At 72.3% G+C, this 57671-nt stretch carries 45 protein-coding genes, 1 tRNA gene and 2 pseudogenes (1 of these 48 running past the window's edge); 27 read left to right on the forward strand and 21 right to left on the reverse strand.

Features of this window, described 5'->3' with window-relative positions; genetic code table 11:
• Window positions 1-223, reverse strand: a pseudogene (locus tag ACWD4B_RS00005) (hypothetical protein); the annotation flags it as partial.
• Between the two features lie 418 nt (window positions 224-641).
• On the opposite strand from ACWD4B_RS00005, the gene ACWD4B_RS00010 reads away from it, so the two are divergent.
• Entirely contained in the window at window positions 642-1670 is a 1029-nt protein-coding gene (locus ACWD4B_RS00010; RefSeq protein ID WP_451418565.1) for an aspartate-semialdehyde dehydrogenase, read from the forward strand.
• A gap of 156 nt (window positions 1671-1826) precedes the next feature.
• Entirely contained in the window at window positions 1827-4400 is a 2574-nt protein-coding gene (gene pepN / locus ACWD4B_RS00015; RefSeq protein WP_451418566.1) for an aminopeptidase N, read from the forward strand.
• An 86-nt stretch (window positions 4401-4486) separates the two neighbouring features.
• On the opposite strand, the gene ACWD4B_RS00020 is transcribed toward pepN, so the two are convergent.
• The 3 genes from ACWD4B_RS00020 to malQ all read right to left on the reverse strand — a co-directional run bounded on the left by ACWD4B_RS00020 (window position 4487) and on the right by malQ (window position 8023).
• Window positions 4487-5440: an acyl-ACP desaturase gene (locus ACWD4B_RS00020; protein WP_451418567.1), complete on the reverse strand. Its 954-nt coding sequence runs from the start codon at window positions 5438-5440 to the stop codon at window positions 4487-4489.
• Window positions 5441-5597: 157 nt separating this feature from the next.
• Window positions 5598-5870, reverse strand: a complete 273-nt coding sequence (locus tag ACWD4B_RS00025) for a hypothetical protein (protein WP_451418568.1) — start codon at window positions 5868-5870, stop codon at window positions 5598-5600.
• Window positions 5871-5917: 47 nt separating this feature from the next.
• Window positions 5918-8023, reverse strand: coding sequence for a 4-alpha-glucanotransferase (malQ, locus tag ACWD4B_RS00030; protein ID WP_451418569.1), 2106 nt, complete (start codon window positions 8021-8023; stop codon window positions 5918-5920).
• Between the two features lie 230 nt (window positions 8024-8253).
• Between malQ and ACWD4B_RS00035 the strand changes: the two genes are divergently transcribed.
• Window positions 8254-11208, forward strand: a complete 2955-nt coding sequence (locus ACWD4B_RS00035; RefSeq protein WP_451418570.1) for a beta-N-acetylglucosaminidase domain-containing protein — start codon at window positions 8254-8256, stop codon at window positions 11206-11208.
• Window positions 11209-11313: 105 nt separating this feature from the next.
• On the opposite strand, the gene ACWD4B_RS00040 is transcribed toward ACWD4B_RS00035, so the two are convergent.
• The gene (locus ACWD4B_RS00040; RefSeq protein WP_171080924.1) at window positions 11314-11850 is read right to left on the reverse strand and encodes an HNH endonuclease; all 537 of its coding nucleotides are present in this window, start codon (window positions 11848-11850) and stop codon (window positions 11314-11316) included.
• Window positions 11851-12120: 270 nt separating this feature from the next.
• Here ACWD4B_RS00040 and ACWD4B_RS00045 point away from each other — a divergent pair, with 270 nt between their 5' ends.
• The 15 genes and pseudogenes from ACWD4B_RS00045 (at window position 12121) to ACWD4B_RS00115 (ending at window position 30741) form a co-directional block, all read left to right on the forward strand.
• Window positions 12121-13182, forward strand: a complete 1062-nt coding sequence (locus tag ACWD4B_RS00045; protein WP_451418571.1) for a mechanosensitive ion channel family protein — start codon at window positions 12121-12123, stop codon at window positions 13180-13182.
• Window positions 13183-13471: 289 nt separating this feature from the next.
• Window positions 13472-14671 carry an ROK family transcriptional regulator gene (locus ACWD4B_RS00050; protein ID WP_451418572.1) on the forward strand — a complete coding sequence of 400 codons (1200 nt, stop codon included), beginning with the start codon at window positions 13472-13474 and terminating at the stop codon, window positions 14669-14671.
• Between the two features lie 50 nt (window positions 14672-14721).
• A complete protein-coding gene (locus tag ACWD4B_RS00055) occupies window positions 14722-16047 on the forward strand; it encodes an ABC transporter substrate-binding protein (RefSeq protein WP_451418573.1) in 1326 nt (441 codons plus the stop codon).
• 12 nt (window positions 16048-16059) lie between these two features.
• Window positions 16060-17016: a carbohydrate ABC transporter permease gene (locus ACWD4B_RS00060; protein WP_451418574.1), complete on the forward strand. Its 957-nt coding sequence runs from the start codon at window positions 16060-16062 to the stop codon at window positions 17014-17016.
• A gap of 12 nt (window positions 17017-17028) precedes the next feature.
• Window positions 17029-17853, forward strand: a pseudogene (locus tag ACWD4B_RS00065) (carbohydrate ABC transporter permease); the annotation flags it as partial.
• A 4-nt stretch (window positions 17854-17857) separates the two neighbouring features.
• A complete protein-coding gene (locus tag ACWD4B_RS00070; protein ID WP_451418575.1) occupies window positions 17858-19111 on the forward strand; it encodes a 6-phospho-beta-glucosidase in 1254 nt (417 codons plus the stop codon).
• Window positions 19102-20088, forward strand: a complete 987-nt coding sequence (locus ACWD4B_RS00075) for an N-acetylglucosamine kinase (protein WP_451418576.1) — start codon at window positions 19102-19104, stop codon at window positions 20086-20088. The genes ACWD4B_RS00070 and ACWD4B_RS00075 overlap by 10 nt, the downstream gene beginning before the upstream one ends.
• A gap of 124 nt (window positions 20089-20212) precedes the next feature.
• Window positions 20213-21703 carry a hypothetical protein gene (locus tag ACWD4B_RS00080; RefSeq protein WP_451418577.1) on the forward strand — a complete coding sequence of 497 codons (1491 nt, stop codon included), beginning with the start codon at window positions 20213-20215 and terminating at the stop codon, window positions 21701-21703.
• Between the two features lie 17 nt (window positions 21704-21720).
• Entirely contained in the window at window positions 21721-22692 is a 972-nt protein-coding gene (locus ACWD4B_RS00085) for a glutamate ABC transporter substrate-binding protein (protein ID WP_451418578.1), read from the forward strand.
• Window positions 22693-22741: 49 nt separating this feature from the next.
• Window positions 22742-24019: a hypothetical protein gene (locus tag ACWD4B_RS00090; RefSeq protein ID WP_451418579.1), complete on the forward strand. Its 1278-nt coding sequence runs from the start codon at window positions 22742-22744 to the stop codon at window positions 24017-24019.
• Entirely contained in the window at window positions 24016-26700 is a 2685-nt protein-coding gene (locus ACWD4B_RS00095) for a tetratricopeptide repeat protein (RefSeq protein WP_451418580.1), read from the forward strand. Before ACWD4B_RS00090 ends, ACWD4B_RS00095 begins: the two co-directional genes overlap by 4 nt.
• A gap of 3 nt (window positions 26701-26703) precedes the next feature.
• A complete protein-coding gene (locus ACWD4B_RS00100; protein WP_451418581.1) occupies window positions 26704-27858 on the forward strand; it encodes a PP2C family protein-serine/threonine phosphatase in 1155 nt (384 codons plus the stop codon).
• Between the two features lie 110 nt (window positions 27859-27968).
• Window positions 27969-29330, forward strand: a complete 1362-nt coding sequence (locus tag ACWD4B_RS00105; protein ID WP_451418582.1) for a vWA domain-containing protein — start codon at window positions 27969-27971, stop codon at window positions 29328-29330.
• Window positions 29331-29384: 54 nt separating this feature from the next.
• Complete coding sequence (locus ACWD4B_RS00110) at window positions 29385-30284, forward strand: FHA domain-containing protein (protein WP_451418583.1); 900 nt, start codon at window positions 29385-29387, stop codon at window positions 30282-30284.
• Window positions 30285-30336: 52 nt separating this feature from the next.
• A complete protein-coding gene (locus ACWD4B_RS00115) occupies window positions 30337-30741 on the forward strand; it encodes a globin (protein WP_336413388.1) in 405 nt (134 codons plus the stop codon).
• Between the two features lie 28 nt (window positions 30742-30769).
• Here ACWD4B_RS00115 and ACWD4B_RS00120 read toward each other — a convergent pair whose 3' ends face one another.
• From ACWD4B_RS00120 to ACWD4B_RS00145, 6 genes are all read right to left on the reverse strand, one after another.
• Entirely contained in the window at window positions 30770-31513 is a 744-nt protein-coding gene (locus ACWD4B_RS00120) for a hypothetical protein (RefSeq protein ID WP_451418584.1), read from the reverse strand.
• Window positions 31513-33177 carry an energy-dependent translational throttle protein EttA gene (gene ettA / locus ACWD4B_RS00125; protein ID WP_451418585.1) on the reverse strand — a complete coding sequence of 555 codons (1665 nt, stop codon included), beginning with the start codon at window positions 33175-33177 and terminating at the stop codon, window positions 31513-31515. Before ettA ends, ACWD4B_RS00120 begins: the two co-directional genes overlap by 1 nt.
• 186 nt (window positions 33178-33363) lie before the next feature.
• A complete protein-coding gene (locus tag ACWD4B_RS00130) occupies window positions 33364-34755 on the reverse strand; it encodes a Cys-Gln thioester bond-forming surface protein (protein ID WP_451418586.1) in 1392 nt (463 codons plus the stop codon).
• A 272-nt stretch (window positions 34756-35027) separates the two neighbouring features.
• Window positions 35028-35504 carry a single-stranded DNA-binding protein gene (locus ACWD4B_RS00135; RefSeq protein WP_451418587.1) on the reverse strand — a complete coding sequence of 159 codons (477 nt, stop codon included), beginning with the start codon at window positions 35502-35504 and terminating at the stop codon, window positions 35028-35030.
• 184 nt (window positions 35505-35688) lie between these two features.
• A complete protein-coding gene (locus ACWD4B_RS00140) occupies window positions 35689-37815 on the reverse strand; it encodes a GTPase (RefSeq protein WP_451418588.1) in 2127 nt (708 codons plus the stop codon).
• Window positions 37812-39464: a dynamin family protein gene (locus ACWD4B_RS00145; protein WP_336413444.1), complete on the reverse strand. Its 1653-nt coding sequence runs from the start codon at window positions 39462-39464 to the stop codon at window positions 37812-37814. The genes ACWD4B_RS00140 and ACWD4B_RS00145 overlap by 4 nt, the downstream gene beginning before the upstream one ends.
• Before the next feature lie 306 nt (window positions 39465-39770).
• On the opposite strand from ACWD4B_RS00145, the gene ACWD4B_RS00150 reads away from it, so the two are divergent.
• Window positions 39771-39843, forward strand: a tRNA-Arg gene (locus tag ACWD4B_RS00150).
• 172 nt (window positions 39844-40015) lie between these two features.
• Here ACWD4B_RS00150 and ACWD4B_RS00155 read toward each other — a convergent pair.
• The 10 genes from ACWD4B_RS00155 to ACWD4B_RS00200 all read right to left on the reverse strand — a co-directional run bounded on the left by ACWD4B_RS00155 (window position 40016) and on the right by ACWD4B_RS00200 (window position 51722).
• Window positions 40016-41050, reverse strand: coding sequence for an ABC transporter ATP-binding protein (locus ACWD4B_RS00155; RefSeq protein ID WP_451418589.1), 1035 nt, complete (start codon window positions 41048-41050; stop codon window positions 40016-40018).
• A complete protein-coding gene (locus ACWD4B_RS00160) occupies window positions 41047-42621 on the reverse strand; it encodes an ABC transporter permease (protein WP_451418590.1) in 1575 nt (524 codons plus the stop codon). Before ACWD4B_RS00160 ends, ACWD4B_RS00155 begins: the two co-directional genes overlap by 4 nt.
• The gene (locus ACWD4B_RS00165; protein ID WP_451418591.1) at window positions 42618-43688 is read right to left on the reverse strand and encodes an iron ABC transporter substrate-binding protein; all 1071 of its coding nucleotides are present in this window, start codon (window positions 43686-43688) and stop codon (window positions 42618-42620) included. The genes ACWD4B_RS00160 and ACWD4B_RS00165 overlap by 4 nt, the downstream gene beginning before the upstream one ends.
• A 292-nt stretch (window positions 43689-43980) precedes the next feature.
• Window positions 43981-44781 (reverse strand): class I SAM-dependent methyltransferase, encoded by an 801-nt coding sequence (locus tag ACWD4B_RS00170; protein ID WP_451418592.1) that lies wholly within the window; start codon window positions 44779-44781, stop codon window positions 43981-43983.
• A gap of 19 nt (window positions 44782-44800) precedes the next feature.
• The gene (locus ACWD4B_RS00175) at window positions 44801-46126 is read right to left on the reverse strand and encodes a tryptophan 7-halogenase (protein ID WP_451418593.1); all 1326 of its coding nucleotides are present in this window, start codon (window positions 46124-46126) and stop codon (window positions 44801-44803) included.
• An 86-nt stretch (window positions 46127-46212) separates the two neighbouring features.
• Window positions 46213-47424 carry a MalY/PatB family protein gene (locus tag ACWD4B_RS00180; protein ID WP_451418594.1) on the reverse strand — a complete coding sequence of 404 codons (1212 nt, stop codon included), beginning with the start codon at window positions 47422-47424 and terminating at the stop codon, window positions 46213-46215.
• Window positions 47421-48167, reverse strand: a complete 747-nt coding sequence (locus ACWD4B_RS00185) for a ferredoxin--NADP reductase (RefSeq protein WP_451418595.1) — start codon at window positions 48165-48167, stop codon at window positions 47421-47423. The genes ACWD4B_RS00180 and ACWD4B_RS00185 overlap by 4 nt, the downstream gene beginning before the upstream one ends.
• Window positions 48164-49480, reverse strand: coding sequence for a cation:proton antiporter (locus ACWD4B_RS00190; protein WP_451418596.1), 1317 nt, complete (start codon window positions 49478-49480; stop codon window positions 48164-48166). Before ACWD4B_RS00190 ends, ACWD4B_RS00185 begins: the two co-directional genes overlap by 4 nt.
• A gap of 71 nt (window positions 49481-49551) precedes the next feature.
• Window positions 49552-50493 (reverse strand): phytanoyl-CoA dioxygenase family protein, encoded by a 942-nt coding sequence (locus ACWD4B_RS00195; RefSeq protein ID WP_451418597.1) that lies wholly within the window; start codon window positions 50491-50493, stop codon window positions 49552-49554.
• A 218-nt stretch (window positions 50494-50711) separates the two neighbouring features.
• Complete coding sequence (locus tag ACWD4B_RS00200; RefSeq protein WP_451418598.1) at window positions 50712-51722, reverse strand: LuxR C-terminal-related transcriptional regulator; 1011 nt, start codon at window positions 51720-51722, stop codon at window positions 50712-50714.
• 258 nt (window positions 51723-51980) lie between these two features.
• Between ACWD4B_RS00200 and ACWD4B_RS00205 the strand changes: the two genes are divergently transcribed.
• From ACWD4B_RS00205 to ACWD4B_RS00240, 8 genes are all read left to right on the forward strand, one after another.
• Window positions 51981-52256: a hypothetical protein gene (locus ACWD4B_RS00205; RefSeq protein ID WP_451418599.1), complete on the forward strand. Its 276-nt coding sequence runs from the start codon at window positions 51981-51983 to the stop codon at window positions 52254-52256.
• Between the two features lie 115 nt (window positions 52257-52371).
• Window positions 52372-52557, forward strand: a complete 186-nt coding sequence (locus ACWD4B_RS00210; protein WP_451418600.1) for a hypothetical protein — start codon at window positions 52372-52374, stop codon at window positions 52555-52557.
• Window positions 52558-52598: 41 nt separating this feature from the next.
• On the forward strand, window positions 52599-53576 hold the full coding sequence (locus ACWD4B_RS00215; protein WP_451418601.1) for a 2OG-Fe dioxygenase family protein: 978 nt from the start codon (window positions 52599-52601) through the stop codon (window positions 53574-53576).
• Window positions 53573-54511 (forward strand): fatty acid desaturase family protein, encoded by a 939-nt coding sequence (locus ACWD4B_RS00220; RefSeq protein ID WP_451418602.1) that lies wholly within the window; start codon window positions 53573-53575, stop codon window positions 54509-54511. Before ACWD4B_RS00215 ends, ACWD4B_RS00220 begins: the two co-directional genes overlap by 4 nt.
• On the forward strand, window positions 54508-54942 hold the full coding sequence (locus ACWD4B_RS00225; RefSeq protein WP_451418603.1) for a GFA family protein: 435 nt from the start codon (window positions 54508-54510) through the stop codon (window positions 54940-54942). Before ACWD4B_RS00220 ends, ACWD4B_RS00225 begins: the two co-directional genes overlap by 4 nt.
• A 59-nt stretch (window positions 54943-55001) precedes the next feature.
• Window positions 55002-56045, forward strand: coding sequence for a radical SAM protein (locus tag ACWD4B_RS00230; RefSeq protein ID WP_451418604.1), 1044 nt, complete (start codon window positions 55002-55004; stop codon window positions 56043-56045).
• Window positions 56042-57352: a hypothetical protein gene (locus ACWD4B_RS00235; RefSeq protein WP_451418605.1), complete on the forward strand. Its 1311-nt coding sequence runs from the start codon at window positions 56042-56044 to the stop codon at window positions 57350-57352. The genes ACWD4B_RS00230 and ACWD4B_RS00235 overlap by 4 nt, the downstream gene beginning before the upstream one ends.
• A gap of 4 nt (window positions 57353-57356) precedes the next feature.
• Window positions 57357-57671: the 5' end (the start) of a preATP grasp domain-containing protein gene (locus tag ACWD4B_RS00240; protein WP_451418606.1), read on the forward strand. The gene runs 999 nt beyond the window's last position; only the first 315 of its 1314 coding nucleotides appear in the window; it begins with the start codon at window positions 57357-57359; its stop codon lies off the right edge, out of view.

Below are 57671 nucleotides of genomic sequence, written 5' to 3' on the forward strand. Positions count from 1 at the left end.
CGGGCTCGCTCCCGTCGGGGCCGCCGGCCCGGGCGGTGGCGGACGCGGAGGCCGTGGCGGAGGCGCCGGGGGTGGGGTCCGTGGAGGGGGCCGCCGCGGCCTGCCGGTGGTCGGCGCCGAGGGCCAGGCCGAAGCCCGTGGCGGTGGTGACGGCGCCCGCGGCGGCCAGGAACGTGCGGCGGTCGACATGCGTGGCTGCGGTCCTGCGTGATCTTGCGGGCATGGCGTCTCCCCGGGTGCGAACGCGAAGGCTTGCGGTCACGTACGGTCGGTCGGGCGGGCTGCAGGTCCGGTCAGTCGGGAGCGTTGACAGCGCGGATGACCTGGGCGTGAACAAGACCGCAACGCCCGCCGCCGATCCCCGCACATGGATCTTGGCTAGTGCGAACTGACATACAGCACTCGTCCCCTGGCGGACTGACGCTCATTCAGCGTTCACCCGCGGGGGAAGCTCCGGTCCCGTCCCGAGGGTGGCGGATTAGTCCGCTTGTCCCACAAGCTGTGGTACGTGCGAATACGGACCCCGCCCGCACCGCCCCTGCGGGCGTCCCGCCCCTCGGACAACGGATTGGACTTTTGGCCAGGGGTGTCCCGCATGATGGGTACCGTCCACGGAGCGACGTGAGGTAGAGGAGCCCCTCGTGAGGATCGGAATCGTCGGAGCCACCGGTCAGGTCGGCACGGTCATGCGCAAGATCCTTGCCGAGCGGAAATTCCCGGTCAGCGAGCTGCGGCTGTTCGCCTCGGCCCGGTCCGCGGGCTCCACGCTGTCCTGGCAGGGCACGGAGATCACGGTCGAGGACGCGACTGCGGCCGACTACTCGGACCTCGACATCGTGCTCTTCTCGGCCGGCGGCGCCACCTCCCGCGCCCTGGCCGAAAAGGTCGCCTCCCAGGGCGCCGTAGTGATCGACAACTCCTCCGCCTGGCGCCGCGACCCGGACGTGCCGCTGGTCGTCTCCGAGGTCAACCCGCACGCGATCGCGGACCGGCCCAAGGGGATCATCGCCAACCCGAACTGCACCACCATGGCCGCCATGCCGGTGCTCAAGCCGCTGCACGAGGAGGCGGGGCTCACCGCCCTCGTCGCCACCACCTACCAGGCGGTCTCCGGCTCCGGCCTGGCCGGCGTCGCCGAGCTGGACGGGCAGATCCGCAAGGTCGCCGACGGGGCGGCCGGGCTGACGCACGACGGCGGGGCCGTCGAGTTCCCCGAGCCGGCCGTCTACAAGCGGCCCATCGCCTTCAACGTGCTGCCCATGGCTGGCGCGATCGTCGACGACGGCAGCTTCGAGACCGACGAGGAGCAGAAGCTCCGCAACGAGTCCCGCAAGATCCTGGAGATCCCGGACCTCAAGGTCTCCGGCACCTGCGTCCGCGTCCCGGTCTTCTCCGGGCACTCGCTCCAGGTCAACGCCCGCTTCGCGCGTCCGATCGGCGTCGAGCGCGCCTACGAGCTGCTGAAGGACGCCCAGGGCGTCGAGCTGTCCGAGATCCCGACCCCGCTCCAGGCGGCCGGCAAGGACGCCTCGTACGTCGGCCGCATCCGCGTGGACGAGACCGTCGAACACGGCCTGGCGCTCTTCCTGTCCAACGACAACCTGCGCAAGGGCGCGGCGCTCAACGCCGTCCAGATCGCCGAGCTCGTCGCCGCGGAGCTGCGCGGCTGACTGCGCGGCTGACCAGGGCGGCAACCGACCGACGGCGGAGGGCCGGGCACCCGTGAGGGGCCCGGCCCTCCGCTGTCGGCGTACGCCCCACCACGGACAGCGACGGCGTGGAAGGATGGCCGAAAGACGCGATACGGACGTTAAGGAGATGCACTGGTGCCCGGAACGAATCTCACCCGTGAAGAGGCGCAGCAGCGGGCCCGGCTGCTCACCGTGGACGCGTACGAGATCGACCTCGACCTCTCCGGCGCGCAGGAGGGCGGCACGTACCGGTCCGTGACGACCGTGCGCTTCGACGCCGCGGAGGCCGGCGCGTCGTTCATCGACCTGGTCGCCCCGGCCGTGCACGAGGTCGTGCTCAACGGGACCGCGCTGGACGCCTCCGAGGTGTTCCAGGACAGCCGGATCGCGCTGCCGGGCCTGATCGCCGGGCGGAACGAGCTGAAGGTCGTCGCCGACTGCGCGTACACCAACACCGGCGAGGGCCTGCACCGGTTCGTCGACCCCGTCGACAACCAGGCCTATCTCTACACCCAGTTCGAGGTGCCGGACGCGCGCCGCGTGTTCGCCTCCTTCGAGCAGCCCGATCTGAAGGCCACGTTCCGGTTCACCGTGAAGGCCCCCGAGGGCTGGACGGTCATCTCCAACTCGCCCACCCCGGAGCGTCCTTCCGACAACGTCTGGCGCTTCGAGCCGACGCCGCGGATCTCCACCTACATCACCGCGCTCATCGCCGGCCCGTACCACGCGGTGCACAGCACGTACGAGAACGCGGCGACCGGGCAGAGCGTCCCGCTGGGCATCTACTGCCGCCCGTCGCTCGCCGAGTTCCTCGACGCGGACGAGATCTTCGACATCACCCGGCAGGGCTTCGACTGGTTCCAGGAGAAGTTCGACTACGCGTACCCCTTCGCCAAGTACGACCAGCTCTTCGTGCCGGAGTTCAACGCGGGCGCGATGGAGAACGCGGGCGCGGTCACCATTCGCGACCAGTACGTCTTCCGCTCGAAGGTGACGGACGCGGCGTACGAGGTGCGCGCGGAGACGATCCTGCACGAGCTGGCGCACATGTGGTTCGGCGACCTGGTCACCATGGAGTGGTGGAACGACCTGTGGCTGAACGAGTCGTTCGCCACCTACACCTCCATCGCCTGCCAGGCCTACGCGCCGGGCAGCAAGTGGCCGCACTCCTGGACCACGTTCGCCAACTCCATGAAGACCTGGGCGTACCGGCAGGACCAACTGCCCTCCACGCACCCGATCATGGCGGAGATCCGCGACCTGGACGACGTGCTGGTCAACTTCGACGGCATCACCTACGCCAAGGGCGCCTCCGTCCTGAAGCAGCTGGTCGCCTACGTCGGTATGGACGAGTTCTTCCGCGGCGTGCAGGCATATTTCAAGGAGCACGCCTACGGCAACACCCGCCTCTCCGACCTGCTGGGCGCCCTGGAGAAGACCTCCGGCCGCGACCTGAAGACCTGGTCGAAGAACTGGCTGGAGACGGCCGGCATCAACATCCTGCGGCCGGAGATCGCCACCGACGGCAATGGCGTCATCACCTCCTTCGCCGTCAAGCAGGAGGCCCCCGCGCTGCCCGCCGGTGCCAAGGGCGAGCCGACGCTGCGGCCGCACCGCATCGCGATCGGCCTGTACGAGCACGAGGACGGCAAGCTCGTCCGCAAGGAGCGCATCGAGCTCGACGTCGACGGCGAGCTGACCGAGGTGCCGCAGCTGGCGGGCAAGCCGCGCCCCGCCGTCGTCCTGCTCAACGACGACGACCTGTCCTACGCCAAGGTCCGCCTCGACGCCGAGTCGCTGGCCACAGTCACCGCGCACCTCGGCGACTTCACCGAGTCCCTCCCCCGCGCCCTGTGCTGGGCCTCCGCCTGGGACATGACCCGCGACGGCGAGCTCGCCACCCGCGACTACCTGGCCCTCGTCCTCTCCGGCATCGCCAAGGAGTCGGACATCGGCGTCGTGCAGTCGCTGCAGCGCCAGGTGAAGCTCGCCCTCGACCTGTACGCCGCCCCCGACTGGCGGGAGACGGGCCTGGCGCAGTGGAGCGAGGCCGCCCTGGAGCACCTGCGCGCCGCCGCCCCCGGCAGCGACCACCAGCTCGCCTGGGCGCGGGCGTTCTCCGCGACCGCCCGCACGGACGAGCAGCTCGCCCTGCTGGCCGGCCTGCTCGACGGCGGCGAGACGATCGAGGGCCTGGCCGTCGACACCGAGCTGCGCTGGGACCTGCTGGGCCGCCTCGTCGCCACGGGCCGCGCCGACGAGAAGGCGATCGAGGCGGAGCTGGAGCGGGACAGGACCAGCGCGGGCGAGCAGCACGCGGCGTGGGCGCGTGCCGCACGGCCCACCGCCGAGGCGAAGGCCGAGGCGTGGGCCTCGGTCGTGGAGTCCGGCAAGCTGCCGAACGCGGTGCAGGAGTCGGTGATCGGCGGCTTCCAGCAGGCGGAGCACCGTGAGCTGATCGCGCCGTACGCGGAGCGGTACTTCACTGCCGTGAAGCAGCTGTGGGACGAGCGCAGCCACGAGATCGCGCAGCAGATCGCGGTCGGGCTGTATCCGGCGCTGCAGGTGTCGCAGGCGACGCTGGATGCGACGGACGCGTGGCTGGCTTCGGCGGAGCCGAATGCCGCCTTGCGGCGGCTGGTGACCGAATCCCGTGCCGGGATCGAGCGTGCGCTCAAGGCACAGGCGGCGGACGCGGCTGCCGCGTAATCGCTTACCGCGGGTGGGTGGTTCCCCGCGCCCCGTCAGGGGCGCGGGGAACTGCGCGAGCAACCACTGGCGGCCCGCAGCCGAACTCAGCCCCGGTTGGCCGCCCGCCGCGCCAGCAGGGCGGCCCGCTTCTCGTCGAAGCGGCGGGCCTGGTCGTCCAAACCGTTCATGAACGCCCCGAGTTCCTCCTGGGCGCGCAGGCCCTCCGGGCCGAGGCCGCCGATGTCCAGGACCTTCAGGAAGCGCAGCACCGGCTGCAGGACGTCGTCGTGGTGGATGCGCAGGTTGTAGATGCCGCCGATCGCCATCTGGGCGGCGGCCCGTTCGAAGCCGGGGATGCCGTGTCCGGGCATCCGGAAGCCGGTCACCACGTCCCGCACCGCGCACATCGTCTGGTCGGGCGCCAGCTCGAAGGACCTGCCCAGCAGGTTGCGGTAGAAGACCATGTGCAGGTTCTCGTCCGTCGCGATGCGGGCGAGCATGCGGTCGCACGCCTCGTCGCCGGAGTGGTGGCCGGTGTTGCGGTGCGAGATGCGGGTGGCCAGCTCCTGGAAGGCCACGTAGGCCACCGAGTGCAGCATGCTGTGCCGGTTGTCGGACTCGAAGCCCTCGCTCATGTGCGCCATGCGGAACCGCTCCAGCGCGACCGGGTCGACGGCGCGCGAGGTGAGCAGGTAGTCGCGCATGACGATGCCGTGCCGGCCCTCCTCGGCCGTCCAGCGGTGCACCCAGGTGCCCCAGGCGCCGTCCCGGCCGAAGAGCGTGGCGATCTCGTGGTGGTAGCTGGGAAGGTTGTCCTCGGTGAGCAGGTTGACCACGAGCGCGGTCCGCGCGATGTCGGAGACCTTGGACTGTTCGGGGGCCCAGGCCTCGCCGCCCATGACGCCGTCGAAGTCGCGTCCCTCGCTCCAGGGCACGTACTCGTGCGGCATCCATTCCTTGGCGACCTTCAGGTGCCGGTTCAGCTCGGTCTCGACGGCTTCCTCGAGCGCGTACAGCAGCCGGCTGTCGGTCCACACGCGGGAAGGGGTGATGGTCACTGACGGCTCCTGGGGGGGGACGTGCTCACTTACGGCCCCGTAGGTTACGACACCGTAGGTTAAGCGCGGCATAAAGGCCGTGGTCGTCCCGCACATGCACGACGGCCCCGGTTCCGCGTCGTTCGCGGAACCGGGGCCGTCGCAGGGGCCGTACGCGCTAGCGCGAGGCCTTCGCGTAGTGCGTGTCGTGGGTGTGGACGTTGTCGCTCTTGCGGGACAGGACCATGACCAGGCCGGCGATCACGAGGAAGAGGACGATCGGCGCGGCGACGAAGAGGCCGAGCGTGTTGATCATGCTCAGGCCGGGACCCGGGTCGTCGCCGTCGTCGCGGGTGAGCGCGAACGCGGGGGACGACATCAGCAGCATCAGCATCGTGCCGGCAGTGATGGCTCCGGCACGCATGGCGTTCTTGTTGACCTTATTGCTCACGCGCTCAAAGTATCGGACACCGGCGAGCCTCGCGCGTCCGGGGTGGCCTATGGGCTCCGCACCCGCTCCCACCTGCGGATCTCGGCCATCAGCGCGTGCAGCCGGGGCGAGGCCGCCAGCCCCTCCAGCGACACCGGGCGCCCGGCCTCGTCGGCGACGGGCAGCCGCCAGTTGGGGTACTGGTCCCAGGTGCCCGGCAGGTTCTGCGGACGGCGGTCGCCGACCGCGTCCGGCAGCCAGACGCCCACCAGCCGCGCGGGGGTACGCAGCAGGAAGCGGTGGACGGCCTTGACGGCCGCCTCCTCGTCGCCCTGGCCCTCGGGCAGCAGACCCAGCCGGGCGAACAGGGCCAGCCACTCCGCCGTCTCCGCCGCGGCCTCCCGCTGCTCGGCCGCCAGCGGCCGGGTGAGCAGGCCGAGCCGGTGCCGCAGGGCCACATGGCCGCCGGTGAGCCGGGCGGCGGTGCTCGGCAGGTCGTGCGTGGTGGCGGTGGCCAGGCAGCCGGAGCGCCAGCGCCCGGGCTCCAGCGGCTCGGCGTGCGGGGAGCCGTCGCCGTTCTCCTTGGCCCAGTCCCGCTCGAACCACAGCACCGAGGTGCCCAGCACGCCCCGCTCCGCCAGCGCCTCGCGCACCCCGGGCTCGACCGTGCCCAGGTCCTCGCCGATGACGACCGCGCCCGCGCGGTGCGCCTCCAGCGCCAGGACGCCGAGCATCGCCTCGGGGTCGTAGCGCACGTACGTCCCCTGCGCGGGCTCGCAGCCCTGCGGCACCCACCACAGCCGGAACAGCCCCATCACGTGGTCGATGCGCAGCGCCCCTGCGTGCCGCAACAGGGCCCGCAGCAGCTCGCGGTAGGGGGCGTGGCCGGTGGCGCGCAGGGCGTCGGGGCGCCAGGGCGGCAGGCCCCAGTCCTGGCCGCGGGGACTGAAGGCGTCGGGGGGCGCGCCGACGGACATGCCGGAGGCGAAGGCGTCCTGCTGCGCCCAGGCGTCGGCGCCCGAGGGGTGCACGCCGACGGCCAGGTCGTGGACGAGGCCGATGCGCATGCCCGACTCGCGCGCGGAGCGCTGGGCGGCGGCGAGCTGGCGGTCGGTGAGCCAGGCGAGCCGGCAGTGGAAGTCGATGCGGTCGAGGAGTGCGCCGCGGGCGCGGGCGGTGCCGGCCGAGCGCGGGTCCTGCAGGGCCGCGGGCCAGGAGCGCCAGTCGGGGCCGTGCACCTCGGCGAGCGCGCACCAGGTGGCGTGGTCCTCCAGGGCGCGGCCGCGGTCGGCGAGGAAGTCGCAGTAGGCGGCCCGGCGTCCGGGGCCCAGGGGCACGGTGTGCAGCAGCTCCAGCGCGCGGCGCTTGACGTCCCAGACGGCGTCGCGGTCGATGAGCCCGCCCTGGTGCAGAACGGCGTCGCGCAACGCGGCCGCCTCCGCGCCCAGTTGGCCGGCGCGGTCGCGGTCGGGGCCGGTGAGGCAGGCGAATTCGGGGATCTCCTCGATGCGCAGGTGCACCGGGTCGGGGAAGCGGCGCGAGGAGGGGCGGTAGGGCGAGGGGTCCGTGGGGGCGCCCGCCCGGCCGGGGACGCCCGCGTGCAGCGGGTTGACCTGGACGAAGTCCGCGCCGAACGTGCGCCCCGACCAGGCGGCGAGCTCGGCCAGGTCGCCGAGGTCGCCCATGCCCCAGGAGCGGGCGGAGAGCAGGGAGTAGAGCTGGACCAGGAAGCCGTGCCCGCGCTCGGGGGGTGCGGGCAGCCGGTGCGGGGCGACGATCAGGTGGGCGCTCGCGGAGCGGCCGTCGGCGGTGCGGGCATGCAGCAGGTGGGTGCCGAGGGGCGGGCCGAGGTCGGGCTCGCCGCCCGGGGAGCCGTCGCACTCCAGCGTCCGGCCGTCCTCGGTCTCGACGCGCAGCGCACCGCCCGCGGGGAGCCGGGCAGGGGACAGCCGGGCGCCCTCGCGCAGCACGACCGTGGGCGGCAGCAGCCGCCGCTGCGCGTCCTGTTCGTGCTCCGCCAGGGCCGCGCGGACGGCGCGCGGGGTGGAGGCGTCGACGCCCAGCGCGGCGAGGACCGCGACGACGGTGTCCTCGGGCACGTCGACGGTGCGGCCGGGCGAGAGACTGTAGGAGGTGGCGACACCGTGCAGCTGGGCGAGGCGCGCTCGGCTCATGCAGACCTCCGGGGGTCCGGTACCGCTGGTGCCGCTCCAGGGGGCGCCCGACGGGGTCACATTACGGTCTCCGCTGTCGATTTGACGGCTCTTTGGTGGACATCCCCGCCTTCTTCACCTCTGACGCACCGGTCATTACCGGCAGTTCGGTCACCCGCGTTGACATCGCGATTCGCCTGGTGATGGGCTCGGCGACCACGGAGGCGACACCAGAACGAGGAGCAATGCCCGTGCCGTTCCCCAGCAACGACTCCTCGTACGAGGCCCGTCCGGCAGGGCCGCCGGGTCCCGTCCTCGGCACCGGCCGGCTCGGCCGGCCGCGGCGGGCCGGGCTCACCGTGCTGGCCGCGGCGCTGCTGAGCGGGCTGCTCGGCAGCACGCCCGACGCCCTCGCCGACCCCCGCCCCGGCGACACCGCGGCCCCGACGACCCCCGACACCGACCCGCAGAGCACGGGCGCCCTGCCGCCGGTCTGGCCGCGCCCGCAGACGGCGCGCGCGCAGGGCGCGGGCGCCCGCATCAGCGACCAGGTCACGCTCATGGCCGAGCAGAACACCGACCCGTACACGCTCGAAGCGCTGCGCACCCTGCTGCGCGGCCTCGGCGCGCGGACCGTCGTCGACGCCCAGCCGGGCGGCACCCCGCCGCCGGACGGGCTGATCGTCTACGCGGGCGGCAGGGCGGCCGAGGACGCCCTGCGCACGCTCGGCGCCCCGCCCGTGGCCGACCTGCCCTCCGGGGGCTACCGGCTGGCGACGGGACAGATCGACGGCCGCCCGGTGGCGGCGCTTTCGGGCATGGGCCCGGACGGTCTGTTCCACGCGGCGCAGACGCTGCGGCAGTTGGCGGTGCAGCGCGACGGCGGCCGCGTCCTCGCCGGGGCGGTCGTGCGCGACTGGCCGGTCACAGCTGTGCGCGGCCTGACCGAGGGCTTCTACGGCGACCCCTGGACGCACGAACAGCGGCTGGCGCAGCTGGACTTCCTGGGGCGCACGAAGCAGAACCGCTATCTCTACGCCCCCGGCGACGACCCGTACCGCCAGGCCCGCTGGCGCGCCCCCTACCCGGCCGCGCAGCGCGCCGAGTTCCGCGACCTGGCCGACCGGGCCCGCCGCAACCACGTGACGCTGGGCTGGGCCGTGGCGCCGGGGCAGGCCATGTGCTTCTCCTCGGGCGACGACCTGAAGGCGCTCAAGCGCAAGGTCGACGCGATGTGGGCGCTGGGCGTGCGCGCCTTCCAACTGCAGTTCCAGGACGTCAGCTACACCGAGTGGCACTGTGGCGCGGACCGGGACGCCTTCGGCTCCGGCCCCAAGGCCGCCGCGAAGGCGCAGGCGAAGGTCGCGAACGCGCTCGCGGCGCACCTGGCGGCCAAGGGGTCCGAGGCGGCGCCGCTGTCGCTGCTGCCCACCGAGTACTACCAGGACGGGCGCACGGACTTCCGGCGCGCCCTGGCCGATGCGCTCGACCCGCGCGTGGAGGTGGCCTGGACGGGCGTGGGCGTGGTGCCGAGGACCATCACCGGCGCCGAACTGGCCGACGCCCGCTCGGCGTTGGGGCACCCGCTGGTGACCATGGACAACTACCCGGTCAACGACTTCGCGCAGGACCGTATCTTCCTCGGGCCGTACACCGGCAGGGAGCCCGCCGTGGCCACCGGCTCGGCCGCGCTGCTCGCCAACGCCCCGGCGCAGCCCGCCGCTTCCCGCATCCCGCTGTTCACCGCGGCCGACTTCGCCTGGAACCCACGCGGCTACCGGCCCGACGAGTCCTGGAAGGCCGCCGTCGACGACCTCGCGGGCGGCGACGGGCCGACCCGCGACGCGCTGCGCGCGCTCGCCGGCAACGAGGCCTCGTCCATGCTGGGCGGCGAGGAGTCGGCGTACCTGAGGCCGCTGCTGGACGACTTCTGGACCGCCCTCGGCGGCGCGGACACCGGGAAGCTGGGCGAGGCCGCCGACCGGCTGCGGGCCGCCTTCCGCACCATGGCCGACGCCCCGCAGCGGCTGTCGCCGGCCCTGGGCGGCGAGCTCCGGCCGTGGCTGGACCAGCTGGGGCGGCACGGCCGGGCCGGGCAGCGGGCGGTGGACATGCTCACCGCGCAGGCCCGCGGCGACGGCGCCGCGGCCTGGCAGGCCCAGCTGGACGTGCAGCAGTTGAGGGCGCAGATCGGTGCGGAGAACGCGACCGTCGGGGCCGGGGTGCTCACCCCGTTCCTCGACAAGGCCCTCGCCAAGGCCAACGGCTGGACCGGCGTCGACCGCCCGCTGCGCACGGGCGGCAAGGCCACCGACGGCGACCCGGCCACCGCCGTCACCCCGCCCCGCGGCGCCCCGCTGGCGGTGGCGGTGCGCGGGCCGCACCCGCTGGCCGCGGTCACCGTGCTCACCGACCCGGCGCCCGGCACCCGCGGCGCGGTCGAGGCGCACGACCCGGCCGCGGGCTGGCAGCGGCTCGGCCCGCTGTCGGACAGCGGCTGGACCCAGGTGCCCGGCAAGGGCGTCAGGGCCGACGGGCTGCGGCTGGTCTGGGACGGCGCGGCCGCCGCCCCGCCCGCCGTGCACGAGATCGCGCCCTGGTTCGCCGACACCCCCACCGCGGACCTCGACCTTGCGCGGAACGAGGTGGACACGGACATCGGCGGCCGCCCGGCCGTCGTCGAGCTGCGGATGATCAACCGGCGGCCGGACACCGTCCGCGAGCGCCTCGCGGTGACCGCCCCCTCAGGCGTCACCGTGAACGCCCCGGCCGAGCTGACGGTGCCGCGGGGCGGGGTGACCACGGCCCGGATCGAGATCTCGGTGCCCGCGGGTGCCTCGGGGCACGACGTCGCGGTGCAGCTGAAGCTGGCCGGGCAGGAGCGGACGGTCACCGTCCACGCGTATCCGCCCACCGACGGCCCGGACCTGGCACGCGGCGGGACGACTGCGTCGGGCGACGGGACGTGGCAGCTGGACCTGGCCCGTCCGGTGCGGCTGGGGCGGCTGGTGCTGCACTGGAAGGACGGCGCCCGGCCTGCCCGTTACCGGGTGCAGGTCTCCTCGGACGGGCGCACCTGGCGCCCTGCGGGCAGCCCAGGGGGCACGGAGACCGTGCGCATGGATGTGCCGGACGTGCGGTTCGTCCGTATCGAGGGCGACAAGGGGGCCGCCCTTGCCGGGGTGGAGGCCTACGCGGTGCGTTGAGCTTCGACTGCGGGTCGTATGTGGCTGGTCGCGCAGTTCCCCGCGCCCCTGACGGGGCGCAGCGCCCCGAGGTCCGGGCCATCGAATGCCGATGGCCCGGATCTCTCAGGCGGAAATGCCGTCGATCCGGGCCATCGCGTCCTCCGCGCCGTAGGCCTCCAAGTAGGGCAGCCAGCGCGGGTCCCTATGCCCCGTGCCGATGATGCGCCACGCCAGCCCGGACGGCGGAGCGGGCTGGTGGCGCAGCCGCCACCCCAGCTCGGAGACGTGCCGGTCGGCCTTGACGTGATTGCACCGGCGGCATGCAGCCACCACGTTGTCCCAGGCGTGCTGCCCGCCGCGGCTGCGCGGCACGACGTGGTCGACGCTGGTTGCGACGCCACCGCAGTACGCGCAGCGCCCGCCGTCGCGGGCGAAGAGGGCACGGCGGGTGAGCGGGACGGGGCCCCGAAAGGGGACCCGCACGAAGCGCTTCAGGCGCACGACGCTGGGTGCGGGGATGGTGCAGGTCGCGCTGTGCAGATAGGCGCCGGTGTCCTCAAGGCTGACGGCCTTTTCGTTGAGGACGAGTATGAGCGCGCGGCGGAGCGGTACGACGCCGAGCGGCTCGTACGACGCGTTGAGGACCAGGACATGCGGCACGGGTGCCTCCTTGTACGCCGGCGGCGCGTGGCTCGCGCCGGGACGATCTCCTGCAAGTGTCCCCTGCGCCCTGGTCGGAGCGCCACCATGACCGGGTAACGGGTCACAGGTGTTTTGCGGCACACCGCGGCCAACCCCTGGCAGGACCTGCTCGATACCCGCCCCGTCTCGAACACAACAACGGGGGACCCGCCCTGCCCCGATAGTGTGGTGGGTCTGCCCGCGCCGTCCCCGCCGCGGGCGTGTGTCCTAACTCGGAGGATTTCTGCTGTGTTCTTGTCCGCTGCCCTGGCCGCAGACTCGACGCCCCGTCCCCCCGCGTCCCTGGACGAGGCCCAGCGGACGGCGAACGACGCCGCCGGCTGGGTCGAGGAGAACTGGTCCATCTGGCTCAGCAACGGTCTGCGCATCATCCTGATCGTCGTGATCGCGGTGGCCATGCGCTCCCTGATCCGCCGCGGCATCACCCAGCTGATAGCGCGGATGAACCGCACCACCAACCACCTGGACGGCACGGCCCTGGGCAGCCTGCTGGTCAACGCCGAGCGGCGGCGGCAGCGCTCGGAGGCCATCGGCTCGGTGCTGCGCAGCGTCGCCTCGTTCCTGATCATGGGCACGGCGGCGCTGACCGTGCTGTCCGTGCTGAAGATCAATCTGGCCCCGCTGCTCGCCTCCGCGGGTGTCGCGGGTGTGGCCATCGGTTTCGGCGCCCGGAACCTCGTCACCGACTTCCTGTCCGGCGTCTTCATGATCCTGGAGGACCAGTACGGCGTCGGCGACGAGATCGACGCCGGCGTCGCCACGGGCACGGTGATCGAGGTGGGCCTGCGCGTCACCAAGCTGCGCGGCCCCAACGGCGCCATCTGGTACGTGCGCAACGGCGAGGTCAAGCGCATCGGCAACCTCAGCCAGGGCTGGTCCATGGCCGACGTGGACGTCTCCCTGCGCTACGACGAGGACCTCGACCGGGCCCGCGAGATCATCGCGTCGGCGGGCCAGGACATGGCCAAGGCCGCACCGTGGGACGAGAAGATCTGGGAGCCGGTCGAGGTCATGGGCCTGGACTCGGTGGGCCTGGACTCGGTCGTGGTCCGCGTCCAGGCGAAGACGGCGCCCGGGGAGGCCTCCGGCGTCGAGCGGGAGCTGCGCTGGCGGATCAAGCAGGCACTGGACGCGGCGGGCATCCGGATGGACGTGGTGCAGGCCGCGGACGCCGCGCCGGCCGCCGACCCGACGGCCGCGGTGGCCGCCCCCTCGGCACTGGGCAACCCGGCCTCGCCGCAGTCCATGGCCACGGCCCCGATACCGCCGGGTCCCACGCTGGGCAAGTAGCCGAGCGCGTCACGCGGCTCCCCGCCCCGTAAGGGGCGCGGGGAACTGCGCGACCAGCCCCCACCGGCCCGCAGCCGACACACCACCCCGGGGCAGCACGTCATCTGCGGGCGCGTCTGGGGGGCACTTCCCAGCGGTAGCTGGGGATGGTCGCGCCCACGCGGCGGAGCCGCACATCGGAAGCCCCGCGCCCCTTCGGGGGCGCAAACCATTGACCCCACGTTTCCGCTCGCATACCGTCCTCGTGACGATTAGGAAGGTTTCCCAACAGACCTCCGCGGGAGCGACCATGGCCACCACCCCCGGAACCCCCCGAGTCCTCCGGGCCATGAACGACCGGGCCGCCCTGGACCTGCTGATCACCCACGGCCGCCTCACCCGCACCCGGCTCGGCGAGCTGACCGGGCTGTCCAAGCCCACCGCCTCCCAGCTCCTCGCCCGCCTCGAAGCCGCCGGCCTCGTCCGCACCACCGGCAGCGTCACCGGGCGCCCGGGGCCCAGCGCCCTGCTCTACGAGGTCAACCCCGGCATCGCGCATGTCGCGGCCCTCGCCGTCGACAAGGCCGGCATCAGTGCGGCCGTCGCCGACATCACCGGCACCACGGTCGGCCGGCACCGCATCGAGGCCGAGGCCGCCGCGGACGACGTCCGCACCCGCACCCCCGAGCTCGTGGCCGGGGCCGTCGACGGCGCGCTGCGCGCGGCCGGCCTCGGCCGGGACGCCCTGTGCCGCGCCGTCGTCGGCACCCCCGGCGCCCTCGACCCGCGCACCCGGCGGCTGCGGTACGCACCCCACCTGCCCGGCTGGCAGTCGCACACCCTCGTCGACGAGCTCTCCGCCGCACTCGGCACGCCCGTGGTCGTCGAGAACGACGTCAACCTCGCCGCCGTCGCCGAACAGCACTGCGGCTCCGCCCGGGACTGCGCCGACTTCGTCCACTTCTGGGCCGACGAGGGCGTCGGCGCCGCCATCGTGCTCGGCGGCCGCCTGCTGCGCGGCGCGCGGGGCGGGGCGGGCGAGATCGGCTACATGCCGATGCCGGGCGCCCCGGTCGTCCGCAGCAGGCCCGCGGGCACCCCCGGGCCCCTCGCCGAGGGCGGCCTGGACAGGCTCGTCGTCTCCGCCGCCGTGGTCGCGCTGGCCCGCCGCCACGGCATCGACGCCGCCGGCGCCCCCGAGGCACTGGCCGCCGCCGCGGCCACGCCGGGTGCCGGCGACGCCGTCCTCGCCGAGCTGGCGCACCGCATCGCCACCGCGCTGCTGGCCGTCGTCGCCGTGGTCGACCCGGAGCTGATCGTGCTCTCCGGCGAGGTCTGCCTGGCCGGCGGCGACCGGCTGCGCGAACTGATCGAGGACGAGATGTCCGGACTCGACCTGCCCCGGCCGGAGTTGCGGCTGAGCACGGTCGAGGGCTCCCCCATCCTCCTCGGCGCCCTGCACACGGCACTCGCCGCAGCACGCAACACGGTGTTCGACACCACGGCCTGACGACCGCACCCTCCCTCTCCTTCATCCGCCGCCCGAAGGGACGTTCCGCCATGTCACGCGCCCGCGTCCTGCTGCTGTTAGCCATGGGACTGCTGCTCGCCGGATGCGCGCATCCGAGCACCGGCAGCGCCGACGACGACCCCGCCCGGCCCGTCACCCTGAGGTTCTGGCACGGCTGGTCGGAGAAGAAGGAGGTCGCGGCCGTCAAGGCGTCGATCGCCCGGTTCGAGAAGCTGCACCCCCGGATCAAGGTCGAGGCGACCGGCAACGTCAACGACAACACCGTCAACCAGGCCCTGCGGGCGGGCGGCGGGGACGCGCCCGACGTCGTGTCCTCGTTCACCACCAACAACGTCGGCCAGTACTGCTCCTCGGGCATGTGGGTCGATCTCGATCCCTTCCTCGCGAAGTCCGGACTCGACAAGTCCCGGATCTTCCCCGCGCCCCTCGTCCGCTACTCCGGCTACCAGGGCCGGCAGTGCGCCCTTCCCCTGCTCGCCGACGCGTACGGGCTCTACTACAACAAGGACGCCTTCGAGAAAGCCGGCATCACCCGGCCCCCGCGCACCATGTCGGAGTTCAAGGACGCCGCCGTCCGGCTCACACGGCGCACGAAGGACGGTGCGTACCGGCAGCTGGGATTCATGCCGGACTTCCGGCTGTACCAGAACAGCCCAGACCGGTTCTTCGCCCAGTGGGGGCCGCGGTATTTCGACGGCGAGGGCAAGGCGATGCTCGCCCGGGAACCCGCGGCGAAGCAGTTCTTCTCCTTCCAGCAGCAACTCGTCTCCGCCCTCGGCGGCTACACGTCGCTGGAGACCTACCGCACCGGCTTCGGCGACGAGATGTCCTCGCAGAACGCCTTCCTCACCGGAAAGCTCGCCATGCATCTGGACGGCGAATGGCGGGGGTTGATGCTCGACGAGGCGAAACCGGGATTCCGCTGGGGCACGGCCCCGCTGCCCGTCCCCGACGACCGGGCCGGGACGTACGGGCGCGGATATCTGACCGGAACGGTCATCGGCATCGCCCACAGCAGCAGGCACCAGAACGCGGCCTGGGAACTGGTGAAGTTCCTGACCACCGACACCGGTCAAGTCGTCGCCTTCGCCAACGCCATCCACAACGTGCCGTCCACCAACGCCGCGCTGGCCTCGCCGGAACTCGACCGCGACCCCGCCTTCCGCACCTTCCTGGACATCGCCGCGCACCCGGACAGCACCGGAATGCCGCCGTCGGTGAACGGCGGGCAGTACATCACCGCGCTCCAGGACTTCGGCTACGCCGTCGAGGCCGGAAAGGTCCGCGACCTGGACAAGGGGCTGCGGAGGCTCGACCGGCAGATCGACGACGACAACCTCCAGTCCGCGAACTGACGGAGTACCGCCATGGCCCCCGGTACCGGTACCGCATCCTCCCTGCGCCGCAGACGCACCCGCGAGCGGCTGCGCACCCTCGGATTCCTCTCGCCCTGGCTGGTCGGATTCACCGTCTTCTTCGGTTACCCGCTCGTCGCCACCGTCTATTTCTCCTTCATGCACTACAACCAGATCCAGGCCCCGACCTTTGTGGGCCTGCGCAACTGGAAATACGTCCTGCAGCAGATGCCGCTCTTCGGGCCTGCGCTGTGGAACACGCTCTGGCTGGTGGTGGTCATGGTCGCGCTGCGCGTCGCCTTCGGCATCGGCATCGGGCTGCTGGTCACCAAGGTGAAGACGGGCGCCGGATTCTTCCGCACCGCCTTCTACCTGCCGTACCTGGCCCCGCCGGTGGCCGCCACCGTCGCGTTCGTCTTCCTGCTCAACCCGGGGACGGGGCCGGTGGACGAGGCCCTCTCGGCGGTCGGCATCGACGCCCCGAACTGGTTCAACGACCCGGACTGGGCCAAGCCGTCGCTGGTGCTGCTGTCCCTGTGGGGCATCGGCGACCTGATGGTGATCTTCATGGCCGCGCTGCTGGACGTGCCCAAGGAGCAGTACGAGGCGGCGGAGCTGGACGGGGCGGGGGCACTCGCGAGATTCCGCTATGTCACCTGGCCGTCGATCACCCCGATCGTGATGTTCGCGGTGGTCACCGGAGTCGTCCAGACCATGCAGTACTACACGCAGGCGCTCGTCGCCGGAAAGCTCGCCTCCGGCGTCAACATCGGGCCCGGCTCGGTGATCCAGCCGGGATATCCGGACCACTCCACGCTCACCGTGCCGCAGCTGGTCTATTCGCTCGGATTCCAGAACTTCAACACCGGTGCGGCATGCGTGCTTTCACTCGTGCTCTTCGCCCTCGCGATGGCCGTGACCTCGCTGCTGATGCGCAGGAGCACCGGCCTGCTGACGGCGGAGGACTGATCCGGCATGCATCGGAACCGCACGCTCCACTGGATCGCCGTCCACGCCACGGCCGTTGCCGCGGCGCTCTTCTTCGTCCTGCCGTTCGTCTTCGTCCTCCTGACCTCCGTCATGAGCGACGAACAGGCGATGAGCGGCGAACTGTGGCCGCACCAATGGAAATGGTCCAACTACGCGACCGTCTTCCGCACCCCCGGATTCCTCGACTGGTGGAAGAACTCCCTGCTGTACGCCGGGCTGGGCACGCTGTTCACCATGTGCTCGTCCCTGCCCGTCGCCTACGCGCTCGCGAAGTTCCGCTTCCGGGGCAGGCGTCCGGCGATGATGCTCGTCATCGCCACGATGATGCTGCCGCCCCAGGTCGTCGTCGTCCCGATGTACCTGGTGTGGGCGCAGCAGTTGCACCTGTCGGGGTCGCTGTGGCCGCTGATCGTCCCGATGGCCTTCGGCGACGCGTATTCGATCTTCCTGCTGCGGCAGTTCCTGCTGACGATCCCCAAGGAGTACCTGGAGTCGGCCCGGATGGACGGCTGCGGTGAACTGCGCACGCTGCTGCGCATCGTCGTGCCCATGGCCCGGCCGGGCCTGGCGGCCGTCGCGCTGTTCCAGTTCTTCTTCTGCTGGAACGACTATTTCGGCCCGCAGATCTACGCCGCGCAGAATCCCGGCGCCTGGACGCTGTCGTACGGACTCGAATCCTTCAAGAGCGCCCACAACGTCGACTGGAATCTCACCATGGCCGCCACCCTGCTCGTCATGGCGCCGGTCATCGTCGTCTTCTTCTTCGCGCAGAAGGCCTTCGTCGAAGGCGTCACCCTCACCGGAGTAAAGGGCTGATCCCGTGAAACTGACCGTGGTAGGCGGAGGTTCGACCTACACCCCCGAACTCGTCGACGGCTTCGCACGTCTGCGGGACGTGCTGCCGCTGGAGGAACTCGTCCTCGTCGACCCGGCCGCGGACCGCCTGGAGCTCGTGGGCGGGCTGGCCCGGCGCATCTTCCGCAAGCAGGGCCACCCCGGCCGGATCTCCTGGACCCCGGACCTCGACGCCGGCGTGGACGGCGCCGACGCCGTCCTGCTCCAGCTGCGCGTGGGCGGGCAGGCCGCCCGCAACCAGGACGAGACCTGGCCGCTGGAGTGCGGCTGCGTCGGCCAGGAGACCACCGGCGCGGGCGGCCTCGCCAAGGCGCTGCGCACTGTGCCGGTGGTCCTCGACATCGCCGAGCGCGTACGGCGGCGCAACCCGGACGCCTGGATCGTGGACTTCACCAACCCGGTCGGGATCGTCACCCGCGCCCTGCTGACCGCCGGGCACCGGGCCGTCGGGCTGTGCAACGTGGCCATCGGCTTCCAGCGGAAGTTCGCCCGGCTGCTGGACGTGGCCCCGGAGGAGGTGAGCCTGGAGCACGTGGGCCTCAACCACCTCACGTGGGAGCGCGCGGTGCGCGTCGGCGGCCGTGACGTGCTGCCCGAGCTGCTGGCCGGGCACGGCGACGCCATCGCCGAGGACCTGCGCATGCCGCGCGGGCTCCTGGACCGGCTGGGCGTGGTGCCCTCGTACTACCTGCGGTACTTCTACCAGCACGACGCGGTCGTCCGGGAGCTGGGCGGCAAGCCGTCCCGGGCCGCCGAGGTGGCGGAGATGGAGCGCCGGCTGCTGGCCCTGTACGCCGATCCGGCCCTGGACGAGAAGCCGGAGCTGCTGGCGAAGCGGGGCGGCGCGTTCTACTCGGAGGCCGCCGTCGCGCTCACGTCGTCGCTGCTGCGCGACACCGGGGACGTCCAGGTCGTCAACGCGTTCAGCAAGGGCACCCTGCCGTTCCTGCCCGACGACGCGGTGATCGAGGTCCCGGCGTCGGTGGACGCGCGGGGCGCACACCCGTTGCCCGTACGGCCGTTGGAGCCGCTGTACGCGGGGCTGATCGCCAACGTGACCGCCTACGAGCACCTCGCCCTGGAGGCGGCGCTGAAGGGCGGCCGCGACCGGGTCTTCCGGGCGCTGCTGGCACACCCGCTGATCGGTCAGGCCGAGTACGCGGACCAGCTGACCGACACGCTCCTCGCGCACAACCGGGAGCACCTGGCGTGGGCCTGACCGGAACCGTGCTCGCGATCGACGCGGGCAACAGCAAGACGGACGTCGCCCTCGTGGGCCCGGACGGCACGGTCCTGGGCGCCGCGCGCGGCGGCGGCTTCCGGCCCTCGGAGACGGGGGCCGCGGCGGCGGTGGCGGGGCTGGTGCCGATCGCCGCCGCGGCCGCCGCCCGGGCGGATCTGGGCGGAAGCCCGCGGACCGGCCACGTCCAGGCGTGCCTGGCCAATGCCGATCTCCCCGTGGAGGAGGCGGAGTTGGCGGCGGAGATCGAGGGCCTGGGCTGGGCCCCGTCGGTGACCGTGGCCAACGACACCTTCGCGCTGCTGCGGGCCGGGCTGCCCGACGGCCCGGAACCGGCGGGGGTCGCCGTGGTGTGCGGCGCGGGCATCAACTGCTCGGGCGTGGCACCGGGCGGCAAGGTGGCGCGCTTCCCCGCCATCGGGCGGATCTCCGGCGACTGGGGCGGCGGCGGGTGCCTGGCGGACGAGGCGCTGTGGTGGGCGGCCCGGGCGGACGACGGCCGCGGCGAACCGAGCGAACTCGCCCGGGCGCTCCCCGCCCACTTCGGGCTGCCCGGCATGCCCGCGCTGATCGAGGCACTGCACCGGGGCCTGCTCCCGGCGGCGCGGCGGTACGAGATGGCGCCGGTGCTGTTCGCGGTGGCGGCGGCGGGCGACGCGGTGGCCCGGGCGGTCGTGGCGCGACAGGCGGAGGAGATCGTCGCGATGGCCCGGGTCGCACTGGGCCGGCTGGGACTGCTGGAGGCGGAGGTTCCGGTGGTGCTGGGCGGCGGCGTGCTGGCGGCACGTCATCCGCTGCTGCACGAACGGGTGCTGACCCTCCTCGCGGAGTGCGCCCCGAAGGCGGTGCCGGTGGTGGTGACGGCACGTCCCGTCATGGGCGCGGCCCTGCTGGGCCTGGACCGACTGGGGGCACCGAGGGAGGCCTACGGGACGCTGCGGGAGGCGTATGCGTAGCGCCCCGTCAGGGGCGCGGGGAACTGCGCGACAGGCCACGACGCGCCCGCAGTCGAAGCTCCCGGGGTGATGCGTCGGCTGCAAGCCGTCGGTGGCTGATCGCGCCCACGCGGCGGAGCCGCATATGTCACCGCCCCGCGCCCCTGACGGGGCACGCCCCGCGAGGGCCCCGCGTTCATGGGGTGACAGCGGGTGGGCGCGCAGGCCCTCTCCGGTCATACTTGGCGCCAGCGACCAAGGGGGAGGTCTCGTGTCACAACCACAGCAGACGGCCTGGCGCGAAGGCGCCACCCGCCTGCGCGCCGCTGCGACGACCGAGCCGGGCCGCCTGCGCATCATCGGTGCCGCGCTCGCGGCCGTCCTCGCCGTCTTCGGCGGCGTCACCGCCTGGCAGGTCAACGACCGGGCCTCGGCGGCCGACGCGGTCGTCACGCACAGCCAGCCGCTCAGCGCCGACGCGGCGAGCATCTACCGCTCGCTCGCCGACGCCGACACCACGGCCGCCTCCGGCTTCCTGGCCGGCGGCCAGGAACCGAAGGCCGCACGCGACCGCTACGACCAGGACATCGCCCTGGCGTCCGAGCTGCTGGTCAAGGCCGCGGCGAACACGAGCGGTTCGGATACTGAACGCCGTCAGATCGCCACGCTCAACAAGCAACTGCCCGTCTACACCGGCCTGGTGGACACCGCCCGCGCGAACAACCGCCAGGGCCTGCCGCTCGGCGGCGCGTACCTGCGCTATGCGAGCGAGCGGATGCGCGGCGAACTGCTGCCCGCCGCCAGCGCCCTCTACGAGGCGGAAACCGGACGGCTCGGTTCCGACTACCGGGACGCCAAGGCCTGGCCCTGGGCCGCGCTGGCCGCCGGCGCCGTCACCCTCGGCGCGCTCGGCTGGGCGCAGCGGCGCAACTACCTGCGTACGAATCGCGTCTTCAATCACGGACTGCTGGCCGCGACGGCGGCCACCGCGGTGGTGCTGCTGTGGCTCGTCGCCGGGCACACGGTGGCCCGCGCGGAGCTGGACGACTCCGACCGGCACGGCGCGCAGTCCCTGCAGGTCCTCAACGAGGCCCGGATCAGCTCGCTCCAGGCCCGCGGCGACGAGAACCTCACCCTGGTGTCCCGGGGTTCGGTGCTCGATCCGGCAACCGGGGACGACCTGTACGAGGCGAGCTTCCAGAAGGACATGAAGAAGCTCTTCGGCAACGGCAGCGGCGACGCCGGCCGGGCCGCTCCGGCCCCCGGCACCCTGATGGACCGGGCCGGAGCGCTCGCGGACGGTGCAGCAGGGCGTGACCCGGTGGCCAAGGCCGTGACGGACGTGGGGCAGTGGCTCCGGCAGCACAGTGCCGCACGCACCGCCGACGTCAGCGGGGACTACAAGGGAGCACTGCGGATGGTGAACGGCGGGAAGGACAGTACGGGCGAGTCCTTCGACCGGGTGGACAGCGAGTTGCAGCAGGCTCTGTCGCACGAGCAGGCGCAGTTCCGGCACTCCGCCGACAACGGGCGCGGGGCACTGACCGGGCTGACGGCCGGGGCGGCGGTCCTGGCCCTGCTGGCCGCGGCGGGCGCGGTGCTCGGCATCGGCCGCAGGCTGTCGGAATACCGGTGACAGGGGGGAGGCGGGGCGTGAGGACCCACGCACGGAGGAGGGCGGCGCTGGCCGCCGCCACGGCGGCCGCGTGCGCGGTGGCGGCGGCGGTGGCCGTCCAGCTGCCGGACCGTTCCGGCAGAGCGCCGCAGCACGAGGACCGTACGCAGCCGGTGGCCGCGGCCGCGCCGTCGGCCGGCGCCGCACAGTGCACCGACCCGGAGGCGAGCCTGCGGCCGTCCACCGTGGACGGCCCGGCCGTGCAGCGCATCAAGTCCCGCGGCCGCCTGATCGCGGGAGTCGACCAGAACAGCTACCACTGGGGCTACCGCGACCCCGCGACCGGCGAGCTCAGCGGCTTCGACATCGATCTGGTGCACGCCATCGCCAAGGACCTGCTGGGCGACCCCGACAAGGTCATCTTCATTGCGGTCACCACCAGTCAGCGCATCCCCGCGCTGCAACAGGGCAAGGTGGACATCATTGCGCGTACCATGACCATCAATTGCGAACGGGCCGGGCAAGTCGCCTTCTCCACCGCCTACTTCGGGACGGGCCAGCAGCTGCTGAAGCCCAAGAACTCGCCGATCAGCGGGTTCGACGGCTCCCTGGCCGGCAGGAGGGTGTGCGCAGCGAAGGGATCGACCGCGGAGACAGAGCTGAAGAAGAACCCGCACGCCGCCTCCGTGCTGACCGTGCCCAACCAGCTCGACTGCCTGGTACGGCTGCAGCTCGGGCAGGCGGACGCGGTGCTCACCGACGGCGCCCTGGCCGCCGGACAGGCAGCCCAGGACCCGTCCGTGGGACTCGTCGGCAAACCGTTCACCACCGAGTCGTACGGCGTGGCGATGAATCTCAAGGACGAAGACCTGGTACGCCGGGTCAACGCAGTACTGGAGGAGTTCCGGCGCGGCGGCGGCGACAGCCCCTGGATGCAGGCGTACCGCAAGTGGCTGGCCGCCGACCTGAAGGGGATCACTGCTCCCCCGGAGCCGAAGTACAGGGACTGACAGGACGGCAGCACCGGCGCTGCCGGGCCGACGACAGGAGAGGGGATCGATGGCGGTCGCGGGGCCCACCGGGCCGGCCTTGAGCCGCGAGGAGGCCGACCGGGCGCTGGCGCGGCTCGGCGCGGAGCACGAGGCGGTCGAGTCCTCGTTGCTCGCCCTCCAGGACCACGCGGGCCGCCGCCTGCTGGAGGGGGCGGAACTGAGCGGCACCACCCGCAGCAGATGGGAGCTCGCCGAGCAGCTCATCGCCCGGCTGTGGACGTACTTCGACGCCTACACCGACGCCCTGGAGGCGGCCCGCGAACTGCGCGGCCGCCGCCGCTGGCCCACCCAGGGCGAACTGTCCGAGCTCACCGACCTGCTGCGCGGCACGGCCGTCACCCTGCCCGCCGCCCCGGACGCGGGCACCGCCAGGCTCAGCGAACAGCTGACCCTGCAGGAGCTGGTGGACCGGATGAACGGCTGGTACGCGCAGGCGCTGGACGTGGTCGTCACCGCCGACGCCGTCTGGTCCGCGCTGCCCGCCCGCATCGACCTGCTGGCCGCCGAGCTGCAGCGCACCCGCTCGCTGGCCCACTCGATCGGCGTGCGGCCGGGCGAACACCCGTCGGGCGACGACCTGGAGGACATCACCCGGGAGCTGGCCGCCCTGCGGTCCGAGGTGATATCGGATCCGCTGGCCTTCTGGACCGGCTCCTCGCCCAGCTCCGCCCCGGGCGGCGGCCGCCCGGACACCCGGCGCTACGACCGCGCCGCCCGCGCCCTGGAGGACGTGCGGCGGGAGGTCGAGGCGGTGCTGGACGTGCGGCAGGACGCCGAACAGCGGCTGATGCGCGTGCGGGACGTGCTCTCGCGGGCCGACCGGACGCTCGTCGAGGCCCGGCAGGCGCGGGCCGAGGTCCTGTCGAAGATCGCCGCGTCCGTGGTGCCGGCCGTGTCCGGCCCGCCGACCGTGCTCTACGAGCAGCTGAGCGCCGCCGCCGAGCACCGCAGATGCGCCCGCTGGCACCGGCTCTCGCCGCTGCTGGACGGCCTGGAGCAGCGCGCGGAGGAGGAGCTGCTGCGCGCCCGCGAGTCGCTCACGGCGGTGACGGCGCCACTGGCGGTACGGGCCGAACTGCGCGGCAGGCTGGACGCGTACAAGGCGAAGGCCGCCCGGCACGGCCTCGCGGAGGACCCTTTCCTCGGCGAGCGGTACGACGCGGCGCGCCGGATGCTGTGGAGCGCGCCGTGTGATCTGGTGGCCGCGGAGGGGGCCGTGCTGCGCTATCAGCAGGCGGTGGCGGAGGCCCTGGCCCCGCCCGCCGACGTCAGGGGGGAATCATGAGCGGCACGTGCGAACAGGCGGGCTGCGACGGCTCCTACGAGGAGCTCGACGGCACGGCGTACTGCACCGTGTGCGGGGTGGCGCAGGGGACGGTCCCGGCGCGCGACTGCCAACGGCCCGGCTGCGACGGGCGCTACGAGGACGTCGGCGACGGCGAGTTGTACTGCGACCAGTGCGGGCTCGCGCCGGTCGTCTCGCCCAGCGGGATGATCGGCTCGCCGCCGACGGGCCTCACGAGCGCGGGGCGCGCGGCCCGGGAGGGGTCCGGCTCCTCGGGCGGATCCGGTGCACAGGGCTCGGGTTCGAGCGGCTCCGGTTCGGGGGGCTCCGGTTCGGGGGGCTCCGGTTCGGGGGGCTCCGGTTCGGGGGGCTCCGGGTCCTCGTCCCACTCGTCGGGGTCCGCGTCCTCGCGCCGCTCGGTCCCCGGCCGGCTGTCGAGGACCGTGACGGGCCACACGCCGGGCGTCGCGACCCGTTCGGTCTCGGTGAGCAGCGGACCGTCCACCATGGCCGCCCCCACCCGCAACAAGCTGGGCGCGGGCCTGGTCACCATGCCGGGCGTGCCGCGCCCGGACCCGCGGGCCGCGGTGCTCGCCGACCCGGAGGTGCCCGAGCGCAAGCGGTTCTGCAGCCGGAGCGACTGCGGTGCGCCCGTGGGGCGTTCGCGCGGCGACCGGCCGGGCCGCACGGAGGGCTTCTGCACCAACTGCGGCCACCCGTACTCGTTCGTGCCGAAGCTGCGCCCGGGCGACGTGGTGGGCGGCCAGTACGAAGTGGCGGGCTGCCTGGCGCACGGCGGGCTGGGCTGGATCTACCTCGCCATCGACCACGCCGTCGACGACCGCTGGGTGGTCCTCAAGGGCCTGCTCGACACGGGCGACGAGGACGCGCTGCAGGCCGCCCTCTCCGAGCGGGGCTTCCTCGCGCAGATCGAGCACTCCAACATCGTGCGCATCTACAACTTCGTCGAGCACCTGGACCAGCGCACCGGCAGCCTCGACGGCTACATCGTGATGGAGTACGTCGGCGGCAAGTCCCTCAAGGAGATCGCCAACGAGCGGCGGGCCCCGGACGGCCGGCGCGACCCGCTGCCGGTCGAGCAGGCGTGCGCGTACGGCATCGAGGCGCTGGAGGCTCTCGGCCACCTGCACAGCCGGAACCTGCTGTACTGCGACTTCAAGGTCGACAACGCCATTCAGCAGCAGGACCAGTTGAAGCTGATCGACATGGGCGCGGTCCGGCGCATGGACGACGAGGACAGCCCGATCTACGGCACGATGGGCTACCAGGCCCCGGAGATCGCCGGACTGGGCCCGTCCGTCGCCTCCGACCTCTACACCGTCGCCCGCACCCTGGCCGTCCTCACCTTCGACTTCCAGGGCTACACGACGGTCTTCGCGCACAGCCTGCCCGACCCCTCCCACATCGACGTCTTCACCCGCTTCGAGTCCTTCTACCGGCTGCTGGTGCGCGCCACCGACCCGGACCGCAAGCGCCGGTTCGCGTCCGCGGCGGAGATGGCGGAGCAGCTGACGGGCGTGCTGCGGGAGGTCGTCGCGCTGCAGACCGGCATGCCGCGCCCCGCACTGTCGCGGCTGTTCGGACCGGAGCCGCGAGTGGCGGACACCCGGCTGTTCGAGGCGCGCACCGACGACGTCTCCGCGCTGGGCACCCGCGCCGTGACCGGCCGCCGGGCCGTTGCGGGGGCCACGGCACCCGCCCTGCCGCAGCCGCCGGCGGCACTGACCGCCCCGCTCGACGCGCGGGCCACCGCCCTCGCCCTGCCGCTGCCCCTGGTCGACGCCGACGACCCCAACGCCGGCTTCCTCGCGGGCCTGCTGGCCTCGCAGCCGGCCGAGCTGTACGCGGCGCTCCAGGCGGCGCCCGCCGACTCGCCCGAGCTGCGGCTGCGCCGGACCCGCGCCCAGCTGGAGCTCGGCGAGGACGACTCCGCCTCGCAGGCGCTCGCAGCGCTGGAGGCGGACCACCCCGAGGACTGGCGGGTCGTCTGGTACCGCGGGGTGCACGCCCTGGCCACCGGCGACCACGAGACGGCCGCGCTCTCCTTCGACGCGGTCTACGACGCCTTCCCCGGCGAACCCGCGCCCAAGCTGGCCCTGGGCGTGTGCGCCGAGGTGCTCGGCCAGCTGGACAACGCCGCCGAGTACTACCGTCTGGTGTGGGCCACCGACCCCGGCTTCGTCAGCGCCGCCTTCGGGCTGGCGCGGGTGCGCCTGGCCTGCGGGGACCGCGCGGGCGCGGTGGCGGCGCTGGAGTCCGTCCCCGAGGCCTCCGTCCACTGCACGGCGGCCCGGGTCGCGGCCGTCCGGGCCCGGCTGCGGCAGCGCTCCGCCGCCGACCCCCTGCTGACGGACCTCCAGGCGGCGGCCCGGCAGGTGGAACGGCTCGACGGCTTCGGGCTGGACGCGGTCCGGCGCGAACAGCTCTGCACCGAGGTGCTGGGCACCGCGCTGGACTGGGTGCTCTCCGGCAGCCCGGGCGCGCCCCCGGGCGGCCCGCCGGGCGCGCTGGGCCTGCTCGGCAGCGGCCTGGACGAGCGCGGGCTGCGGTTCGGGCTGGAACGCTCGTACCGTGTGCTGGCGCGCCTCGCCCAGCGCGGCGAGGAACGGATCGAACTGGTGGAGCGGGCCAACCGTTACCGCCCCAGGACATGGGTGTGATCGATGTCGCAACTGCCCCCACAGCTGACGGTGTGCGCCGCCTGCCGCGAACCGCTGGAGCCGGCCGACAACTTCTGCGGCCGCTGCGGCGCGGATCTCTCGGCGGTGCCGCCCGCGCCGGACCGGACCGGGCCCGTCCTCCTGCGCGGGGCCGAGGACTGCTCCCTCGCCCCGCCCGCCGGGGCCGTGCCCGCCCAGACGGCGCAAGGACGGCACGGCACGGGGGGCACGGGCGCGTCCGGGCGGCCCTGCGGGGGCTGCCGTTCGGGCATGATCGACAAAGACGGGTACTGCGAGCACTGCGGGCATGCACAGCCGCGCGAACGGGATCACATGGAGCACGAGTCGGCAGGTGCGGCGGCGGTCAGCGACCGCGGCCTGCGCCACCACCGCAACGAGGACGCATACGCCGTGGCCACCGCGGAACTGCCCGACGGCGGCCCGGCCGTGATCGCCGTCGTCAGTGACGGCGTGTCGTCCGCGGCCCGCCCCGACGAGGCGTCGGCCGCGGCGACGGCCACCGCGTGCGAGGCCCTGACGACGGACCTGGCACGCGGCGAGCAGCCGCGCGAGGCCACCCACCGGGCGATCGTCCGGGCCGCCGAGGCCGTCAGCGCCCTGGCCGCCCCCGGCCGCCCGGGGCACAGCGAGCGCCTGCGCCACGAGAACGCACCGGCCTGCACGATCGTCAGCGCGGTCATCACCGGTGACCTGCTGACCATCGGCTGGGTCGGGGACAGCCGCGCCTACTGGGTGCCCGACGACCGCAGCACCCAGCCCGCCCGGCTCACCGAGGACGACTCGTGGGCCGCGCAGATGGTGGCGGCGGGGCTGATGTCGGAGGCCGAGGCGTACGCGGACGAGCGGGCCCACGCCATCACCGGCTGGCTCGGCGCGGACGCGTACGAGGTCGAGCCGCACACCGCGTCGTACCACCCGGACCGGCCGGGCGTGGTGCTGGTGTGCAGCGACGGACTGTGGAACTACGCCGAATCCGCCGAGCAGATGGCGGACATCGTCCCGGCCGACGCCCGGACCCGGCCGCTGGAGTGCGCACGCCGTCTGCTGGCACACGCTCTGGACGGCGGGGGCCACGACAACGTAACAGTGGCAGTACTGCCTTTCCCGGAACGGCCGCACGGGGCAGGATCGGCCTGACGGGCCGAGCGTCCACGGGGGGATCGCGCGCCGGTGCACGACCCGGCACCGGCGTCCGCCGTCTCCCGCCGCACACGTGACACGTGGAGTTTCGAAGAGGAGCGGATCGGATGGCCAACTTCTCCAAGCCGAGCGTGCCGCGTTTCTCGGTGGAGGTGTACCAGAACGTCTATCTGCCCGAGGGCGGCCGCGACGTCAGCGCGATCGTCACGGTCACCTCCACCGGCGGCGGCACGACCGGCGAGACACCCCGGATCCCCCATCTGTCCCCCTCCCCCACGGCGGCACAGGGCTGGGAGCCGGATGCGGCCGTGGTCGTCATGGTCGACTGCTCCGGCTCGATGGACTATCCGCCGACCAAGATGCACCACGCGCGCGAGGCCACGACGGCCGCGATCGACGCGCTGCGCGACGGTGTGGCCTTCGCCGTCGTCGCCGGGACCCACCAGGCGAAGGAGGCCTACCCCGGCAACGGCCGGCTCGCCGTCGCCGACGCCGCGACCCGGGCACAGGCCAAGCAGGCGCTGCGCGGGCTCTCCCCGGGCGGCGGCACCGCGATAGGCACCTGGCTGCGTCTGGCCGACCGGCTGCTGTCCACCTCCGACGCCTCGATACGTCACGCGATCCTGCTGACCGACGGGCGCAACGAGCACGAGGAACCGGACGTGCTGCAGGGGACGCTCGATACGTGCGCGGGCCGGTTCACCTGCGATGCGCGGGGGGTGGGCACGGACTGGGAGCCCAAGGAGGTCCGGCGCATCGCCGAGGGGCTGCTGGGGACGGCCGACAGCATCGCCGATCCGGCGGCGCTGGCCGCGGACTTCACGCAGATGATGGAAGCCGTGATGGGCAAGGACGTCGGCGACGTCCAGCTGCGGCTGTGGACCCCGCAGCGGGCCGAGGTGCAGTTCGTGAAGCTGGCCGCGCCGCGCACCGAGGACCTCACCGGGCAGCGCGCGGAGGCCGGTCCGCGCGCGGGCGACTACCCCACGGGGTCCTGGGGCGACGAGTCGCGCGACTACCACGTGGGCATCCGGGTGCCGAACGCCGAGGTCGGCCAGGAGATGCTCGCCGCCCGGGTCTCGCTGGTCCTGCCCACGCCCGACGGAGCGTCACCGCATGTGCTGGCGCAGGGGCTGATACGCGCGGTGTGGACGGACGACCTGGCGGCGTCGACCGCCATCAACCCCCAGGTCGCGCACTACACGGGCCAGGCGGAACTGGCGCTGGCCATCCAGGAGGGGCTGGACCTGCGCAAGGCGGGCGACGTCGACGGCGCGACGGCCAGGCTCGGCCGGGCCGTGCAACTGGCCGCCCGCTCGGGCCATGAGGACACCGCGAAACTGCTCGCCAAGGTGGTGGACGTCGTCGATGCCGCGACGGGTACTGTGCGGCTGAAGTCGAACGTCTCCAAGGAGGCGGAGATGACGCTGGAGACACGTTCGACGAGGACTGTCCGCGTCAAGAAGTGACGGACGGGCACGGCAAGTACAGCGACAGAAGGTGCTGGAGGGGGAGCGACCGAGATGCCGACCTGCGAGAAAGGCCACCAGTCCCAGGCCGAGGACTGGTGCGACGTGTGCGGACACCGGATGCAGGCGGCAGCCACGGGACCGGCCGTTCCGCCGCCCCTGCACGGCACCGGCGGCCCGCAGACCTGGAACGCGGAGCACGACGCCACGGTGCAGGCGGAGCTCTGCCCGCAGTGCCGCACGCCCCGCGAGACGCCGCAGACGCCGTACTGCGAGGAGTGCGGCCACAACTACCTCGGGCACCCTCCGGGGCCGACCCCGCCGGGCCCGCTGCAGCCGCACGTCTTCCAGTCGGACCCGTTCCAGTCCGACCCGCCGCCCTCGCCGCACCCCCAGGTGCCGCAGGACTGGGTCTACCAGCCGTCCCGCCCGTCGCAGAAGAACCGCCCGTCCGAGCCGCTGGCCCCGCAGCACCCCTACAGCGAGGAGGACGACTGGGTCATCTGCCCGCCGAGCGCCCCGCAGCGGCCGGCACAGCCCGCACAGCCCGTCGGCTGGGTGGCCGTCATCGCGCCGGACCGTGAGTACTTCCTGCGGATGATGAACAAGGGCGGCCCGGAGGCGGCGAGCCTGAACCTGCCCGTCTACTCGCCCGAACAGCAGCTCGCCCTCACCGGCCACCAGGTCACCGTGGGCCGCCGCCGGCACAGCACGGGCGAGTCCCCGGACATCGACCTGTCGGTGCCCCCGGAGGACCCGGGCGTCTCGCACCAGCACGCCATGTTCGTCCAGCAGCCGGACGGCACCTGGGCGGTGGTCGACCAGGACTCCACCAACGGCACCACGATCAACGGCTCGGAGGACCCGATCCAGCCGTACGTCCCGGTACCGCTGCAGGACGGGGACCGGGTGCACGTGGGGGCCTGGACGACGATCACGGTGCGGCGGGGCTAGGGCCTGTCCGACGGGTCGGTGCGGGTCGTGCGGCGTCTGAGACCATGGAAGGGTGAATGAGATTCCGCGCGGCACGCTTCAGGAGCAGACCTTTTTCGAGCAGGTCGGCGGCGAGGAGACCTTCCGACGCCTGGTCCGCCGGTTCTACGAGGGGGTCGCGGAGGACCCGCTGCTGCGGCCGATGTACCCCGAGGAGGACCTGGGCCCCGCCGAGGAGCGCCTGGTGCTCTTCCTCATCCAGTACTGGGGCGGCCCCCGCACCTACAGCGAGAACCGGGGCCACCCGCGGCTGCGCATGCGCCACGCGCCCTTCACGGTGGACCGCGCCGCCCACGACGCCTGGCTGCGTCACATGCGCGACGCGGTCGACGGGCTGGGGCTGGCGCCCGAGCACGAGACGCAGCTGTGGAACTACCTGACCTACGCCGCCGCCACGATGATCAACTCGGCCGACTGAGCACGGCACTTGGCGGGCCGGCGACGGCTCAGTGGTGTGTAGGGGTGACCGTCAGGCCCGCGAGCCCGCCCGTGCGCACGGCCACCGAGCCGTACGGGGTGCGCAGCCGCAGCCAGCCGCTTGCCGCGAGCAGCGCGAACGGTTCCCCGGCCGGCGGCAGCACCGCGGCCGCCGCCCCGGCGGACCGGGAGGCGGCGACGGCCATCTGCTGCTGACGGGCCGCAGGCCGCAGGAAGCCCAGCGCCTGCGCCGCGTGCACGGCACGCAGCGGCAGCCCGGTGTCCCCGAGCGTGCGGGACCAGATCTGGCGGCCGATACGATCACGCTCGCCGCGCGTCCGCCGCTCCTCCGGCAGCGCCCGGTCGCGCGCGCGGAACTCGGCGACGGCGGCGCTCAGTGCGCCGTGTATCGCCTGTGCGTCCGGCAGGCCCGGCACCCGCTGCCAGCCGCCGCGCGGGGGCAGCACCCCCGCCCACGGCGGCCCGGTGACGGCCTCCGGCACGACGACGGGCGTGCCCTGCGCCCCGGCCGCGTCCAGCGCATCGGCGAGCTGCCCCGCCGAGACCGTCACGTCCAGCACGGCCTCCTCGGCCAGCCGGGCCGTGCGGATCGCGAGCACCTCGAAGGACGGCGGCCGTCCGAAGACGCCCAGCACCCCGCCCCCGGCCTGCAGCCGGACGGCGGCGGCCCGGTCGTAGTGGATCAGCCGGGCCAGGAAGGCGGCCAGATCGGCCGCCTCCCCGGCGTCGGCGAAGCGCAGCGACTGCGTCATCAGCCCCGGGTCAGCTTCTTGTACGTGGCGCGGTGCGGACGGGCGGCGTCCGGACCGAGCCGCTCGATCTTGTTCTTCTCGTAGGACTCGAAGTTGCCCTCGAACCAGAACCACTTCGAGTTGCCCTCGTACGCCAGGATGTGCGTGGCCACCCGGTCGAGGAACCAGCGGTCGTGGGAGACGACCACGGCGCAGCCCGGGAAGTCCAGCAGGGCGTTCTCCAGCGAGGAGAGGGTCTCGACGTCGAGGTCGTTGGTCGGCTCGTCGAGGAGGAGCAGGTTGCCGCCCTGCTTGAGGGTGAGCGCCAGGTTCAGGCGGTTGCGCTCACCGCCGGAGAGGATGCCGGCCGGCTTCTGCTGATCCGGGCCCTTGAAGCCGAACGCGGAGACGTAGGCGCGGGACGGCATCTCGACCTGGCCGACGTTGATGTAGTCCAGCTCGTCGGAGACGACGGCCCACAGCGTCTTCTTGGGGTCGATGTTGGCGCGGCCCTGGTCGACGTACGAGATCTTGACGGTCTCGCCGACCTTGATGTCGCCGGAGTCCGGGGTCTCCAGACCCTGGATCATCTTGAACAGGGTGGTCTTGCCGGCGCCGTTCGGGCCGATGACACCCACGATGCCGTTGCGCGGCAGGGTGAACGACAGGTCGTCGATGAGGACCTTCTCGCCGAAGGCCTTGGAGAGGTTGTTGACCTCGACGACGATGCTGCCCAGACGCGGGCCCGGCGGGATCTGGATCTCCTCGAAGTCCAGCTTCCGCATCTTCTCGGCCTCGGCGGCCATCTCCTCGTAACGGGCCAGTCGCGCCTTGGACTTGGCCTGGCGGCCCTTGGCGTTGGAGCGGACCCACTCCAGCTCTTCCTTGAGGCGCTTCTGGCGCTTGGCGTCCTTCTGGCCCTCGACCTTCAGACGCGAGGCCTTGTTCTCCAGGTAGGTGGAGTAGTTGCCCTCGTAGGGGATCGCGCGGCCGCGGTCGAGCTCCAGGATCCACTCGGCCACGTTGTCCAGGAAGTACCGGTCGTGGGTGATCGCCACGACGGTGCCCGCGTACTTGGCCAGGTGCTGCTCCAGCCAGTTCACCGACTCGGCGTCGAGGTGGTTGGTGGGCTCGTCGAGGAGCAGCAGATCGGGGGCCTCGAGCAGCAGACGGCACAGGGCCACACGGCGCTTCTCACCACCGGAGAGGTTGGTGACCGGCCAGTCGCCGGGCGGGCAGTCCAGGGCGTCCATGGCCTGCTCGAGCTGGGCGTCCAGGTCCCAGGCGTTGGCGTGGTCCAGATCCTCCTGGAGCTTGCCCATCTCGTCGAGCAGCGCGTCCGAGTAGTCGGTCGCCATCAGCTCGGCGATCTCGTTGAACCGGTCGAGCTTGCCCTTGATGCCGGCGACGCCGTCCTGGACGTTCTGCAGGACGGTCTTGCTCTCGTCGAGCTCCGGCTCCTGCATCAGGATGCCGACGCTGTAGCCCGGGGAGAGGAAGGCGTCGCCGTTGGACGGCTGCTCCAGCCCGGCCATGATCTTGAGGACGGTGGACTTACCGGCGCCGTTGGGGCCGACCACACCGATCTTCGCACCGGGCAGGAAGCTCAGCGTCACGTCATCGAGGATGACCTTGTCGCCGTGCGCCTTGCGCGTCTTGCGCATGGTGTAGATGTACTCAGCCAAGAGAAACCGTCCGGCAATCGAGAAGGGCCAATGTGCGGCGCCGCCGCATGAGGGCAGACACACCCATCTTGCCGTACCGGCACCCTCGGGCGGAAACGCGTTAACGGCCCGGCCGGGACGGTGACCGGGCGAACCCGGCCACCGCCTGCACGAATGCCGTGGCACGGCACCCGCGGACCGCACACCTCACCGGCCGCCGGCCGCCTCCCGCCTGCGAAGGGCGTAGACCGCACCGCCGCCGGCCACGATCAGCACCACGGCCAGCCCCGCCACGACGGGGGTCGAACCGCTGCCGCCGGTGGTCGCGAGGTCACCGTCGGCGACCGGGGACGGACCGGTGCTCGGCCGGGCCGAGGGGGCGCCTCCCATGGAGCCGGTGGAGCCGCTCTCCGCGGTCTGGCAGTCCAATATCCCGGAGAACGTCCGGGAGTACCCGTTCGCACCGGTGACCGCGACCCGGTAGGCCTTGTCCTCCCCGGCCTTCACGACGACCGTCTCGGATCCGCCGGGCCGGACCGTGTGCCGTCTGCCCGCCAGTTCGAAGGGGAAGGCCTCGTCGCCCTTGTTGTCGACGGTGATCTCCACCCCGTCCTTGGTGCAGTCCTTCCTGGCCGCCACGGCCGGGGCGGCGCCCTTCTTCGCCCAGGTCGCGGTGGCGCCGGCGGAGACGGTGCTCTCGCTGGAGCCGGCCAGGATCAGGGCCTGGGTCTTGATGTGATCGCCGATGAAGGCCCGGCCGACCGGGACCTTGGTCGCGGCGGTGACCTTGAGCGAGGTGGAGCCGTCCGGGGCGCCGGCCGGGACGGCGAAGTACAGCTCGCCGCCGTCGGCCGTCGTGGTGACCGGCTTGCCGTCCTTGCCGACGATCTTCACGCCCTTGGCCGCGGCGTCCCCGGAGGGGGCCACGGTGACGCTGGCCGCATCGGTGCGGACCGTGACGGGGCCGAGGCGCTGCCCGGACTTGCCGGAGACCGCCGAGGGGGCGAGGGTCAGCGAGGCCTTGGGCTCCTCGACGTCCTGCGCGCTCTTGTAGAGCCAGTCGGCGAGCTTCTGCGCCTCGGGGTTCTGCGCGTCCACGCTGACGTGGTCCGAGTACCGCCAGATGGCGACCTGGGTGCCCGCGGCGGCGGTGTTCGCGTCGAGCGTGCCCGCACCGGAGTCCTTGGCGAGCGCGGCCAGGTCGTTGACCTGGGGGTAGGAGTGCTGGAGGATCCAGCGGATCTTCCCGGCGTCCTTGTTGTCGTGCAGGGACGACTGGCTCCAGCCGGCTTCCCGGTACTTCGCGCCGTCCACGGTGTTGGTCAGGATGTCGATGCAGTACGTCTGCAGCGCACCGCCGCCGTCGACCTTCATCTCGAAGAGCCCCGCGGCCACCTCGCCGGTCTTGCGCCGGTCGTGCACGACGGCCCGGCCGCCGGCCGTGATGGCGCCGAGTGCCGCACTGACGCCCCCCTGGTTCTGCGGCACCCTGACCGCCGCGGCCGGACCCGCGGCGGCTATGGCCCCCACGACGGCAAGTCCGGATGCCAGGACTGCCGCGGCAAGGCGTGCTGCGCCCCGCCTCGTGACAGAGTTCATGGTTTCCTTTCGGGCAGGCGCAGCTCGCCGCACTCCTCCGGGCGTGCGCCCCACCGGGCAACTGAATACGCAGTGGCCCCCGTTGCTACGGACGGAGATCCTAAAGAGCGGGGAGAAGGCCTGGTTCCACTCAGCCGCCCGGATCCCGGATCCGAATCGGAATCGTTACCGGCGGCGCCGCTCCTGACCTGGCCTTATCGATAAATCAACCGGACAAATCCCCCATTTTCGGGGGTTGTTGTCCCGACCCCGCGAACCCGGCCTGCGCGGCCCTACGAAGACACCCCGACCGCCCGGGCCGCCTCGCCGACCCCTCCGGCGGCGATGACCTCCCCTGCCGTCACCGGCATCCCTGCCATCCGCACCGGCTCGAGCGGCAGCGGTCTCGCTTGCGACACCCGGCGGAACGCCGACGTGCCCCGCGCGAGATCGTGCCCGACGGACACTGCGTCAATGTCGGCGGACAGCCACCGTTTTCCGTCGCGCTCCTGCTCCTGGATCTTCAACTTGCCGTGGACGACGACCGGTTCCCCCACCGAAAGCGACCCCACCACGTTTCCCGCCAGCGCCCGCCACGCCCAGACCGTGTAGAAGCTGGTGTAGGCGTCCGCCCACTCCTCCCGCCCCCGGTCCCAGCGCCGCACCGTCGCCGCGAGCCGGAAGCGCGAGACGGACGCCCCGCCGGCCGTCTCCCGGAAGTCCGGCGGCGTGGCCACGTTGCCCACGACCGTCACCAACGTCTCGTTCATGCGAACCGCCCCCCGTACCCCTGCGCAGCCTCTGCGCGCCCGGCCGGTGCCCGATTGCCCGGCCGCGTGACCTCATCGTGCCCGCGATCGCGAGAGTCTGCTGAGGGCTGTGGACTACCCGCGGGTTGTGGAAAACCCCGTCACCCGGACGATGCCCACCAGCCTCTGTCGCCTCGTCAGCCCCTCACACCTCGCCCGCGGCGATCACGAACTGCGCCCGCACCTCCTGGTACCGCAGGAGCTCCGCCGCCACGGGCTCGAGCACCCGCGCCCGCCCGCATCCCGCCGCGGCCTCCCGCAGCCGCCGCTCGATCTCCAGCCCGTACCGCCGGGCCGGCCCCCGCGCCGCCACCCGGCAGCACCATGCAAGGGCCGGCCCACCGGCCGCAGCCCCCGCCACCAGCAGCCCCGGAACCCACCACGGCACCCCGAAGTCCCCTGTCAGCACCCCCACCAGTCCTGCCACCCCGAGCAATTGCAGCCCCAACAGGGCCACCTGCCCCACCGCCACCACCGTCCACCACCGCGGCCGGGCCGCCCGCACGGCGCCGCCCCCGCGGGTACGCCACGCGGCAGCACGCCCCACGCCCGTACGCCAGCCCCGGGAGATACCCCACACACCGCCCTCGTCGGCCTTCGTCAGCCGACCCGCCGCGCGCCAGCTGCCCCCGGTGTGCCAGCCTCCCGGGCGCCGCACGACCGGCGCGGACGCCGCGACGGCGGTCGCCTCGTCGAGCGCGTCGGCCAGCCCGTCGGCCCCGCGCACCGCGGCCTCGCGCACGGCCTGCGCCCAGGGGCCGGGCAGCCCGGTGGCGGCCTCGTGCGCCAGCGTCCGCACGGCCTGTTCGACCAGGGGCCGGGAGGCGGTGCGCCGCGCCGCCGCAGGCATCCCGGCCGCATCGACGGTGGCCTCGGCCCCGAGGGGGTCGGAGACGTCGAGAGCGTCGACGTCGTGCACGCCCCCCTCGTCGTAATCGTCCGCCGGCACGAACTCGCTCATGTCGCGGATACCGCCCACGCCGTCGATCTCGTCCTCGTCCACCCCCGAGAACCCCAGCCACGGCCCCAGCGCCCGCAGCCACAGCCACACCCGTGCGATCAGGGCCCGGTACCAGCGCCGCGCCCGCCGCCACATCGTCGTGCACGCGCGCTCGGCGTCCCGCCGCCAGGCCCGCTCCGCCGCGAGCCCGGCCGCCTGCGCGCCCACCGCCTCGGCCAGCCGGTCCTCGAACTCCTGTCGTGCCTGCTCGGTCAGCCCGGGCCGCCCGTCGGTCACGTAGGCCTGCCGCAGCCGCGCCGACACGCCGTCCACATCGGCCGTCAGCCGCAGCTCCGCCGCGGTCCGCCGGGCCGTGAACTGGCCCAGCAGCTCGCGCAGTTCCCCGATCCCCTCGCCCGTCAGAGCCGAGATCGCCATCACCACGGCCCCCGGCTCACCGTGCTCGCCCAGGGCCAGCCCGTCGTCGTCCAGCAGCCGCCGCAGGTCGTCGAGCACCTGGTCGGCGGCGTCCCGGGACAGCCGGTCGACCTGGTTGAGGACGACGAAGGTCACCTCCGCATACCCGGCGAGCGGCTGCAGATAGCGCTCGTGCAGCACCGCATCCGCGTACTTCTCCGGGTCCACCACCCAGATCACCGCATCCACCAGCCGCAGCAGCCGGTCCACCTGCTCGCGGTGGCCGGCCGCGGCCGAGTCGTGGTCCGGCAGGTCCAGCAGGACGAGACCGTTCAGCGACCGGTCGTACGGGCGCACCGGCTGCCGGCGCGCCCGTGCCGGGATGCCGAGCCGGTCCAGCAGCCCCTCCGCACGGTCCGACCAGGCGCAGGAGACGGGAAGCGCGGTGGTCGGCCGCCGCACCCCGGCCTCCGAAAGCTGCGCCCGGGCCAGGGCATTGAAGAGGGTCGACTTGCCGCTGCCCGTCGAGCCCGCGATGGCGACGACGGTGAGGTCGAACGAATAGCGCTGCCGAGCCGCGGCCTCCTCCAGCACCCGCCGCGCCTCGGCGAGCGTGCGCCGGTCCAGCCGCGCCCCGGACAGCCCCACCAGCTCGCGCAGGGCGTCCAGTCTCGGCCGCAGGGCGTGCCCCACGGGGCTCGGCGCACTCCGGGGCGGCCCCGGGGGCAGAGGGCTCACGGGTGGGGCCGTGTGCTCCGGCGGAAGCGCCGTGGCGGTCAGCGGGGAGTGTGCGGGGCGCTCGGGCCGTGCCCGGCGCGCGATCAGGCCGTCGTCCCAGGCCCGGTCCCCGGAGTCGCCGGGAGAGCGGCCCTCGCCCCGTGCGTCGCTCCTGCCGGTGGTCTGCACTGCGGTCACCTCTCCTTCTGCAGGACGGACAACGCGGCGATCAGGTCGACCTGGTGCTCCGGCGTCACCTCGAGCGCCTCCAAAGGGGCCGCCCTGCGGTCCCGTTCGGCGTCGAGCACCTGCTCCAGACAACCGGACAGCAGGTCCCCTCCCCGGTCGTGCAGCCGCAGCGCGCCCTGCGCGCCCAGCAACTCGGCCAGCGTCTCCCCCGCCGTGCGCGCCCGGCGGCCCCCCAGCAACGCCGCTGCGAGCAGCGCGGCAACGTGTTCCCCGTCGAGGCTCGCGGCCCGCTCGGCGGCCCGCACCTCCTCCTCCGCGATCTCCTCCAGGCACCGCCGCCAGCGCCGCGCGGCCACACCGATCCGTCCGGCGGCCCCGTCGGGGTCGCTCGGTGCGAGCACCGAACCGGTGGCCGGATCGTCGCCGCAGGCCGCGGCGATCTCCTCGTCGGCGGCGTCGGCCGCACAGCTCAGCAGCGCGACGAGGGAGCCGGTGAGGGCCGTGAGCAACTCGTCGGGCGTGCTGTCCTGTGGATGTCCGCGCCAGTGCGTCAGGGCGTCCCCGGCGAGCATCTCGCCGGACTCGACGGCGAGCCGTACGCGCTCCACGGCGCGCCCGTACGCGTCCTCGACGCGCTGCAGCAGCCGGACGGCCGCCGCGTGCTGCACGGCCGACGCCCCGGCGAGCCCGGGCAGCCGTGCGCCGAGGGAGGAGAGCACCCCGGCGGCGGTCCGGGCGGTGGCCACCGTCCGGGCCGCCGGGTCCTGGGCCCGCTGGGCGAGCCAGGCGCGCAGCCCGGCGACGGCGGTGGCGGGCAGCAGTCCGCTGCCGCCGCCGGCGGACTCCGGGAGTTCGGGAATGGTGAAGCGGGGCACGTCCCCCAGGCCCGCGTGTTCCAGCAGCGCGTCGTACTGGCGGGACACCTCGGCAGCGACCTGGTGCGGCACCCGGTCCAGCACCGTGACGAGCGTGACGTCGTACTCCTTGGCGGTGCGCAGCAGGTGCCAGGGCACCGCATCGGCGTAGCGGGTGGCAGTGGTGACGAGTACCCAGACGTCGGCGGCGCAGATCAGTGCGGCGGCGAGCTCGCGGTTGCGGGCGACGAGGGAGTCGATGTCGGGCGCGTCCAGCAGCGCGAGCCCGCGCGGCAGGGAACGGTCGGTCTCGATCCGCAGTGAGCTGAGCCCGTCGTCCGGCCCCTCCCCCGCGTCGCCGTCGGCCGCTTCCGGAGCCCCCGCCTCCACGGCGTCGTCCATTCCGCCCGCCTCGTACGCGGCACCCTCCTGGGCCGGCACCCAGACCCGGTGCAGCCGCGGCAGCACCCGGGGCCCCGCGAACCAGTGGTGGTCGTCCGGATGACAGACCAGAACTGGCGTACGGGTTGTCGGCCGCAGCACCCCCGCCTCAGTGACCCGCCGCCCCACCAACGAGTTGACCAGCGTGGACTTGCCCGCCCCCGTGGACCCTCCGACGACCGCGAGCAACGGCGCTTCGGGGGCGCACAGGCGGGGCACCAGATAGTCGTCGAGCTGCGCCAGGAGCTCGGCCCGGTTTCGACGGGCGCGGGCCGCGCCGGGAAGGGGGAGTGGAAAGCGTGCGGCGTCGACACGGTCACGCAGTGCGGACAGTGCATCGAGCAGCCGGGGCCGTACGTCCAAGGTCGCCACACGTGCAGAATGCCCAATTCTGGGGTGTTTTTGAAGCAAATCACCCCTGGCGCGCGAGGCGTGGCGCAAGGGGCCCAGGCATAACGAGTGCACAACACCCGGTGCCCAGGGCGTCAAAAACGATGCGAAAATCGCACCTGCCTGCGATTATCAGGACCGCTTCACCGAACCTCCACATCGTGTCACGGAGGTGAAGCAACCGGGACGAGGTACGCGGAGCCCTATCCTTGTCCCCGGCAAGGTCACGGCACCACCGAGCCCGGGGCTTCAGCCGTCCGCGACCGCAGCACCAGACCGGCCCCCGTAGCTCAGTGGATAGAGCAGGCGCCTTCTAAGCGCTTGGCCGCAGGTTCGAGTCCTGCCGGGGGCGCTCGCGCTCCACCCTTCGCCTCTCCCCTCCGGGAGGGGCGTTTTTGCTGGTCAAGGGCAGGTTAGTGGGGGCGGCGTAGCAGGGGCGTAAGGGTCGGGCCCGGCCTCGCGGCGCAGAACGCCGACAGGGCCGCGACGCTGCTGCCCGCCCCGCAGGCGATCTGTGCGCGCCCCTACCGCCCCTCCACCACATGTACCGGCCCCTGCGCCTCCACGTACGCCTCCCCCGTCGGCCACGGCGCGTCGGTGTAGGCGATGAGGGCGGGCGGCAGGCCGTCCGAATGCGTGGGGAGGAGTTCGATCCTGTGGTCGTGGCCGCGGAAGCGGCACGTCTGCACCCGGGCGCGGACCGCGCCCGGGCCGGGGTCGGTGCGGAGGCGGAGTTGACGTGGTCTCAGCAGGACGAGGCCGTCGCGCTCGCCGTTCGCGGCCGTGGTCAGCGGGAGGGTGCCGAAGACGGTCTCGGCCTTGCCGTCCGCCACGGTGGCCGGGACCAGGTTGGCCTCGCCGAGGAAGCGGGCGATGGCGGTGTCGGCGGGCTCGCGGTAGAGCTGTTGCGGGGCGGCCTGCTGGGCCGTGCGGCCGGCGTGCAGGACGGCGATGGTGTCGGCGAAGGACAGGGCCTCCTCCTGGTCGTGGGTGACCAGGATCGCGGTCGCCCCGGCGCGTCGCAGCGTCGCAGCGACCTCGGCCCGCAGGTCGGTGCGCAGGGCCGCGTCGAGGGCCGCGAACGGCTCGTCCAGCAGGAGCAGTTCGGGTTCGGCCGCCAGGGCGCGGGCGAGGGCGACGCGCTGCTGCTGGCCTCCGGAGAGCTGGTGCGGGTGGCGCTTGGCGAGGCCGTCGAGGCCGACCAGGGCGAGGAGTTCGGCGACCTTCTCGCGGCGGCGGCCGCGCGGCAGGCCGAAGCCGATGTTGCCGGCCACAGTCAGGTGCGGGAACAGCGCACCGTCCTGCGGCACATAGCCGATCCTGCGGTGCTCGGCGGGCAGTCGGCGCCGTCCGTCGTCCAGCAGCCGGCCGCCCAGGGCGACTTCGCCCTCCGTGGCCGGATGGAAGCCTGCTATGACGCGCAGCAGGGTGCTCTTGCCGCACCCGGACGGTCCGAGCACACAGGCCAGCGCCCCGTCCTCGACCGTCAGGTCGACTCCGGCGAGGATCTCGTTCCGGCCGTGCGCGGCACGCAACCCTTTGATCGAGAGGCCACTCATCGCGTTGTCTCCGTACGGGGATCGGCGCCGAGCGTGCGGCGGGTGAGCAGGAGGACGGGCGGTACGGACAGGGCCACCATCACTGCGGCGTACGGTGCTGCGGCTCCGTAGGCGAGGCCGCTGGTGTACGTCCAGAAGCGGGTGGCGAGGGTCTCGGTGCCGGTCGGGCGGAGCAGCAGGGTGGCGGTCAGTTCGGTGCTGGCGGTGAGGGCGACCATGGCGGCGGCCGCGCCGAGGCCGGGCAGCACGAGCGGCAGCGTGATGCGGGCCAGTACCGCGGCCGGGCGGGTGCCGAGCGAGCGGGCCACCTCCTCGACACCGGGCGGCACTTGGGCCAGGGCGGCCCGCACGGCCGTCAGGGCGAGCGAGAAGTAGAGCACCGTGTACCCGGCGACGAGCATCGGGGGCTGCTGGTAGAGCGGCTGGGCGTAGCGGATCGCGAAGTAGACGACGGAGAGGGCGACCGCGATGCCGGGCAGCGCCCGGGTGAGGTAGGCGGCGCTCTCGGCGGCCCGGGCGAGCCGGCTGTCGCGCCGCCAGGCGTACAGGGCGACGGGGACAGCGGTCGCGGTGGCGACGAGGGCGGACACGGCGGCGTAGCCGAGCGTGGTGAGCGCGGCGGTGAGCACCGAGGCCTGCGGGAGCGTGGTGGAGCTGCCGCGCACAAGCCAGTAGCCGAGGGCGTAGACCGGCACGCCGAGCGCGGTGGCGACGAGAGCGGCCAGTGCGGCCAGAGCGGGCACTGTCCAGCGGCCGAGCCGGGCGGGGGCGGCGCTGCGGCCGGCGGTGGCGCGGCGGGCGGTGCGGCCACGGCGGCCTGCGGTCGCCTCCAGGAGGACGAGCAGCAGGGCGAGGGCGACGAGCACCAGGGTGAGCAGTGCGGCCGAGGCCGCGTCGAAGCCCAGTTTGTACTCGCTGAAGATGGCGGTGGCGAAGGTGGTGAAGCGCAGCATCGCGAACGCCCCGTACTCGCCGAGCAGATAGAGCGACACCAGCAGTGCGCCGCCGGCCAGTGCGGGACGGGTGAGGGGCAGGGTGACGCGCCAGAGGGTCGCGAACGGGCCCCGTCCGAGGCTGCGGGAGACCTCTTCGGCTGCGGTGTCGGCGCGCCGCAGGGTCGCGGCGACCGGGAGGAACACCAGCGGGTACAGCGAGCAGGTCATCACGAGCACCGCTCCCCAGTAGCCGCGGACCGAGCCGGTCAGCGAGACCCAGGAGTAGCCGCGGACGAACTCGGGCACGGCGAGCGGGAGGGCGAGCGCGACGGCCCACCAGCGGCGGCCCGGCAGGTCGGTGCGCTCCACCAGGTACGCCGCGCCGAAGCCGAGGACGGCGGTGGCGAAGGTGACCGCGAGGGCCAGCGTGGCGGTGTTCCACAGCAGGGTGGCGATCAGCGGGCGGCCGAGCAGGCGGTGGGCCTGCTCCCAGCCCGCCTGGGCGGCCTGGACACCGACGAACGCGAGCGGCGAGACCACCGCGGCGACGACGGCGAAGGCGGCAGCGGGCAGCAGGCCGGCGGCCCGCCACCGCAGCAGCGGCGACGGACCACCGGGGGAACGGAGGGTGCTCACGCCAGGAGACCGGTGTCCTGGAGGAGCTTGAGGGCCTCCTTGCCGTCACCGAGGTCGGCGACGTTCGCGACGGTGCCGATGGTGTCGAGTGCGGGGAGCTCGCTCTTGCCCTTGACGCCCGGGACGAGCGGGTACTCGTAGCTCTCGGAGGTGGCGATCACGTTCTGTGCGGGCGCACTGGCCAGGTAGGCGAGAAACGCCTGAGCGGCCTGCTGGTGCTTGCCGTGCTTGAGGGCGGCCGCGCCCGAGACGTCGACGAGCGCGCCCGGGTCGCCCTTGGCGAAGTAGTGCAGCTTGGCGTGGGTCTTGGCGGCGGTCTGCTCGTCGCGCAGGCGGTAGAAGTAGTAGTGGTCGATGACGCCGCCCTCGACCTCGCCCTTGTTGACGGCGGCGGACAGGTCCTCGTTGCTGTCGTAGGTCTTGGCGTTGGCCTTCAGGCCTTCCAGCCACTTCTTGGCGGCGTCCTCGCCGTCGGTCTTGATCATGCGCGTGACGACGGGCGCGAAGTCGGTCTCGCCGGGTGCGATGCCGAGGCGTCCCTTCCACTCCGGCTTGGCCAGGTCGCGCACGGAGGACGGCGGTGCGGTGTCGGCGCCCTTGCCCTCGGCGGCGAGGAAGGCGGCGGTGCGGGCGGAGATGCCGACCCAGTCGCCCTTGGGTGAACTGTCCGGGGAGGGAACGGCCTTGAGGGTGTCCGCCTTCACCGGGGCCAGCAGGCCCTTCTCCTCCAGGGTGGTCAGTGCGGGCGGGTTCTCGGCGTAGAAGACGTCGGCCGGGGAAGCCGCGCCCTCCTGGAGGATCTGGTTGGCGAGCTCGGCCTCGTCACCGGAGCGCAGCTCGACCTTGACGCCGGTGCGCTTCTCGAAGTCCGCGGCCAGTGCCTTGACGGTCTGCTCGTGCTGACCGCTGTAGACGGTGACCGTCTGACCCTTGAGGGACGCTCCGTTCGACGCCGACGAGGCGTCGCTGTCGTCCTTGCTGCCGGACGAACCGCCGCAGGCGGTCAGTCCGAGGAGACAGGCGGTCGTGAGCGACAGCACGGCGACGGGCCTGAGGGATCGGAGCATGGTGGGGGACCTCCGCAGTGGGCAGGGTTCGGCCGGTCGGCTTCACCCGGAACGGCTGGATCCAGCCGGTTACGGGCGGCGCCGCGCACCCGGGGGAACGCGGCTCGTGGGGCACCCGACCCCGGCGTGATGCGCCAGAACCTAGGACAGGGAAGGTTTACCTAACAAGTTTTGAGCCGTCAGATTTCAGCCATGCATCGGCATGGCCAAACTTCGCTCCCCGAAGCGCCAAGTCCGGGCAAACGCCCGGGGAGTCCCCGTCCGGATCGACCCGATTCGCCCGTCGCGCCCGTCACGTCCGTCTGGCGACCGCCAGGCAGTGGCTGCTGGCGCCCGCCGCCCGCGAGCCGGTCCCGAGGTGGTACGCGCGGTAGTCCCGGTAGGCGTCCTCGTCGAGGTCCTCCAGGACGCGGGGGAAGAAGCCGCTCGGCCCGTCCGTGCCCGCGTGCTCGACGGTCTCGAAGCCGCACGCCTGCAGGTCCGCGTCGACCGACTCCCGCGTGGAGAAGTGGGCCACGTTGAAGAAGTCGTCCGGGTAGTCGGTGCGGAGATCGTCGGGCTGTGCCAGGGAGGCGTACTGCTCCGCGGCGAGGGCCCGGCCCGTCGCGAGCAGGTAGTTCACGGCGAGGGGGCGGTTGATGTACGAGACCGCCACGATGCCGCCGGCCCGCACCACCCGCCGGCACTCGTCCAGCGCGCGCCGGCGGAGCTCCTGCGTGCGCAGGTGGTAGTAGGGGCCGAGGCAGAGGACCGCCCCGAACTCCCCGTCGCCGAACTGTCCGAGGCGCGTGGCGTCGGCCTGCCGGACGTCGACCGCCGCCTGCAGGCCCTCCGCGTCGGCCCGGGCCCGCATGGCCTCGACGTTGGCGGCGACCAGGTCGGTCGCCGTGACCCGGTGGCCGCGGCGGGCGTAGTGCAGGGAGTACGCCCCGTGCCCGGCCCCGAGTTCGAGGAGGGCGGAGCCCGGCGGGAGGTGTCCGCCGAGCACGTGCAGCGAGGTGTCGAACTCCAGCCTCCGGACCCGTGACTTCGTCAGCCTCGGGCCCTCGCTGAAGGTCTCGTAGTGCCGTGCGACAAGCGTGTCGTCGGTCATGACGGAGGTCCCCCGGCCCCTAGCGGATTCCGCCGTCGCGCCACGGCGCCCGCAGTCCGAGCAGGACCGCGAGGTGGCCGTCGTAGCCGAACATGCTCGACGGCTTGCCGTCGGGGCCCGTCAGCAGCGCCGGTCCGTGCTCCTGGTACTGCGCGACGTACTCCTCCAGGCCGCCCAGCGGGGTGTCCCGGACCGCCATCTCCCAGAACGGCGTCTGCAGACGGGTGTTGAACTTGTAGTGGAGGGCGAGGAAGTCCCTGATGTCCTCCCACTGCGTGTTGACGGACCGGTTGTACTCCTCGGCGAGCTTCGCGTCGGTCAGGCCGCCGGCCGCGAGGGCCTTGGCGAGCCGCTGGGCGTGCATGCAGATGACCTGGATGTTCGTCGCCTCCAACGGCTCGACGAATCCGCAGGCGTTGCCGATGGCTGCCACGTTCTTCACCCAGGGGCGGCGGATGCGCCGGGCCGCGAAGGGCACCACGCGCACGGCGGACGGGTCGATCTTCGGGTTCTTCCGGACGAGTTCCTCCGCGGCCTGGTCGTCGCTGAGGTACGCGCTGCTGAAGACGTAGCCCCGGTTGATGGTGTGCTCGTGGTCGATCCGCCAGCACCAGCCCGCATCCATGGTGTCCATGGTGGTGTACGGCCTGACCGGCTCGCCGTTCCGCGCCCAGCCGCCGACGACCGCCCGGTCACAGAAGAGGTGGTCGCGCATGCTGACGAACGGCTCCCCCAGCCCCTGGTTGATCAGCTCGGCGCGGAAGCCGGAGGCGTCGACGAAGAAGTCCGCCGTGTGCCGCTCGCCCGACTCGAGGAGGACGCTCTCCACGCCTCGTTCGCCAATGTCCGCGGTCACCACCTTCGCATCGACCAACTGACCTCCCAGACCGGCGAAGTGGCGCTCCAGGTAGGCCACGAAGGGCTGGTTCTCGATGTGGTAGCCGACGCTCCTGGCCGGTGCCCCGCCGGGGGCCGCGCCGGCCACCATGGGGCCCGTGTGGTCGTCGAGGTGGTAGTAGCCCCACGGCTTCTGCGCGGTGGGCAGGATCTGGTTGTCGAACTGCTCGTTGAAGGGGTAGTCGAAGTACGGGCGCGGGCCCCACAGGAAGCGCACGCCGAGCTTCCACACGGGGTTCACCTCCCGGTAGAAGTCCTCCTTGGGGATGCCCAGCACGCCGTGCAGGTAGTTGGGCGTGTCCGCGAACGTGCCCTCGCCGACCATGATGGTGCCCATCGCGGTGGAGCGGATGACGGTCACGTTCACGTCCGGGCAGGTGCGGATCAGGGTGATGCCCGCGATCAGGCCTGCCGTGCCGCCGCCGATGACGGTGATGTCACGCTTCATTGCTCTGTCCGAGCCTTTCTCTGCAAGGTCGTACGCATGGTTGAGCGCATGGTTGTGCGCTGAAGTCTCTGAAGAAGTTGGTGTGTTCAGGCCGCTGCTGCGGCCAGCTGCCGCACGATGCGGGTAAGGATCTCCGGGGTGGTGGCGAAGTTGACCCGGACGAAACCGCGGCCCGGTGCACCGCAGGTGCCGCCGTCGACCGTGGTCACCCCCGCCGCCGCGGCGAAGTGCGCGGCCGGGTCGGGCCCCGGCAGGTCCAGGTCCCGGCAGTCCAGCCAGCCCAGGTAGGTCCCCTCGGGCGGGGTCCAGCGCACCTGCGGGAGGTGTTCGGCCAGCAGCTCGCCCAGCAGGTGCCGGTTGCGGTCGAGCCGGGCGAGCACCGCGTCGAGCCAGGGCCGGCCGGCCCGGTACGCGGCCGTTCCGGCCACCGCACCGAGAGTCGACGTGCCGTCGGTGGCCAGCCGCCCGAGCCGCTCCCACCGGTCGCGGTCGGCATCGTTGCCGAGCACCATCTGAGCGCACTTGAGCCCGGCGAGGTTCCACGCCTTGGACGCGGAGGTGGCTGTGACGGTGTGCTGCGCGGCAGCCGGTGACGTGGCGGCGTAGGGCACATGACGGTGGCCGCCGTACACCAGCGGAGCGTGCACCTCGTCGGCGAAGACACGTCCGCCGTGTCGCTCAACCACCTCACTGATCGCTTGAAGTTCGCCTGTTTCCATCACCCGGCCGGTCGGATTGTGCGGGTTGCAGAGCACCAGCAGGTGCCCCCCGACGGTGTACGCACGGTCCAGCGCGTCCAGGTCGAGGACGTACCGGCCTGCCGAGCGGACCATCTCGACCGGGATGACCTCCCGGCCGAGCAGTCCGGGCACCGTCAGGAACGGTGTGAACGCCGGGACGGGCACGATCACGGGCGAGCCGGGGCGGGAGAAGTGCTCGATCGCCACATGGAAGGCGCGGACGACATCGGGCAGCAGGCGGACGTCGGCCGGTGCCACGTCCCATCCGTAACTGTCGCGCTGCCAGGCCGCGCAGGCCTCGGCCAGCCCGTCCGCCAGGGCCTGCGGCAGATACCCGAGGGCACCCTTGCCGAGCGCCTCGGCCAGCGCCGCGGTGACCGGCGGGGCGGTGCCGTAGTCCATCTCGGCGGCGCAGGCCCCGAGCAGGTCCGGCCCGGACACCGTCCACTTGAGGTGTCCGGCCGCGCGCAGGGACTCCGCCGTGATGCCGTCCAGGTCAAGGTCGAGGCCGAGCTCAAGGTCGGGCAACGGCCGTACTGGTGCAGCGGATCCGGTCATGCGGCGGCACCTCGTGACGTGCAGGGCGGACGGCCGGACGACTCGGTCCTGATGGAGCTCTCCGGGCGGCCTGCGGCCCTGAGCGCGTCGGTCACCATGGCCGTGTAGCCGGCCGGTCCGCACACGTACGACGTCGGCGCGTGCAGCGTGCCGGCCAGGTCCCGGACGGTGGCGGCGTCGAGCCGCCCGTGTGCTCCGGTCACCTGCAGGTCGAGCCGCAGGCGTCCGGGGTGACGGCGCTCCAGGTTCTCGATCGCGCCGAGGAACGGGGCGGTGTCGCGGCTGCGCACCGAGTAATGGAGACGGACGGTCCTGCGGGACGCGGCCAGGGCGTACTTGAGCAGCGAGTAGACGGGGGTGATGCCGACGCCGGCCGCGAAGAGCAGCAGGTCGTCTCCGCTGTCGTCGAGGGTGAAGCTGCCGGACGGTGGGAGGACTTCCAGGGTCATGCCGGGTTCGGCGGTCTCGTAGAGCCAGTTCGAACCGGTGCCCCCGGCAGTGCGCTTGACCGTGACCGCCAGGCGGGGGTCCGAGACGGGGCAGGAGGAGATGGAGTAGCTGCGCAGGACGGGCCGGTCGGCCGAAACGGGAAGGCGCAGGGTGAGGAACTGTCCTGCCCGGTAGGCGAGTTTGCGGGATGCGGGGCCCGTCACCGGTGCGAGGACGAAGGTCTTGACCCCGTGTCCCTCGGGGACGATGCGGTCGATGCAGACCGGGACGAGGGGGTCGTGCGCGCCGGTCATGCGGCCTTCTCCAGCAGCAGCGAGGGCTCCGCCCCGTCCCGCCGTCCGCCCTGCCGGGCCTGCCGGGCCGCCTCTTCGCGTTCGGGCGTGAAGTGGATCCGGTAGAGCGGCATGGCCAGTGCGGTGGTCGCGATGGCGATGAGCACGAGGACGGAGAAGAGCTGCTTCTCGATCACTCCCATCGCCAGGCCGATGTTGATGAAGATCAGGATCATCAGGCCCCGGGCGTTCATCAGTCCGCCCATCGCGACCGACTCGCCCCAGCCCCAGCGGAAGGACCTCAGGACGATCAGGGACGCCAGGGACTTCGAGACGAAGGCCGCCGCGAACAGAACGGCCAGTGCCCACAGGTAACTTGCGTGGAGCGCGCCGGACAGGTCGGTGTTGAGACCGGAGAAGGCGAAGAACACCGGCAGGAAGAGGCAGCGGACCACCTGCAGCAGGCGCGCGTTCAGCAGCTCGGAGAAGCCCGGTACGCGGGGCAGTGCCATGCCGCAGATGAAGCCGCCGAAGACCGAGTAGATCCCGATGTAGTCGGTGAACCAGCCGGCCGCCAGCACCAGGGCGAGCAGGGCCACGAACAACCCGTCGCCGATCCGGCCCGTGCGCACCGCCTCCTGCATGGGTGCGCGGAAGACCTTCGGCAGGACGGTGAAGGCCGCCCCTGCGAACAGCACGGCCGGCACGACGGTGCGCCATGCAGCCGTCCAGTCCCCGTGCAGGTGGAGCGCACTCACCAGGGCGAGGATGCACCAGGCCGCGGCGTCGTCGATCGCGGCCGCCCGCACGGCGATGCCGCCGAACCGGGTGTGAATCATGTCCCGTTCCTGGAGCACCCTGGCCAGCATCGGGAACGCGGTCAGGGACAGGGCGCCGCCGACGAAGAGGACGAACAGCGGCAGGCCGACACCGGACGGGCGGTAGGAGTCCGCCAGCCAGTAGGCCGCCGCGCCTCCGGCGAGCAGCGGTACGAGCACGCCGGAGACCGAGAGCACCACCGGGAGCAGGGCGTCCTTGCGGGATTCCGCGTGGTGTTCGTGCTCCAGGCCGATCAGGAACATGTACAGGCTGAGCCCGAACATGGCGATCACGTAGAGCGTGGGTTTGGTCGCCGCGGAGAAGACGTATCCGCTGAAGCCGGGTGCCAGCGCCCCGAGCAGGGTGGGCCCGAGCAGGATGCCGGAGACCATTTCGCCGACGACGGCGGGCTGGCCGATCCTGAGGGCGATGCGCCCGCAGACCTGTGCGGCCAGCACGATGACGCACAGGGCCGCGGTCACGGCGAGGAGTAGGTGCATTTTCGGGTCATGCATCGGTCAGCCGACCTCCGGCCTCTCACTGATGTGGTGCGTTGCGGACGTCTTTCGTCACGGGGACGGGCGGGTCACCGGCTGACGGTGCCTTCCTCCAGGCGGCGCACCATGCGGTGGGTTGTCTGCAGCGGCGTCTCGCCGACGGCCGGCTCGGAGAAGTCACCCTGTGCGTTGATCCCGGCGATGCGGGCGTTCCACTCCTCGTGGCCGCGGAACGGGATGGTCTCCTCCGGCGAGTACGCCGGGTACTTGCGGTACTGGTTGGCCGCTGCGCCGGGCGTGCCGCGCACCAGGATCGGGTCCAGGTAGAGGCCGTCGTTCGCCACGAGGGTGGACGTCGCGATGTAGCCGATGTCCAGCCCGCAGCGACGCTTCCCGGAGGTGTTGGCCTCGGAGCAGTGCAGGATGTTCGGGTGGTGGATGGACACGTCGCCGGGGTTGAGCTCGATGTCGACGATGCCGGCCCGCTCGGTCCATTCGCGGACGAGTTCCTCGCGGGTCTCGGAGTAGAGCATGTTGGCGACGTCGGTGCGCACCGTCGGGGCGTGGATCGGGAGCCGGTGGCTGCCGGGCACGATCCGGAGACAGCCGTTCTCCGTCGTGGACTCGTCGATCGCGGCCCAGACGGTCAGCGCCTCCATCGGCTTCAGCTTCCAGTAGGCGCCGTCCTGGTGCCACAGCACCGGGCGGCCGTCCCGCGGCGGCTTGCACACGTAGTGCGAGGTGAAACAGGCCAGGTCGGGGCCGAGGACCGCTTCCGCGATGTCCACGAGGCGCTCGTCGGTGACCAGGCGCACCCAGAAGGCGTCGTTGCGCATCAGGGGGTGGTGGTACTCCTCCGGGCGGAGATGGGGGTACCGGCGCCCGAGCCACTCGACGTGGTCGCGGGCCTCCGCGATCAGCTCGGGGTCGAGGACGTTGCGGAGGATCGCGAAGCCGTTCTTCTCGTACTCGTCGAGTGCTGCGGCAAGGTCGGAGGAGAACTTCTCGAGGACTGCGGTGGTGTCGGACATGGTGGCCAACTCCTGGAGCTGCGCTGCGGAATGGGGTGGCCGGTTCCGGTCGGGCAGTGGGTGTGTTCAGCGCCCTGCGGTGCCGGTGATCAGCACTTTTCCGCACGCCCGGCAGGTTGTCAGCGCTCCTGGGGTGGCCTGATCCGGCGGTGGCATAAGCAGTCCACGCCGGGCCCGCGCCCCGTTGCGGGGCGCGGGCACCCCCTGAGGTGCAGTGCTCAGGCGGACATGACGTCGTCGGCCGTGATCCAGCCACGCAGGGCCGCGCTGGTGCCGGCCTGGAAGCGGCTGCGCGCGTCGAGCTTCTCCATCAGGTCCGCCGCGATGCGCCGCGTGGTGCGCGCGGAGACGCCGATGCGCTTGGCGATCATCTCGTCGGTGTGCCCCTTGGCGAGCAGTCGCAGGACCTCGGCCTCGGAGGCGGTCAGGCCGCGGTCGTCGCGCTCCTTGGCGCTCTTGCAGTCGAGCGGTGCCGCGCGTTCCCAGACGGACTCGAAGAGGCCGCACAGGGCCGTGAGGATGCCGCCGCCGCTCACGACGAAGGCCCCGGCGGCGCTGTCCTCGCTGTCGACGGGGACGACGGCGGTGGCGCGGTCCACGATCAGCATCCGGACCGGCAGCGAGGGGACGGTGCGGACCTGGCCGCCCAGTTCCGCGAGCCAGTTGGCGTAGGCGACGGTGGGCGGGTTGTTCCGGAGGCTGTCCAGGTAGAGGGTGCGCATGCGGACGCCGCGGCCGAGGAGTTCGGCGTCCTGCGGTTTGGCGGCCTCCATGTTCTCCGTCGTCTGCGCGCCGTCGGGGGCGAAGGCCATGACCTCCTCGCGCACGTCCGAGCACAACAGCCTTATGCGGTCGCGTATTTCGTCGAGGTCGGAGAGCCGCTCCACATTCTCGTTGCCGCCGGCCGAATGCCGGGAGAATTGCGCGACGAGTTTCGCCGCCGCGTACCGGGCGTCGTCCAACCGTTGCTGTGCCAAAGCGAGTTGGGCCTGCCGCTCCGCCAGGAGGAGCTTCACGCCTATTTCCGGGGCGACGACGTGGAGCCGGCCGGGGTCCGCGTGCGAGGGCCGGACCAGGGTGAGTTCACTGAGCCGGTCGAGCCGGGCGCGCAGCTCGGATTCGGCGAGGCCGGCGAGTTCCGCAATCCGGTCGAAACGCTCGCCGGGGTGGGCGAGCAGCGTCCGGTAAACGAGCTCGGTCGCCTCTTCCATTCCCAAGGTGTCCGGCATCCTGCCATCTCTTTCCGTCGCGCCGCGCAATTCTGCTCGTCGATATACCGGTATGGGCGGACCGAGAATACATGAAGCACTTGCCGACGGCGGGGAGTTGCATACCGGAGGGGCCGTTTCCGTCCTCGTCCGCAAACGGCCTGCCGCCCGGCATGGCATATGGTGCCGGATTCCCCGATGCTCCTGCCCATGCATCTCGTCCATGTATTCCTCGATACATCGCACGCGCCCGTTCCGGACGATTTCTCTGCCTTTGTCATGTCGTGCGCCCGCACGGACGAAGGGATCGAGCACGTCACCGTCCACGCGGACGAACGGCCGGTGGCCCTGGGTCTCTTCGTGGCGGCCCGCTCCCCCGACGACGCCCGGCGCGCCGCACGCGCCGTCGTGGAGCGCGCTGTCGGCCGGCACCCGGGGCTCGGAGGGGCGTCCCCGGTCTTCTGCCGGACGCCGTTCACGGCATCCGGCACGGGCCGGACGGCGGCCGGTGGACTGCTTATGCCACCGCCGGATCAGGCCAGCCCGGAGCGCTGACAACGCGCCTGCAGGTGCGGAAAAGTGCTGATCACCGGCACCGCAGGACGCCCCGCAGACCAACTGCCCGTCCGGAACCGGCCACCCCTTCCGTCGCACAGCATCAGGAGTCGTCATGTCTTTCGCCCGCCCCGCCAAGACCGTTGCCGCGATCTTCCTTCTCGCCTGCGGCGTCCAGCTGTCCCTCGGCTCCGCGGCCGCCCAGGCCGCCGAGCCGCGCACGACCGTGGCCGCTTCCGTCCCCGCCCCGCAGCCCGTCCCCGCCGGGCACGCCATCGCCTGTACCACCGGCTGGCAGTGACCGAGCCCGCCGCAGCGACCGAGCCGCAAAAAGGTTGACTAATGAACCTCTCCGAATTGAACGATCCCCCGCACGACGCCCTGTCCGAAATCCTGGACATCAGGGCGGACTACATCGCCGGCCGCTCGGTCTTCGTCACGGGCGACCGGATGGCCGGACTCCTCAAGGCCCTCGGCGCCACCCCGGAGGACCTGGAGAAGCTCAAGCGGGTCAGCGACGATCTGCGCGAGGATCCGACACTGCCCTTCCGGCGGTCGAAGAACGGCCGATTCTGTTTCGATTTCAAAGACCTGCGGGCCTTTCGGCTGGAGTTCCAGCCCTTCGCCCTGTCCGCGGAGGAGGACTTCGTCCGGCACGACTCCGGAAAGGCACGCGTCTTCCACGAAATCGGCGACGACCTCCAGCAGAACACGGCCCTGCAGGCCCTCTTCGTCTTCAAGTCACTGATGATCCACGGCGTGAGCACGGCCCGGCGGCCGAAGCTCGACTACGGCAGTGACAACTGGATCTGCACGCTGTTCAACCTGAGGACGATCACCACCCCCGATCTGGTGGGCGAGCCCGCGCTCGAGGGGGTCCACAGCGACGGCGTGGACCACACGATGACGACGTTCCTCGGCAGCGACAACATGACGGACGACAGCGCCGTGACGTTCCTCCACGACATGCAGGAGCGGAACGCCACCCGGTGGGACGAGACCGATCCCCGGCTCGTCCTGGGCAGGCGGCAGCACCGTGCCTTCCTCGACACCCTGCTCGTCGTCGACCACGAGCGGAAGCACAGCCTGTCCCCGGTCGCGGCCGCCGATCCCGGCAGGGCCGCCACCCGCGACATGCTGATCTTCTTCACCCGCAAACCGGCCCTTTCCGGGCACATTTCGCACCCCTACGACTCCCTGCGGCCCCACGAGGCCCTGCCCATGTCCGTCGACCTCCGGGTGATCCCCCAGGACGCCGGACCGGAGCGGGAACGGGAACTCGCCGCCTCCGGAACGGCCGACGGAGCCGTGGCACGATGAGCGAACCCCGTCAGGACCGCCGTCTCGACACCTCACTGCTGCGGCACCTGGCCAAGGCGAACCAGCGGCGCGTGGTCCTTCACGCCGCCGGCGTCCTCGCCGTCTACACCGTCGCCGTCGTGGTGGCGATGCAGGCGGGCCTCGGCGCCACGGCCGTGGTGGCCTCGATGGTGTCCGGTGTCGTCCTCGCCGGTTTCCTGAACGCCGCGCACGACTGCGTCCACCGCTCCCACCTGCGGTCGAAGAAGGCGAACCGCATCATGGGAGCGGTCTGGTCGACGCCCCTGCTGGTCAACTTCAGCGTCTACCGCTATCAGCACCTGGTCCACCACCGGTACACGGGCGTGGAGGGAGACACCGAACCCGACCGCACCTACCCCGGCCTGCACGCCTACCTCTACGCGCTGACCGGCATCTCCCTCTGGCGCCACACGTTCGCGACCATCGCACGCAACTGCCGGGGCGTATATCCGGCGAGCATCAACAACGGCCGGCGCCGCGCCGAGGCCGTCGCCGACAACCGCGCCCTGTGCGGCTGGCTGCTCGCCGCCCTTGCCCTGACCGTCGCCTTCCCGCGTGAACTCGCCTTCGCCTACTGGCTGCCGCTGTATTTCGCGGGACCGGCCATCATCTTCCTGGCCCTGCCGGAGCACTACGGGCTCTGGGGCTCGCCGGACATCGCACGCAACACCCGTACCGTGCGCTCGAATCCGGCGACGCGCTTCCTGCTCTGGAATGCGAACTACCACGCCGAGCACCACCGCTACCCGGCCGTCGCCACCCTGAATCTCCACCGCCTGCACCGGGCCATGCCGGAGCCCCACCCCATTCAGGAGAGCTCCTACCTCGGATTCCACGTCAAGCTGGCCCGGGAACTCGGCGCCAAGTCCCCGGCGGGGCACGGAGAACCGGAAACCCAAGGGAGTACCTCATGACCACCGAAGCATCGTCCGCTCCCGCCTCCGAACCCGTCGAGCACGTCCGGTACGACGGCCAATGCCACTGCGGCGGCGTGAAGTTCTCGGTCCTCGCGACCCGGCGGCTCACCGTCACCCTGTGCAACTGCGGAATCTGCTTCATGTCGGGGCACCAGGAGCTGATGATCCCGGAGGAGCGGTTCGAGCTCCACCAGGGCCAGCAGTACCTGAAGCCGTACCGCTTCGGCAATTGCATCGCGGACCACACGTTCTGCTCGGTCTGCGGGATCATGCCCTTCTACCGGCCCCGTTCGCACCCCACCGGCTACTTCAGCGTCAACGCCCGCTGCCTCGGCCTGGACGCCGCCGAGTCCGTCGAATACGTCGAATTCGACGGACAGAACTGGGAAGAGAGCATCGCCGCCGGGAAGCACGTGCTGACCGAGTGACCCTTCGCCGGCCGACGGACTTTCCCCACTTACCCGATTCAGAGGACCTACACGACGTCATGGAATCACCGAACTCTGCCGTTCCACAGGGCAATTGGCCGATCGAGCGGTTCGTCTGGGACCTGACCTACGCCTGCCCCCTGCGCTGTCTGCACTGCTTCACCGAGTCCGGCCGCCGCCCGGCCAGAATGCTCGGCCGCGACGACGCCCTGCGCGTGGCGGACGTGATCGCCGCGGCCCGGCCGCAGCGCATCTCGTTCGGCGGCGGGGAACCGCTGCTCGCCCCGTGGTGGGACGAGGCGGCGCGCCGGCTCGAATCCGCGGGCGTCCCCGTCACCGTCTTCACCAGCGGCTGGCTGATGAACGAGGGCATAGCAAAGCGGCTCGCCGACTCCGTGACCGGCGCAGCCGTCAGTGTGGACGGCGCGAATGCTGACGTCCACGACGTGATCCGCGGACGCGCCGGATCCTTCCGGAAGTCCATGGAATCGCTGGAGCACCTCAACCGCATCAAGCAGGAACGCAGGGCGCGGGGCGAGCGCTGCTTCCGGCTCGGCCTCGAATACACGGTGACGCGCAGCGGCTGGGACGGCACGGAGCGATTCGTCGAGGAGATGACGTCGCGCTTCCCGGAAATCGACTACGTGTCCTTCGGCGCGGTGATTCCCGAAGGCCTCGCCCAGGAGGAGGAGTTCGCGTCCCGCGAGCTTCTCTCGGACGAGCAGCTGGCCGCGCTCAGCGACATGGAACCGCGGCTGGCGTCCCGTGCCCGCAACGGCGCGCACGTCTCCGTGACGGACGCCCGCAGTTTCCTCCCCACGTCCCCGCTCTGCGCCCAGGGCGAGACGATCGCCCATATCGAGGCGGACGGCCAGTTCAGGGCGTCCACCAATTACGAGGCGAAGGTGGGCAACGTCCTGGAGGAGTCCCTCGACGTGCTGTGGGCCCGGGCGCTCGCCTGGCGCAGCGACCCGTTCGTGGCGGAACAGCGGAATTCCATCCGGAGCCTCGACGACTGGGCGCGCGTCACGCGTCTTCTCGACCGGCGTTACGGATCCGAGGAGGACAAGGCCCGGATCGCGCGGCGGGGTGCCGCGGCATGACCGGCGCCCCGACCCTGCAACGGCGCGGCCTGGGCGACGACATGGCCTCGGCCCGGGTCCTGCTCACCCAGCGCATCGCAGAGGCGCGCGACGTCATCGACGTCGTCCTGGCGAACCCTCCCGCCGCACCCTGCGCCCTCCCCGAACTCGCTTCTCCGGCGCCTTCCGCCGTGCGCGAGGAGTCCCTCGCGGAATACGCGGAATTCCTGCTGCGCACCCGCCTCGACCCGTTCAAGTCCGCGGTCTTCAACGGAGCGGACTCGGTCCGGCTCGCCGTGAGCGGCAAACGCCTGAAGAAGGTGTCGCGCCGGCTGCACGAGGCCCTGGAGGAGTTCACGGCCCGATCCGAACCCGTCGCCGGACTCGCCGCCGCACTGGCCGTCGAACACCCGGGCCACACGGACGTCACGTACGCGCAGGCGGCCGCCGCACTGCTGGTGCTCGGCGAATGGGACCGTACGCACCGGGCCCCCACGCCCGCAATGAAGCGGAGCGTCCTCGGCAGCATCGCCCGGGACGGAAAGCTGCGGCTCGCGCTCTTCGTCTGCCCGCCCGTCGACTTCTCCCGGCTCTCCGGCGACAGACCCGAACTGTACATCCGCGACCACATGCACGGAAGCGTGCTGAGCCGCCTGACCGACCGCCTGCACACCCTTTTCCGCGGCCTGGAAGGCGCCCAAATAGAGGTGGAACTCCGCACGTTCGTCGGCGACACCGACGAGGACGACTACCTCTGGCACGGAGTCACACCGCCCGCGCATCTCGACCGGCAGGCACTGGACGAGCGTCGCGAACAGCTCGTCGGCGCGGTGGCCCGTTATCTGTCGGAGGAGATCCCGGGCCCCGAAGGGCATCACCCGAGAGTGCTGCGGGCAGAGGCCGTACGCGTGGAACGCCTTTCCGCCGTCGTGCCGTCCGCCGCGGCCGAGGGGATCCGGGCCGCCGTGTCGGAAGCACCGCTGGATTTCTTCGACGCGCAGGACATCGAGGCCGAGATGGCCCTCATGAGGAGCCTCTGGCAGCCGGGTTCGTACTACGACGGCCTGGCCGAGCCCGACGACGAGACGCTGCGCGGGATCGTCGTGCACAAATTCGCGGCGTACGCCATGCAGGGCGCCGTCCTGCGCGACGCCGAGCCCGATCTCGTGCTCGTACAGACCGAACGGCCCCCGCTGCTGCGGACCAGGATGCTGGCGGCCGGGTGGCACACCACCGCGGAATCCGCCGGGTCTGGTGAACGCGCCGCGTCCGCCGAATCCGCGCTGCCGACGGTCGACTTCTTCGAGCCCACAGAAGACAGATGGTGAAGACATGCCCAAAATCGTTGTACTGAACGTGGGAACGGCGCACGCCCTGGGCGACCGTTCCTCCAGTACGCACCCGATCACGCGGTCCGGCTGGCGCCACGCGTGGTTCGCCGAAGAGGGCGACGTCATCGTCAGCCCGGTGGCCATCGACGGGGAATTCCTGCAGTACCTCGGCGACACCTTGGGATTCGACGGGCGCACCGTCTCCGTCCTCAGCCGCGACCGCATCGTCAGCGACGAACTCCTGCTGTCCGAGGACGTCATCGGGGAACTGCGGAAACATGTCGAGTCGTCCGGGGCGCCCGCATCCTGGACGATG

The sequence above is a fragment of the Streptomyces sp. NPDC002536 genome (genome assembly GCF_053594995.1).

Coding starts and splice junctions, on each gene's coding strand:
- ACWD4B_RS00185 (WP_451418595.1), bottom strand. CDS start 48,167: ATGACCGGCGCGCACGACCCCCTCGTCCCGGTCTGCATCGACCGCATC.
- ACWD4B_RS00225 (WP_451418603.1), top strand. CDS start 54,508: ATGACCACCGAAGCATCGTCCGCTCCCGCCTCCGAACCCGTCGAGCAC.
- ACWD4B_RS00100 (WP_451418581.1), top strand. CDS start 26,704: ATGTCGCAACTGCCCCCACAGCTGACGGTGTGCGCCGCCTGCCGCGAA.
- ACWD4B_RS00195 (WP_451418597.1), bottom strand. CDS start 50,493: ATGTCCGACACCACCGCAGTCCTCGAGAAGTTCTCCTCCGACCTTGCC.
- ACWD4B_RS00165 (WP_451418591.1), bottom strand. CDS start 43,688: ATGCTCCGATCCCTCAGGCCCGTCGCCGTGCTGTCGCTCACGACCGCC.
- ACWD4B_RS00200 (WP_451418598.1), bottom strand. CDS start 51,722: ATGCCGGACACCTTGGGAATGGAAGAGGCGACCGAGCTCGTTTACCGG.
- ACWD4B_RS00190 (WP_451418596.1), bottom strand. CDS start 49,480: ATGCATGACCCGAAAATGCACCTACTCCTCGCCGTGACCGCGGCCCTG.
- ACWD4B_RS00120 (WP_451418584.1), bottom strand. CDS start 31,513: ATGACGCAGTCGCTGCGCTTCGCCGACGCCGGGGAGGCGGCCGATCTG.
- ACWD4B_RS00220 (WP_451418602.1), top strand. CDS start 53,573: ATGAGCGAACCCCGTCAGGACCGCCGTCTCGACACCTCACTGCTGCGG.
- ACWD4B_RS00135 (WP_451418587.1), bottom strand. CDS start 35,504: ATGAACGAGACGTTGGTGACGGTCGTGGGCAACGTGGCCACGCCGCCG.
- ACWD4B_RS00210 (WP_451418600.1), top strand. CDS start 52,372: ATGTCTTTCGCCCGCCCCGCCAAGACCGTTGCCGCGATCTTCCTTCTC.
- ACWD4B_RS00155 (WP_451418589.1), bottom strand. CDS start 41,050: ATGAGTGGCCTCTCGATCAAAGGGTTGCGTGCCGCGCACGGCCGGAAC.
- ACWD4B_RS00105 (WP_451418582.1), top strand. CDS start 27,969: ATGGCCAACTTCTCCAAGCCGAGCGTGCCGCGTTTCTCGGTGGAGGTG.
- ACWD4B_RS00175 (WP_451418593.1), bottom strand. CDS start 46,126: ATGAAGCGTGACATCACCGTCATCGGCGGCGGCACGGCAGGCCTGATC.
- ACWD4B_RS00215 (WP_451418601.1), top strand. CDS start 52,599: ATGAACCTCTCCGAATTGAACGATCCCCCGCACGACGCCCTGTCCGAA.
- ACWD4B_RS00050 (WP_451418572.1), top strand. CDS start 13,472: ATGGCCACCACCCCCGGAACCCCCCGAGTCCTCCGGGCCATGAACGAC.
- malQ (WP_451418569.1), bottom strand. CDS start 8,023: ATGAGCCGAGCGCGCCTCGCCCAGCTGCACGGTGTCGCCACCTCCTAC.
- ACWD4B_RS00110 (WP_451418583.1), top strand. CDS start 29,385: ATGCCGACCTGCGAGAAAGGCCACCAGTCCCAGGCCGAGGACTGGTGC.
- ACWD4B_RS00060 (WP_451418574.1), top strand. CDS start 16,060: ATGGCCCCCGGTACCGGTACCGCATCCTCCCTGCGCCGCAGACGCACC.
- ACWD4B_RS00180 (WP_451418594.1), bottom strand. CDS start 47,424: ATGACCGGATCCGCTGCACCAGTACGGCCGTTGCCCGACCTTGAGCTC.
- ACWD4B_RS00235 (WP_451418605.1), top strand. CDS start 56,042: ATGACCGGCGCCCCGACCCTGCAACGGCGCGGCCTGGGCGACGACATG.
- ACWD4B_RS00170 (WP_451418592.1), bottom strand. CDS start 44,781: ATGACCGACGACACGCTTGTCGCACGGCACTACGAGACCTTCAGCGAG.
- ACWD4B_RS00055 (WP_451418573.1), top strand. CDS start 14,722: ATGTCACGCGCCCGCGTCCTGCTGCTGTTAGCCATGGGACTGCTGCTC.
- ACWD4B_RS00080 (WP_451418577.1), top strand. CDS start 20,213: ATGTCACCGCCCCGCGCCCCTGACGGGGCACGCCCCGCGAGGGCCCCG.
- ACWD4B_RS00090 (WP_451418579.1), top strand. CDS start 22,742: ATGGCGGTCGCGGGGCCCACCGGGCCGGCCTTGAGCCGCGAGGAGGCC.
- ACWD4B_RS00095 (WP_451418580.1), top strand. CDS start 24,016: ATGAGCGGCACGTGCGAACAGGCGGGCTGCGACGGCTCCTACGAGGAG.
- ACWD4B_RS00130 (WP_451418586.1), bottom strand. CDS start 34,755: ATGAACTCTGTCACGAGGCGGGGCGCAGCACGCCTTGCCGCGGCAGTC.
- ACWD4B_RS00205 (WP_451418599.1), top strand. CDS start 51,981: ATGTCGTGCGCCCGCACGGACGAAGGGATCGAGCACGTCACCGTCCAC.
- ACWD4B_RS00230 (WP_451418604.1), top strand. CDS start 55,002: ATGGAATCACCGAACTCTGCCGTTCCACAGGGCAATTGGCCGATCGAG.